The sequence below is a fragment of the Nocardiopsis suaedae genome (genome assembly GCF_027706745.1).
Lineage (GTDB): Bacteria > Actinomycetota > Actinomycetes > Streptosporangiales > Streptosporangiaceae > Nocardiopsis_A > Nocardiopsis_A suaedae.
Genome location: NZ_JAQFWP010000039.1, coordinates 1 through 57,390, shown reverse-complemented (window position 1 = coordinate 57,390; position 57,390 = coordinate 1). Strand labels below are relative to the sequence as shown.

47 protein-coding genes (1 of these 47 only partly in view) are annotated in these 57,390 nt (G+C 74.6%); 27 read left to right on the top strand and 20 right to left on the bottom strand.

Annotation, left to right across the window (positions count from 1 at the left end):
* Positions 1 to 288, bottom strand: partial view of a sensor histidine kinase gene (locus O4U47_RS19495; RefSeq protein ID WP_270679339.1) — the start only. 1,386 nt of this gene lie to the left of the window's left edge; only the first 288 of its 1,674 coding nucleotides appear in the window; its start codon is at positions 286 to 288; its stop codon lies beyond the left edge, outside the window.
* A gap of 196 nt (positions 289 to 484) precedes the next feature.
* Here O4U47_RS19495 and O4U47_RS19490 point away from each other — a divergent pair, with 196 nt between their 5' ends.
* From O4U47_RS19490 to O4U47_RS19475, 4 genes are read left to right on the top strand one after another with little or no spacing between them, the layout of a single operon-like run.
* A complete protein-coding gene (locus O4U47_RS19490; RefSeq protein ID WP_270679338.1) occupies positions 485 to 1,507 on the top strand; it encodes a tripartite tricarboxylate transporter substrate binding protein in 1,023 nt (340 codons plus the stop codon).
* Positions 1,504 to 2,052: a tripartite tricarboxylate transporter TctB family protein gene (locus O4U47_RS19485; RefSeq protein WP_270679337.1), complete on the top strand. Its 549-nt coding sequence runs from the start codon at positions 1,504 to 1,506 to the stop codon at positions 2,050 to 2,052. The genes O4U47_RS19490 and O4U47_RS19485 overlap by 4 nt, the downstream gene beginning before the upstream one ends.
* A gap of 26 nt (positions 2,053 to 2,078) precedes the next feature.
* Positions 2,079 to 3,620, top strand: coding sequence for a tripartite tricarboxylate transporter permease (locus tag O4U47_RS19480; RefSeq protein WP_408638996.1), 1,542 nt, complete (start codon positions 2,079 to 2,081; stop codon positions 3,618 to 3,620).
* Between the two features lie 18 nt (positions 3,621 to 3,638).
* Entirely contained in the window at positions 3,639 to 4,637 is a 999-nt protein-coding gene (locus tag O4U47_RS19475) for a tripartite tricarboxylate transporter substrate-binding protein (RefSeq protein WP_270679336.1), read from the top strand.
* A 151-nt stretch (positions 4,638 to 4,788) separates the two neighbouring features.
* Here the strand turns inward: O4U47_RS19475 and O4U47_RS19470 are convergent, their stop codons facing one another.
* Positions 4,789 to 5,457, bottom strand: coding sequence for a lytic polysaccharide monooxygenase auxiliary activity family 9 protein (locus O4U47_RS19470; protein WP_270679335.1), 669 nt, complete (start codon positions 5,455 to 5,457; stop codon positions 4,789 to 4,791).
* Positions 5,458 to 5,893: 436 nt separating this feature from the next.
* Here O4U47_RS19470 and phsA point away from each other — a divergent pair, with 436 nt between their 5' ends.
* Positions 5,894 to 7,765, top strand: coding sequence for an O-aminophenol oxidase PhsA (phsA, locus tag O4U47_RS19465; RefSeq protein WP_270679334.1), 1,872 nt, complete (start codon positions 5,894 to 5,896; stop codon positions 7,763 to 7,765).
* 45 nt (positions 7,766 to 7,810) lie between these two features.
* On the opposite strand, the gene O4U47_RS19460 is transcribed toward phsA, so the two are convergent.
* The gene (locus tag O4U47_RS19460) at positions 7,811 to 8,485 is read right to left on the bottom strand and encodes a TetR/AcrR family transcriptional regulator (RefSeq protein ID WP_270679333.1); all 675 of its coding nucleotides are present in this window, start codon (positions 8,483 to 8,485) and stop codon (positions 7,811 to 7,813) included.
* Positions 8,486 to 8,641: 156 nt separating this feature from the next.
* Between O4U47_RS19460 and O4U47_RS19455 the strand changes: the two genes are divergently transcribed.
* The 7 genes from O4U47_RS19455 to O4U47_RS19425 all read left to right on the top strand — a co-directional run bounded on the left by O4U47_RS19455 (position 8,642) and on the right by O4U47_RS19425 (position 14,926).
* Positions 8,642 to 9,337 carry an NAD(P)-dependent oxidoreductase gene (locus tag O4U47_RS19455; protein WP_270679332.1) on the top strand — a complete coding sequence of 232 codons (696 nt, stop codon included), beginning with the start codon at positions 8,642 to 8,644 and terminating at the stop codon, positions 9,335 to 9,337.
* Positions 9,334 to 10,053 (top strand): DUF4386 domain-containing protein, encoded by a 720-nt coding sequence (locus tag O4U47_RS19450; protein WP_270679331.1) that lies wholly within the window; start codon positions 9,334 to 9,336, stop codon positions 10,051 to 10,053. Before O4U47_RS19455 ends, O4U47_RS19450 begins: the two co-directional genes overlap by 4 nt.
* 9 nt (positions 10,054 to 10,062) lie before the next feature.
* Complete coding sequence (locus O4U47_RS19445) at positions 10,063 to 11,220, top strand: sensor histidine kinase (protein WP_270679330.1); 1,158 nt, start codon at positions 10,063 to 10,065, stop codon at positions 11,218 to 11,220.
* Positions 11,217 to 11,885, top strand: coding sequence for a response regulator (locus tag O4U47_RS19440; RefSeq protein ID WP_270679329.1), 669 nt, complete (start codon positions 11,217 to 11,219; stop codon positions 11,883 to 11,885). Before O4U47_RS19445 ends, O4U47_RS19440 begins: the two co-directional genes overlap by 4 nt.
* 113 nt (positions 11,886 to 11,998) lie before the next feature.
* Entirely contained in the window at positions 11,999 to 12,673 is a 675-nt protein-coding gene (locus O4U47_RS19435; RefSeq protein ID WP_270679328.1) for a DUF2306 domain-containing protein, read from the top strand.
* Positions 12,674 to 12,682: 9 nt separating this feature from the next.
* Positions 12,683 to 13,642 (top strand): D-2-hydroxyacid dehydrogenase family protein, encoded by a 960-nt coding sequence (locus tag O4U47_RS19430; RefSeq protein WP_270679327.1) that lies wholly within the window; start codon positions 12,683 to 12,685, stop codon positions 13,640 to 13,642.
* 111 nt (positions 13,643 to 13,753) lie between these two features.
* Positions 13,754 to 14,926, top strand: coding sequence for a hypothetical protein (locus tag O4U47_RS19425; protein ID WP_270679326.1), 1,173 nt, complete (start codon positions 13,754 to 13,756; stop codon positions 14,924 to 14,926).
* Here the strand turns inward: O4U47_RS19425 and O4U47_RS19420 are convergent.
* From O4U47_RS19420 to O4U47_RS19410, 3 genes are all read right to left on the bottom strand, one after another.
* Positions 14,914 to 15,543: a GyrI-like domain-containing protein gene (locus O4U47_RS19420; protein ID WP_270679325.1), complete on the bottom strand. Its 630-nt coding sequence runs from the start codon at positions 15,541 to 15,543 to the stop codon at positions 14,914 to 14,916. The genes O4U47_RS19425 and O4U47_RS19420 overlap by 13 nt on opposite strands.
* 198 nt (positions 15,544 to 15,741) lie before the next feature.
* Entirely contained in the window at positions 15,742 to 15,942 is a 201-nt protein-coding gene (locus tag O4U47_RS19415) for a DUF397 domain-containing protein (protein ID WP_270679324.1), read from the bottom strand.
* A 9-nt stretch (positions 15,943 to 15,951) separates the two neighbouring features.
* A complete protein-coding gene (locus O4U47_RS19410; RefSeq protein WP_270679323.1) occupies positions 15,952 to 16,788 on the bottom strand; it encodes a helix-turn-helix domain-containing protein in 837 nt (278 codons plus the stop codon).
* A gap of 373 nt (positions 16,789 to 17,161) precedes the next feature.
* Here O4U47_RS19410 and O4U47_RS19405 point away from each other — a divergent pair, with 373 nt between their 5' ends.
* The 3 genes from O4U47_RS19405 (at position 17,162) to O4U47_RS19395 (ending at position 19,729) form a co-directional block, all read left to right on the top strand.
* The gene (locus tag O4U47_RS19405; protein WP_270679322.1) at positions 17,162 to 17,566 is read left to right on the top strand and encodes a hypothetical protein; all 405 of its coding nucleotides are present in this window, start codon (positions 17,162 to 17,164) and stop codon (positions 17,564 to 17,566) included.
* A 343-nt stretch (positions 17,567 to 17,909) separates the two neighbouring features.
* Entirely contained in the window at positions 17,910 to 19,079 is a 1,170-nt protein-coding gene (locus O4U47_RS19400) for a methyltransferase domain-containing protein (RefSeq protein WP_270679321.1), read from the top strand.
* A 179-nt stretch (positions 19,080 to 19,258) separates the two neighbouring features.
* A complete protein-coding gene (locus tag O4U47_RS19395; protein WP_270679320.1) occupies positions 19,259 to 19,729 on the top strand; it encodes a hypothetical protein in 471 nt (156 codons plus the stop codon).
* Between the two features lie 133 nt (positions 19,730 to 19,862).
* Here O4U47_RS19395 and O4U47_RS19390 read toward each other — a convergent pair whose 3' ends face one another.
* The 3 genes from O4U47_RS19390 to O4U47_RS19380 are packed head-to-tail and all read right to left on the bottom strand — an operon-like array spanning position 19,863 to position 23,187.
* Positions 19,863 to 21,254 (bottom strand): FAD-binding oxidoreductase, encoded by a 1,392-nt coding sequence (locus O4U47_RS19390; RefSeq protein ID WP_270679319.1) that lies wholly within the window; start codon positions 21,252 to 21,254, stop codon positions 19,863 to 19,865.
* Positions 21,255 to 21,293: 39 nt separating this feature from the next.
* Positions 21,294 to 22,241 (bottom strand): decaprenyl-phosphate phosphoribosyltransferase, encoded by a 948-nt coding sequence (locus O4U47_RS19385; protein ID WP_270679318.1) that lies wholly within the window; start codon positions 22,239 to 22,241, stop codon positions 21,294 to 21,296.
* Between the two features lie 7 nt (positions 22,242 to 22,248).
* Positions 22,249 to 23,187, bottom strand: coding sequence for a DUF3068 domain-containing protein (locus O4U47_RS19380; protein WP_270679317.1), 939 nt, complete (start codon positions 23,185 to 23,187; stop codon positions 22,249 to 22,251).
* A 140-nt stretch (positions 23,188 to 23,327) separates the two neighbouring features.
* Between O4U47_RS19380 and O4U47_RS19375 the strand changes: the two genes are divergently transcribed.
* Complete coding sequence (locus O4U47_RS19375) at positions 23,328 to 24,689, top strand: acyltransferase family protein (RefSeq protein WP_270679316.1); 1,362 nt, start codon at positions 23,328 to 23,330, stop codon at positions 24,687 to 24,689.
* On the opposite strand, the gene O4U47_RS19370 is transcribed toward O4U47_RS19375, so the two are convergent.
* Positions 24,620 to 26,668 (bottom strand): hypothetical protein, encoded by a 2,049-nt coding sequence (locus O4U47_RS19370; RefSeq protein ID WP_270679315.1) that lies wholly within the window; start codon positions 26,666 to 26,668, stop codon positions 24,620 to 24,622. The two genes, O4U47_RS19375 and O4U47_RS19370, sit on opposite strands and share 70 nt — an antisense overlap.
* Positions 26,669 to 26,865: 197 nt before the next feature.
* Between O4U47_RS19370 and O4U47_RS19365 the strand changes: the two genes are divergently transcribed.
* Positions 26,866 to 27,651: a class I SAM-dependent methyltransferase gene (locus tag O4U47_RS19365; RefSeq protein WP_270679314.1), complete on the top strand. Its 786-nt coding sequence runs from the start codon at positions 26,866 to 26,868 to the stop codon at positions 27,649 to 27,651.
* Complete coding sequence (locus O4U47_RS19360; protein ID WP_270679313.1) at positions 27,648 to 28,391, top strand: class I SAM-dependent methyltransferase; 744 nt, start codon at positions 27,648 to 27,650, stop codon at positions 28,389 to 28,391. The genes O4U47_RS19365 and O4U47_RS19360 overlap by 4 nt, the downstream gene beginning before the upstream one ends.
* Here O4U47_RS19360 and O4U47_RS19355 read toward each other — a convergent pair.
* The 5 genes from O4U47_RS19355 to O4U47_RS19335 all read right to left on the bottom strand — a co-directional run bounded on the left by O4U47_RS19355 (position 28,305) and on the right by O4U47_RS19335 (position 37,229).
* Complete coding sequence (locus tag O4U47_RS19355; protein WP_270679312.1) at positions 28,305 to 29,354, bottom strand: DUF3068 domain-containing protein; 1,050 nt, start codon at positions 29,352 to 29,354, stop codon at positions 28,305 to 28,307. The two genes, O4U47_RS19360 and O4U47_RS19355, sit on opposite strands and share 87 nt — an antisense overlap.
* On the bottom strand, positions 29,351 to 33,715 hold the full coding sequence (locus O4U47_RS19350; protein ID WP_270679311.1) for an alpha-(1->3)-arabinofuranosyltransferase domain-containing protein: 4,365 nt from the start codon (positions 33,713 to 33,715) through the stop codon (positions 29,351 to 29,353). The genes O4U47_RS19355 and O4U47_RS19350 overlap by 4 nt, the downstream gene beginning before the upstream one ends.
* On the bottom strand, positions 33,712 to 35,064 hold the full coding sequence (locus tag O4U47_RS19345; protein ID WP_270679310.1) for a glycosyltransferase family 4 protein: 1,353 nt from the start codon (positions 35,062 to 35,064) through the stop codon (positions 33,712 to 33,714). The genes O4U47_RS19350 and O4U47_RS19345 overlap by 4 nt, the downstream gene beginning before the upstream one ends.
* A 186-nt stretch (positions 35,065 to 35,250) precedes the next feature.
* Positions 35,251 to 35,391, bottom strand: a complete 141-nt coding sequence (locus O4U47_RS19340) for a hypothetical protein (protein WP_270679309.1) — start codon at positions 35,389 to 35,391, stop codon at positions 35,251 to 35,253.
* Positions 35,388 to 37,229 carry a hypothetical protein gene (locus tag O4U47_RS19335; RefSeq protein ID WP_270679308.1) on the bottom strand — a complete coding sequence of 614 codons (1,842 nt, stop codon included), beginning with the start codon at positions 37,227 to 37,229 and terminating at the stop codon, positions 35,388 to 35,390. Before O4U47_RS19335 ends, O4U47_RS19340 begins: the two co-directional genes overlap by 4 nt.
* Positions 37,230 to 37,336: 107 nt before the next feature.
* On the opposite strand from O4U47_RS19335, the gene O4U47_RS19330 reads away from it, so the two are divergent.
* The 3 genes from O4U47_RS19330 (at position 37,337) to O4U47_RS19320 (ending at position 39,239) form a co-directional block, all read left to right on the top strand.
* A complete protein-coding gene (locus O4U47_RS19330) occupies positions 37,337 to 38,023 on the top strand; it encodes a Uma2 family endonuclease (protein WP_270679307.1) in 687 nt (228 codons plus the stop codon).
* A 35-nt stretch (positions 38,024 to 38,058) separates the two neighbouring features.
* Positions 38,059 to 38,523: a hypothetical protein gene (locus O4U47_RS19325; protein WP_270679306.1), complete on the top strand. Its 465-nt coding sequence runs from the start codon at positions 38,059 to 38,061 to the stop codon at positions 38,521 to 38,523.
* A gap of 95 nt (positions 38,524 to 38,618) precedes the next feature.
* Positions 38,619 to 39,239, top strand: a complete 621-nt coding sequence (locus O4U47_RS19320; protein ID WP_270679305.1) for a DUF1275 family protein — start codon at positions 38,619 to 38,621, stop codon at positions 39,237 to 39,239.
* 66 nt (positions 39,240 to 39,305) lie between these two features.
* On the opposite strand, the gene O4U47_RS19315 is transcribed toward O4U47_RS19320, so the two are convergent.
* The 3 genes from O4U47_RS19315 to O4U47_RS19305 all read right to left on the bottom strand — a co-directional run bounded on the left by O4U47_RS19315 (position 39,306) and on the right by O4U47_RS19305 (position 44,450).
* Positions 39,306 to 40,313: a GNAT family N-acetyltransferase gene (locus O4U47_RS19315; RefSeq protein WP_270679304.1), complete on the bottom strand. Its 1,008-nt coding sequence runs from the start codon at positions 40,311 to 40,313 to the stop codon at positions 39,306 to 39,308.
* Between the two features lie 117 nt (positions 40,314 to 40,430).
* Positions 40,431 to 42,194, bottom strand: a complete 1,764-nt coding sequence (locus O4U47_RS19310; protein ID WP_270679303.1) for a GDSL-type esterase/lipase family protein — start codon at positions 42,192 to 42,194, stop codon at positions 40,431 to 40,433.
* 6 nt (positions 42,195 to 42,200) lie between these two features.
* The gene (locus tag O4U47_RS19305; protein ID WP_270679302.1) at positions 42,201 to 44,450 is read right to left on the bottom strand and encodes an acyl-CoA dehydrogenase; all 2,250 of its coding nucleotides are present in this window, start codon (positions 44,448 to 44,450) and stop codon (positions 42,201 to 42,203) included.
* Positions 44,451 to 44,591: 141 nt separating this feature from the next.
* Here O4U47_RS19305 and O4U47_RS19300 point away from each other — a divergent pair, with 141 nt between their 5' ends.
* Positions 44,592 to 45,494: a hypothetical protein gene (locus O4U47_RS19300; RefSeq protein WP_270679301.1), complete on the top strand. Its 903-nt coding sequence runs from the start codon at positions 44,592 to 44,594 to the stop codon at positions 45,492 to 45,494.
* 8 nt (positions 45,495 to 45,502) lie between these two features.
* Here O4U47_RS19300 and O4U47_RS19295 read toward each other — a convergent pair whose 3' ends face one another.
* Positions 45,503 to 46,231: a tyrosine-protein phosphatase gene (locus O4U47_RS19295; RefSeq protein WP_270679300.1), complete on the bottom strand. Its 729-nt coding sequence runs from the start codon at positions 46,229 to 46,231 to the stop codon at positions 45,503 to 45,505.
* A gap of 90 nt (positions 46,232 to 46,321) precedes the next feature.
* Complete coding sequence (locus tag O4U47_RS19290) at positions 46,322 to 46,840, bottom strand: NADPH-dependent FMN reductase (protein ID WP_270679299.1); 519 nt, start codon at positions 46,838 to 46,840, stop codon at positions 46,322 to 46,324.
* Positions 46,841 to 47,329: 489 nt separating this feature from the next.
* Between O4U47_RS19290 and nagA the strand changes: the two genes are divergently transcribed.
* The 5 genes from nagA (at position 47,330) to O4U47_RS19260 (ending at position 56,996) form a co-directional block, all read left to right on the top strand.
* Positions 47,330 to 48,481 (top strand): N-acetylglucosamine-6-phosphate deacetylase, encoded by a 1,152-nt coding sequence (gene nagA / locus O4U47_RS19285; RefSeq protein ID WP_270679298.1) that lies wholly within the window; start codon positions 47,330 to 47,332, stop codon positions 48,479 to 48,481.
* Positions 48,482 to 49,033: 552 nt separating this feature from the next.
* Positions 49,034 to 50,800, top strand: a complete 1,767-nt coding sequence (locus O4U47_RS19275; RefSeq protein ID WP_270679297.1) for a stealth family protein — start codon at positions 49,034 to 49,036, stop codon at positions 50,798 to 50,800.
* Positions 50,797 to 51,672 carry a hypothetical protein gene (locus O4U47_RS19270; protein WP_270679296.1) on the top strand — a complete coding sequence of 292 codons (876 nt, stop codon included), beginning with the start codon at positions 50,797 to 50,799 and terminating at the stop codon, positions 51,670 to 51,672. The genes O4U47_RS19275 and O4U47_RS19270 overlap by 4 nt, the downstream gene beginning before the upstream one ends.
* Positions 51,669 to 54,500 carry a stealth conserved region 3 domain-containing protein gene (locus O4U47_RS19265; RefSeq protein WP_270679295.1) on the top strand — a complete coding sequence of 944 codons (2,832 nt, stop codon included), beginning with the start codon at positions 51,669 to 51,671 and terminating at the stop codon, positions 54,498 to 54,500. Before O4U47_RS19270 ends, O4U47_RS19265 begins: the two co-directional genes overlap by 4 nt.
* Positions 54,501 to 54,518: 18 nt before the next feature.
* Positions 54,519 to 56,996: a glycosyltransferase family 4 protein gene (locus tag O4U47_RS19260; RefSeq protein ID WP_270679294.1), complete on the top strand. Its 2,478-nt coding sequence runs from the start codon at positions 54,519 to 54,521 to the stop codon at positions 56,994 to 56,996.
* Positions 56,997 to 57,390 lie beyond the last annotated feature (394 nt).

Genomic DNA, 57,390 nt, shown 5'->3' with positions numbered 1-57,390 from the left:
GCGCAGGTTCTCCGCGGTGGGCTGCAGGATGCCGACCCGGTCGGGGTCGGCCAGGCCCACCCGCACCACGTCGGTCGCGGCGGCCGCCTCGGCGACGGTGAGCATGCGTCGCCCCTCCTCGGCGCGGAAGCGGGCGTCGGCCTGGGCCAGCGACACCCCGGCCACGGCGATGAGCAGCGCGACCACGATCCCGAGCTGCAGGACCAGGAACTGCCCCGCCAGGGTGAGCCTGCCGCGCACGCGCCCCTCCTCGATCGCCGCCGACGGTGTGCCGCGCAATCGTCGCATGTCACGGACGTGCGAGGGGACCCGGCCGGGCCGGGGCGGCGGGCCGTGAACACTACGACCGGAACATCCACTACGACCACTGCCCCCGCAACCGACAGAACGCTTTTCCGGCGGATTTCCCGCTGTTTACATGTGTGTCACCTCACGTGGGCCTGTGGCCCGCGCACCATTCCCGCACCCCGTACCTGGAGACAGCATGTTCCGCGCACGTCCTGTCGCCGCGGCCGCCGCGCTGGCGTCACTGGCGCTGGCGGCCACCGCGTGTGGCACCGGCGGCGGGCAGCAGGAGGACGGCGGCCCCTGGAAGCCCGACCGCCCCATCGAGATCATCGCCCCCGCGGCCACCGGCGGCGGCTGGGACACCCTCGCCCGCACCTCCGGCCGCGTCCTGGAGGAGGGCGGCCTGGTGGACGAGCCCGTCCAGGTGGTGAACAAGCCGGGCGGCGGCGGCTCGATCGGGTGGGCCTACGTCGCCCAGACCCCCGACACCCCCACCCGCCTGTTCGTCACCAGCCCCCCGATCAGCCTCGTCCCGCTGATGGGCGGGTCGACCTACGACCATGAGGACTTCACCCCGATCGCGCGACTGGCCACCGAGAACATGGTCTACCTCGTCCCGGAGGACTCGCCCATCGAGTCGTGGGGCGACATGGTGGACCGGTTGAAGGAGGACCCGCGGCAGGTGAGCATCGCCGGAGGGTCCTCCCCCGGCAGCATGGACCACGTCGCGCTGGCCGGGGCGGTCGAGGCCGCGGGCATCGACCCCACCGCCATCAACTACGTGCCCTTCGACGGCGGCGGCGAGGCGATGACCCAGGCGGTCGGCGGCCACGTGGACGCCGTGGTCACCGGCGGCTCCGAGGCGGCCGGGCTGGTGGAGTCCGGCGACCTGCGCCCCCTGGCGGTCTCCGGCGCCGAACGCGCCTCCACCCTCCCGGACACCCCCACCCTCCGGGAGGAGGGCGTGGACTTCACCTACGACATCTGGCGCGGTGTCATGGGGCCGCCGGACATGACCGACGAGCAGGTCGCCTACTACGAGGACCTGTTCACGGACATGACCGAGGAGGAGTCCTGGAAGAAGCAGACCGAGGCGCTCGGCTGGACCGACTCCTTCATGCGGAGCGAGGAGTTCGGCGACTTCCTCGACCAGTCGAGCACGGACTCGGCCGCGATCCTCATGAAGATCGGGCTGATCGAGGACGAGGAGGGCCGATGAAGCCGTTCACCTTCTCCAACCGCGTCCTGGGCGCGGCGGTCGGCGTGCTCGCCGTCGGCTACCTCTACCTGGCGTTCACCCTGGAGGAGTTCACCGCGGTGAGCGTGCCGGTGCAGCCGGCGACGCTGCCCAAGTGGCTCGGCGCGGTGCTGCTGGTCCTGGCCGCGGTGCTGTTCTTCCAGAAGGACGACGCGGACGAGGAGGAGGACTCCGGTGAGCCGTCCGGGACCGGGTCCGACTCCGACCAGACCGGCGGCGGGGCCCCCGCGCGCCCCGCCGCCGCCCGCCCGGCGCTGGGGCGCCTGACCGACCCGCGCAAGGAGCTGGCCCTGTTCGCGGCCTCCATCGGGCTGTACATCGCCCTGCTGGAGCCGCTGGGGTTCCTCATCTCCACCACCGCCTACATCGCCGCCGCCACCTGGTACCTGGGCTACCGGCGGCACTGGGCGAACGCGCTGGTGGCCGTGGGCGTCTCGGCGGTCCTGTACTTCGCCATGTCGGACTTCCTGCGGGTCGCCCTGCCGACCGGGCCGCTGCCCTTCTGAGCCCTTTCTGACCTGAGGAGTCGCACGTGGAAACTCTGCAGCAGATGGGGGCCGGGTTCGGCGTCGCCTTCACCCCCGAGAACCTGCTCTTCGTCTTCATCGGCGTGCTCGCCGGGACCGTCATCGGCATCCTGCCGGGGCTGGGCCCGATGAGCGCGATCGCGCTGATGATCCCGATCGCCTTCGGCATGGACCCCACCACCGCCATCATCATGCTGGCCGGGGTGTACTACGGGGCGATCTTCGGCGGGTCGACGTCGTCGATCCTGCTGAACGCGCCCGGGGTGGCCGGAACGGTGGCCACCTCCTTCGACGGCTACCCGATGGCGCGCAAGGGCGCCGCGGGCAAGGCGCTGGCCATCGCCGCCATCGCCTCCTTCACCGGCGGCACCATCGGCGTGGTGCTGCTCATGCTGATCGCCCCGGCGCTGTCGTCGTTCGCGGTCAGCTTCGGGCCGGCCGACTACTTCGCGCTGATGGTCCTGGGCCTGACCGCCGTGGTCACCCTGGGCGGGCGCAACATCACCAAGGGCCTGATCGCCGCGGTGGCGGGGGTGATGGTGTCCCTGGTGGGCATCGACTCCCAGACCGCCACCCTGCGCTTCACCTTCGGCATGCCGGAGCTGTACGAGGGGGTCAAGTTCCTCATCGTGGCGCTGGGGCTGTTCGCGCTGGCCGAGGTGTTCTCGATGCTGGCCCGCCGGGGCGCCGGCGGCGCCGACGGCGCCATGAGCTCGCTCCGGCTGAACCGCCGCGAGCTGGGCCGGATCGCCGGGCCGACCGGCCGCGGGTCGATCCTGGGCTTCTTCACCGGCGTGCTGCCCGGCGCGGGCGCCACCGTGGCCTCGTTCCTGTCGTACTCGATGGAGAAGCGCATCGCCAAGGACGGCGACACCTTCGGCAGTGGCAACCCCAAGGGGGTCGCGGCCCCGGAGGCGGGCAACAACGCCGCCGCCGTCGGCTCGTTCGTGCCGATGCTCACCCTGGGCGTGCCGGGGTCGGGCACCACGGCGATCCTGCTGGGCGCGCTGCTGGTGCTGGGCGTGACGCCGGGGCCGATGATGCTCTCGGACCGCCCGGAGATGTTCTGGGGCCTGGTGGCCAGCATGTACGTGGGCAACATCGTGCTGCTGGTGCTGAACCTGCCACTGATCCCGCTGTTCGCCAAGGTGCTCAAGACGCCGCGGGCGGTGCTGATCCCGCTGGTCGTGGTCTTCTGCGTGGTCGGCGTGTACGGGCTGAGCTTCTCGGTGTTCGACCTGTGGCTGATGCTGGGCTTCGGCGTCGTCGGGTACCTGATGCGGCAGAACGGGTTCCCGGCCGCGCCGATGATCCTGGGGCTGATCCTGGGCAGCATGATGGAGCGGTCGATGCGCCAGGCGCTGCAGATCTCCTACGGTGACTGGACGACGTTCGTGACCTCGCCGTACTCGGCGGCCCTGCTGGGGCTGACCGTGGTCGTGCTGGTGTGGCCGCTGGTCAAGCGCCTGCGCAAGGGCGCACCGGCCACCGCCGCCGGCGCCCCCGCCGAGGGCGCGGAGAAGGAGGACACGACCACCACCCCGTGAGCACGAAGGAGCACGCACATGCCGGGCGGCCCCAGGTCTCCGCGACCCCTCCTCGCGGCCGGGGCCGCCCTCGTGCTGTGCGCGGCCGCGGCGCTGACCGCGCTCGCGCTGTGGGGGCCCCAGCCGCGCCCGCCGGAGCTGCGGGTGATGGTGCCCAACCCGCCGGGAGGCGGGTACGACACCACCGCGCGGGCGCTGGCCGAGGCGCTCGCCGCAGAGCCGGGGGTGCCGGGGCCGCCGGAGGTGTTCAACCTGCAGGGCGGGGCGGGCACGGCGGCCCTGGCCCGCACCGTGCACGAGGAGGGCAACGGGCGCCTGCTGCTGCAGATGGGGCTCGGCCTGGTCGCGGGGGCGCAGGTGCGCGGGTCGCAGTACACCCCCGCCGACACCACGCCGATCGCGCGGCTGCTGGAGGAGCCCGAGGTGGTCCTGGTCCCGGCCGACTCCCCCTACACCGGATTCGAGCAGCTCGCCGAGGACTGGCAGGACCCGGACACGGTGCTGCGCCTGGGCGGCGGGTCCACCCGGGGCGGACCCGACCACCTGGCCCTGCTGCTCATCGGCGAGGAGCTGGGCCTGGAGCCGGGGAGCCTGGGGTACGTGCGCCACGACGGCGGCGGCGACACCCTGGCGGCACTGCTGCGCCACGAGATCGACGTGGCGGCGGCGGGCGCGGGCGAGTACCGCCACGCGATCGCGGCCGGAGAGCTGCGCCCGCTGGCGGTGACGGGCGCCGAGCGCGTCCCCGGCATCGACGCGCCGACCCTGCGGGAGCTGGGCCTGGACCTGGAGTTCACCAACTGGCGGGGGCTGGTGGCCCCGCCGGGCATCGGCGACGCGCGCCGGAAGGAGCTGACGGGCATGCTCGCCGACATGCGCACGAGCCCGGAATGGCGCAAGGCCCTGGAGGAGAACCACTGGACCGACGCCTACCTGGAGGGCGACCGCTTCGGCGCGTTCCTGGCCGAGGAGCAGGAGACCGTCGACGACCTGCTGGAGCGCCAGGGGGTGGACTAGCCCTGTTCTCTGAGCACCGCTTGGTCTGCAAGGTCGCCGAAGACGAGATCCGCATCGCCGGGGCACCGGAGAAGTCCCCGGACCACAGCGCTTCAGGAACCGCGGACCCGCCCCGGCCGCTCGGAGGGGGCGGGTCCGCGGCTGTCCGGGGCTACGTGAAGTTCACGTCGCTGCAGATGTAGTAGTTCTGGTCCATGTGGGAGGCCTTCCAGATGGTGAAGACCACGTGGTGGCCGGTGCGGCCCGGCGCGCTGACGTCGAACGTGATGTCCTGGGCCGGGTCATAGGAGCCGGTCTCGCGCACGAGTTCCAGGTCGTCCCAGGTCAGCGGCTCGGTCTTGGGGTCGTAGCCCTGCTCGGTCACGTAGACCTGGAAGTAGTCGGCGCCGTGGCTCGCCTGGTCGTACAGGTGGAGCGAGAAGTCGGAGCCGACGTCGGTGGTCTTCCAGGCGCCGGGCTCGTCCAGCGCGTTGTAGCGGCCGCCCTCGGTCTGCCCGCCGCTGCACAGCTGCCCGTCGGGGACCGCGCCGCGGTGGTCGTCGTCGACGTTGTTGCGGTACAGGCCGTTCCAGTTCCACATGGCGTTGGGGTCGTCCTGCCACGCCTGCCAGCACATGGGGTCTTCCTGCGCCATGTCCGGGTTCAGGTGGTCGTCGCCCCAGCGCTCCCAGCAGCCGTAGTTGCGGGAGGCGGGGTCGATGATCGACCCGTGCGCGCTGGCCGGGGAGGCCCAGGGGAGCACGGCGAGCGCGGCCGCCGCGAGCAGGGTGAAGGGGGTCAGGACGCGTCGGGGGATGGGGGGATGTGCATGACCTCGCATGATGTCTCCGTGGTCCGGTGCGGGTGTCCGGGCTGTGGGAGCGCTCCCATTCCTACCCCGCGCAACGCCTCCGAAACATGGAGCGACCGGCAAGTCGGAGCCGGCTCCCGGCGACCCCCGCAGCGGCCGCCGCGGCGGCGGGGACCGGGCACCCACCCGGGAATCCATTCCCCCTCCGCCCCCGGATGACCGAATTCGGACACCAGGCGTCCAACTCCGGCCAGAATGGAACGATGCCCGGACTTCACCCGAACACCCGCTTTCCTTTTTCGTATCCGACACTGTTCGACCAGGTCAACGCGGTTGACCGACCAAAGACGCCGAGTTCGGGTGACCTCCGCCTCTTTTCCGCGGCAATCGATCATGGAAAGCGCGCTTTCCTTTTCCGCATTCCGCCGCCGATACTCGGGACAACAGAAGAACGGGGGTAGGAGTTTTGTCGGAACTTCTGGAGAAGATCACCGGCCCCGCCGAGCCGCTCGACGGCGAAGCCGGGACCGAGGCCGAGCGGTGCGCCGGGCTGACGCCCTTCCTGGACCCGCTGCGGATCCCGCCGCGCCTGGCGCCCTCCGAGCGGGAGGGCCGCGAGGGCGTCACCGTGGAGCTGCGCGCCACCTGGGTGCGCCTGCACTCCCAGCTCCCGCCCACGCGGGTGTGGGCCTACGGCGGCCACTTCCCCGGCCCGACCATCGAGGCGCGCCGGGGGCGTCCGCTCCGGATCTCGTGGACCAACCGGATCAGCGGGGGCTATCCGGTGACCGCGGCCGAGGAGCCCCGGGAGGACGGCGCGCCGCCGCCCTCCAACACCCCGGGGCGCGGCCCCAAGGCCGAGATCGTCGAGGGCGTGGACGAGCTGCCGCCGTGGATCGTCACCCACCTGCACGGCGCGGCGACCCCGGCGGGCAACGACGGGTGGGCGCAGAACGCGGTGCTGCCGGGGCGCTCGATGCTCGCCGAGTACCCGAACGACCAGCGGTCGATGACCCTCTGGTACCACGACCACGCCATGGACATCACCCGGTGGAACGTCTACACCGGGCTGCACGGCCTCTACCTGCTCCGCGATGAGGAGGAGGACGCGCTGGGCCTGCCGTCCGGGGCGCACGAGGTGCCGCTGATCATCACCGACCGCAACATCGACACCGACGACGGGGACCGGCTCACCGGCCGCCTGCTGCACAAGACCCGGATCGTCGGCCAGGACGCGGAGGGCGTCAACGTCACCCTCCCCTTCACCGGCCCCTACACCCTGGTCAACGGGGTGATCTGGCCCTACTTCGAGGCCGAGGCGCGCTGGTACCGGTTCCGGCTGCTCAACGCCTCCAACGCGCGCACCTACCGGTTCTCCCTCATCGACGAGGACACCGGCGAGGACGTCGGCTGGGCGGTGCGGCAGATCGGCACCGAGGGCGGGCTGATGGCGCGCCCGGCGCGGGTCGACGGTCCGCTGGTGGCCGCCCCCGCCGAGCGGGCGGACCTGCTGGTGGACTTCTCCCGGCTGCGCGGGCGCACGCTGCGCCTGGTCAACGTGCCCGAGGGCGCCGCGCCGGGCGAAGCCGACCCCGACGGTGGGATCCCCTTCCCGCAGGTCATGCAGATCCGGGTGGGCGAGGAGCCGGTCGCGGACGGCTTCGTGCTCCCGCCCGTGCTCTCGTCGTTCCGGCGCATCACCCATGACAACGCGCCGGAGCACGTGCACCGGCTCATCGTGCTCACCCCGCCCGGCACCGTCGGCGGCGGCGGGCACCCGGAGATGTGGGAGATGGTCGAGACCGACCCGGCGGAGGTGGAGGTCCCCTCGGACGGGGTGGTCCAGGTGCTCCGGGAGGGCGAGGAGGAGCCGCGCACCTACCGCAGGGTGTCCCGCGCCTTCGACGACGCCCTCGGGTTCATCGTCGAGCTGGGCGCCTGGGAGCAGTGGAGCTTCCTCAACCTGGCCGACCCGGCGCCGATGCACCCGATGCACGTCCACCTGATCACCTTCCAGGCGCTGGGGCGCCGCACCTTCGACGTCGGCGGGTTCGACCCGGAGGTCGGAGGCACCCGCGAGCCGGTCGTACAGATCGGCTCGGTGCCGGTCCCGGAGCTGGAGCACGGCTGGAAGGACGTGATCCGGGTCCCGGCGGCCCAGATGGCCGACGTCATCGGCCCCTTCGAGGGCGCCACCGGCAGGTACATGCACCACTGCCACCTGCTGGAGCACGAGGACATGGGGATGATGCTCCCCTTCGTGGTCCGCCCGCCCGAGCTGACGCGGTTCGACCACGGGTCCGGCGGCCGCACCGGCGAGCACACCGGCGGCCGCTGAGGGAGGCCGCGGCCCCCGCCGTCCTCCGGGGCGGCGGGGGCCGTCTCATGCCCAGGTCCCGCGCCGCCGCTCCAGGCCGTCGAGGATCAGGTCGAGCCCCGTCTCGAACTCGTCGGCGTAGGTATAGCCGGGCTTCAGCGCGAGCTCCCCGATCATCTCGGCGAGGTGCGGGTAGGCGTCGGCGGGCATCTCCTCCAGCATCGCGCCCGCCACCTCCCCGGCGCCGTCGGGCCCGGCGAAGGGCAGGCTGAGCTGCTGGAGCGTGGAGCCGTAGGTGTAGCCGTCGAGCACCGACAGCGCGTGCGCCGCGCCCGCGACGGAGAACCCGCCCGACCGCAGGCAGCCGATCGCCGCGTCGTGGCGGCGCAGGGTCGCCGGTCCGGGGCTGGTCCGCGAGTCCATCAGGCCGAGGGCCCAGGGGTGGCGGACCAGCGCCGCGCGCATGGACGCGGCCCGGCCCCGCATCGCCGGGCGCCACGCGGCGCCCTCCCCCGGGTCCTCGACCTCGGCGAAGACCAGGTCGACCATGCCGTCGAGGATCAGGTCCTTGTTGCGGAAGTGGTGGTAGAGCGACATCGCCTCCACGCCGAGCCGCTTGGCCAGGGCGCGCACGCTCGGCGCCCCCGTGCCGCCCTCGTCGGCCATGGCGACCGCCGCGCGCAGCACCTTCTCCCTGCTCAAGTTGGGGCGGCGCGGGCCGTCCACCGGCTCCGTGGTCACGGGGCTCCCTCCACTCGGGGGCGTGCGGGGGCCGGGTGTCCCGACCCCCTTGACAACCTTACACCGCAAGGCATTACCTTACAGTGCAAGGCACTGCCTTACGGTGCAAGGCACAGTGCGAAGCCCAGTGCGAGGCGCAAGGGGAAGGGGCAGGCGATGGAAGCGACAGGGGCCGGGAGGCGGATGTGCGTCGTGGGCGCGTCCGGGAAGCTCGGGCGGTACATGGTCCGGCACGCTCTCGACCGCGGATGGCGGGTCACCGGCGTGTGCCGGGAGCAGAGCGTGCCCAAGCTGGCGGACTTCGGCGACGCGATCACCGTGGTCCCGGCGGCCACCGACGACCGCGCCGCGATCGCCCGCGCGGTGGAGGGGTGCGACGCCGTGCTCACCGTCCTCGTGCCGTGGGGCGTGAAGCACTACGCCTCGGGCACCGCCCGCGCCGTGCTCGACCACGCCCCCGCGGGGGCACGTCTGGTCTTCTCGTGCGGGTGGCACATCAGCCGCGACGGCGAGGACGTGTACCCGCGCGGGACCAAGGTGTACGAGGCGGTCGTCGGCCGCCTGGCCAAGCTCGCCCGGGTGGTCGACGTCGATGACCAGGTGGCGGCCTGCCGGGCGGTGTTCGACAGCGACACCCGGTGGACCGTCGTCCGCGGCAGCGACCTGGAGGAGGGGGAGAGCCAGGGGCTCCCGGTGTGGAGGAGGCACGTCGGCGACCCCGCCCTCGCCAGCAACCGCACCCGGCGGGTGGACTACGCGCGGTTCATGGTGGAGGCGGTGGACGACGCGTCCCTGGTGCACGAGGCCCCTGCGATCGTCGGGCGGCTCACCCCGTCCGCCCTCTCCGCATGAGGCCCGGGCCGAAGGGGCTCGCGAGGATCGCCGGAGCCCTGTACCTGCTGGTCGCCGTGTTCACGATCTTCGCGGGCGCGGTGAACGCGAACGTCGTCGAACCCGGGGACGCCGCGGCCACGGCCGACGGCCTGCGCGACTCGGCCCTGCTGTTCCGCGTCGGCTTCGTCAGCGAACTGGCGGGCGCCGTGTGCTTCCTCGCCACGAGCCTGGCCCTGTACCTGCTGCTGCGGCACGTCGACCGGACGGCCGCCCTGGCCATGGTGGTCGTGGTGGCGGTCAGCGCCGCGATGCAGACCCTGAACCTCGTCCACCAGAGCGCGGCGCTGACGGTCGCCACCGGCCAGGACCACTCCGGGGCCTTCGGGCCGACGGGACCCGACCGCCTGGCCGCGCTCCTCACCGACATGTACCAGGACGGGTACCTGATCTCCCAGACGTTCTTCGGGCTGTGGCTGCTGCCGCTGGCCTACCTGGTCGCCAGGTCGGGCTACTTCCCGAAGGCGCTGGGGGCGCTTCTGGTGACCGGGTCGGCCGGCCACCTCACGGACGTGTTCTCCCGGCTGCTCGCCCCGGGCGCCGGGGCGGCGATCTCGCCCTTCGCCATGACACCTGCGGCGGTCGCGGAGATCTCGTTCATCGTGTGGCTGCTGGTCAAAGCCGCCCGGGAACCCGCGCCGGACACGGCTGCGGCCGGGAGGGCGCCCTCCGGCTAGCCTGGTGCCGTGCGCGGCACTCTCCGCTCCCTCTGGGACGAACCCCCTCCCCCGCACGTGCCCAGGCGCGGGTGGCGGGACTGGGCGCTCGTCGGCGTGTGCGCGGCGGCCGCGCTCGCCGAGGGCGCCCTGCGGCCCGACCTGCCGTGGCGGGAGGCCGCCACGGCGCTGGTCGCCGGGCTCGCGCCCGTGCTGCTGTGGCGGCGCAGCCGCCCTCTGGCCGCGGTGTCCGCCGCCTTCGTCGGCGGGGCGCTGCTCTCCCTGGCCAGCCTCGGCCGGGCCGGGGAGATGATCACCTCGGTGTACCTCCTGCTGCTGCCCTTCGCCCTGGTGCGCTGGGGCTCCGGGCGGCAGATCGCGGTCGGCGCCGCCGTCGTCGCCGTCACCGGCCCGGTCGACGCCCTCCTCGGCGCGGGGGCGTCCGGCATCGCCGACGCCGCCGGAGGCGCGGCGGTCGTCTTCGCCGCCGGAGCGCTGGGGGCGGCCCTGCGGTACCGGAGCCGGGCCCGGCGGCGCGAGCTGGAGGGCGCCCGGCTCCGCGAGCGCGAGCGGATCGCCCGCGACCTGCACGACACCGTCGCCCACCACGTCTCGGCGATGGCGATCCGGGCCCAGGCGGGGCAGGCGGTGGCACCGGACCGGCCGGAGGCCGCCGTCGAGGCGCTCGCGGTGATCGAGGCCGAGGCCGCGCGCACCCTGGCCGAGATGCGCACCCTGGTCCGGGCCCTGCGCCGGGACGACCCGGGCCGCACGGCGCCCGCCGCCCGCATCGGCGACCTGGAGGGGCTGGCCACCCGGTCGGGGCCGGGCCCCGAGGTCGCCGTCGAGGTGGCCGGGGCGTTCGACGACGTCGCCCCGGCGGTCGCCGCGGCGGTCCACCGCCTCGCCCAGGAGGCGGTCACCAACGCCCGTCGCCATGCCCGGAACGCCACCCGCATCGAGGTCCGCGTCGACGCCGCCGGCGGCGAAGGCGGCGGCGTGCGCCTGCGGGTGAGCGACGACGGCGAGCACGGCGCCCTGCACCGTGCCATTGAGGCGCCCGGGCACGGGATCACCGGGATGAAGGAGCGCGCGGAACTGCTCGGAGGCACCTGCGAGGCCGCCCCGGACCCCGGGCGCGGGTGGACCGTGACCGCCGTGCTGCCCCGGTCCGGAGGCGCCGCATGAGCATCCGGGTGGTGGTCGCCGACGACCAGGAGATCGTCCGCACCGGGCTGTGCATGATCCTGGACGCCCAGCCCGGCATCGAGGTCGCCGGGCAGGCCGCCGACGGGCGGGAGGCGGTCGCCCTGGCCCGGCGCCTGCGGCCGGACGTGTGCCTGTTCGACATCCGGATGCCCGGCACGGACGGGGTCGAGGCCACGCGCGCCCTGGCCGGGCCCGGGGTGCCGGACCCGCTCGCCGTCGTCGTCATCACCGTGTTCGACCACGATGAGCTCGTCTACGCCGCGCTGCGGGCGGGCGCCCGCGGCTTCCTGCTGAAGGACGCGGGCACCGGAATGCTCGTGCAGGCGGTGCGCGCCGCCGCCTCGGGCGAGGCGCTCATCGCCCCGGCCGTCACCGCCCGCCTGCTGGAGGCGTTCGCCGACGTGGGCCCCGCGGGGCCGCCGCGGCAGCCCGCCGGACCGCTCACCGGCCGGGAGGAGGAGATCCTCGACGCGGTGGCGCGCGGGCGCACCAACGGGGAGATCGCCGCCGAGTGCCACATCTCGCTCAGCACCGTCAAGACGCACATCGCGAGCCTGATGGCCAAGCTGGGGGCACGGAACCGCGTCGAGATCGCGATGTGGGCCTACGAGACCGGGCGCGTCCGCCCGGGGCGCGGGAGGTAGACGGGCGAGGTGGACGGCGCCGAAGGGACGGGGCCTCCCTCGTACTTTCGGCCGGTCCGGGTCCGGCCTGAACTCCGATGACCGGGTACCGGCCGGGCGGCCACGATCCCTGTATGCCGACCCTTCAGAAGAACCCGGCGCCCACCGCCCCCTCCCCCGCACGCGAGTGGATCGTGCCCGCCCTGCTGATCCTGTTGAGCGTCGTCCCCGTGATCGCCGGGGCGTTCCGTGTCGGCGAACTGGCCGCCGACGCACCGGTGACGCCGGAGAACGCCCGGTTCTTCGCCGCGCCGGTCCCGCTGGTGCTGCACATCGCGGCCGCGAGCCCCTACTGCGTGCTCGGCGCCTTCCAGTTCGTCCCGCGCCTGCGCCGCAGGCGCTGGCACCGCGTGTCCGGGCGGCTCCTGGCCCCGCTCGGGCTCACGGCGGCGCTGACGGGGGTGTGGATGACGCTCCTGTACGACGTCCCCGCGATCGACACGGGCCCGCTCGTCGTGATCCGGCTGGTGGTCGGGGCGGCGATGGCGGCGTTCATCGTCCTCGGGGTGCTGGCGGTGCGGCGCCGGGACACCGCCCGGCACTCCGCGTGGATGATCCGCGCGTACGCCATCGGCCAGGGCGCGGGGACGCAGGTGTTCACGCACCTGCCGTGGATGCTGGCCGGGGCCGAGTTCGACCAGCCGACCAGGGCGGTGGCCATGGGCGCCGGCTGGGCGGTCAACGCCGTGGTCGCCGAGTGGGCGATCCGGAGGATGCGCGGGCGCTCTCCTGGACAGGCACTCCGCTAAAGTCGACCGATGACTCTCCGCTGTGCCGTACTGGACGACTACCAGGGCGTCTCCCTGTCGATGGCCGACTGGAGCCCCCTGGAGGGCCGGGTGGACGTGCGCGTCCTGACCCGGCGCATCGCCGACCCGGACGAGCTGGCCGCCGAGATCGGGGACTGCGCGATCATCGTGGCGATGCGCGAGCGCACCCCGTTCGGCGCCGACCTGCTGCGCCGCCTGCCCCGGCTGCGGCTGCTGGTGACCACCGGCAGGCGCAACGCCTCCATCGACCTGGAGGCGGCCGCGGCCGCCGGGGTCACCGTCTGCGGCACCTCCAGCGCGGTGCACCCGACCGCCGAGCTCACCTGGGCGCTCATCCTCGGCCTGGCCCGGCACCTGCCGACCGAGGCGCGGGCGTTCCGCGAGGGCGGGCCGTGGCAGTCCACCGTCGGCACCGACCTGGACGGGCGGACGCTGGGCGTGCTCGGGCTCGGCAGGATCGGCGGCCGGGTCGCCCGCGTCGCCACCGCCTTCGGGATGGAGGTGCTGGCCTGGAGCGAGAACCTGACCGAGGAGCGCGCGGCCGACGCCGGGGCCCACCTCGCCCGGAGCAAGGAGGAACTGCTGGGCGGCAGCGACATCGTGTCGGTCCACCTGCAGCTCTCCGAGCGCACCCGGGGCCTGCTCGGGGACGCGGAGCTGCGCGCCATGCGGCCGCACGCCTACCTGGTCAACACCTCCCGCGCCGGGATCGTCGACCGCGCGGCGCTGCTGGCCGCCCTGCGCGAGGGCCGGATCGCGGGGGCCGGGCTGGACGTGTTCGACACCGAGCCCGTCCCGGACGGCGACCCGCTGCGCACGCTTCCCAACGTGCTGGCCACGCCCCACCTCGGCTACGTCACCGAGCGGAACTACCGGACGTTCTACGGCGAGGCGGTGGAGGACATCGCGGCCTTCTTGGACGGCGCGCCGGTGCGGACGCTGGCTTAGTGCGGCGGACCGGCTGACGCCGTGCGTCGGCGCCCCGCCCCTGGGGTAGTGCGGTGATCAGCGGGGTGGAAGTGCTGACCGTGCAGGTGAGGGGCGCCGGGGGGCAGGCCGATGGGCGATGCGGAAGGGGACCGGGAGGCGCGGGGCGCGGTCGTCGTGGGCCTCGTCTGCGACCCCGGGCTGCCCGCCGAGATGGCGGAGCGGCTGGCGGACCGGCTGCCCCGCGAGCTGTCCCTCGCCGTCGGCGGCGCGGTGGAGTGGCGGGTGTGCACGCGCCCCGACCCGCTGCCGCTGGACGAGCACGGCGACATCCCCCTCGCCTCGACCGCGCGCCGGCTGCGGCGCCGGGAGGGCTGGGACCTGCTGGTCGCGCTGACCGAACTGCCCCGGCGGGTGGGCACCCGGCCGCTGCTGGCCAGCATCGACACGGGCGCGCGGGCCGGCCTGGTGTCGGTCCCGGCAGCGGGGTGGCCGCTGTCCTTCCGGCGGGTCCGCCAGACCGTCATTCACCTGGTGGGGAGGCTGTACGGCGGGACGTGCGGCGGCCCGCCGGGGCGCACGGAAGGGCGGAGGCGGCCGGCGCCGCCCCCGTCGTCGGCGCGGCGTTTCACCTCGCCCGACCCGGAGTCCATGGACGAGTCGCTGGAGCTGGTCGGCACCCGCGGCAAGGTGCGGCTGCTGACGGGGATGGTGCGCGCCAACCGCCCGTGGCGGCTGCTGCCCAGCCTGTCCAGCGCCATCGCGGCGGCGGTGGCCACCAGTTCCTTCGGCGTCTTCTACAACTCGATCTGGCAGATGGCCGACACGCTGCACCCGGCGCGGACGGCCCTGCTCAACGTGTTCGCGGTGGTCGCCTTGGCCGCCTGGCTGATCGCCTACAACGGGCTGTGGGAGGAGCCGGACGGCGAGCGCCTGCGCCGGGAGGTGATGCTGTACAACGCGTCCACGATCTGCACGGTGGGAGTGGGCGTGCTGTGCATGTACGCCCTGCTGTTCACGGTGACGCTGGCCGAGGCGCTCGTCGTCATCGACGCCTCCTTCATGGAGTCCGTGCTGGGGCATCCGACCGGGGTGAAGGAGTACCTGCTCATCGTCTGGATGGCCAGCTCCATGGGGACGGTGGCCGGGGCGCTGGGGTCCACCTTCGAGAGCGAGGCGGCGGTGCGCGCCGCCGCGTACAGCAAGCGGGAGCGCGAGCGCCGGGAGCTCTTCGAGGAGGAGCGCAGCGATGAGGAGCACGGAGAGGAGGCGGAGCAGGAGGGCTCCGGGGGTCAGGCCTCCTGAGCGTCCGGCGCGACGGGCTGCCGGAGGACGGTCTTGAGCCTGGCGGGGGCGGTGCGGCGCGGGTCGCTGAGGTAGACCTCGTGGTGGTGGCCGGTCATGCGCAGGCCGTTGGCGGCGAGGTACTCGTCGTGCAGGCGGGCGAGGGCGGGGCCCTCGTCGTCGTAGGGGCCGATGTGCAGGAGCTGGGCGCCGGTGCCCTCGTGCAGGTCCACCCGCAGGACGTCCGCGATCGCGGGAAGGCCCTTCTTGTCCTGCGCGGCCGCCTTGGCGTCCTCGACGAGGCCGTCGGGGACCCAGGCGGGGAGGCAGATGAGCATGCGCCACCGCCAGGCGTCCTTGTCGCGGGTGATGAACACGCGGGGGTCGTCGGCCCACCAGAGCCCTTCGAGCGGGGCGACGACGAAGTCCCGGCCGAGGGTGCGCTTTGCGGCGAACTTGGCGGTGTAGGCGACGGAGTAGAGCGCTTCGACGGCACCGGCGTAGGCGGCGCTGGTGTTGGGGTCGCCGCGCCCGTCGACGGCGATGAACCGCTGCGGGGGCACGTCGACGAGGGCCCAGTCGGTGTTCTTGGGCGCGTAGAGGTGCTTGAGGTCGCGCTTGACGTCGTAGCGGTCCATGCCCGCCCGCCTCCCGGGGACGCTCCGTCGGTCCTGGGACATGTTCGCAGACGGCACCGACAAAGCCGGGCACGCTGTGTACGGCGCGGCACACCGGGCTATACGCAGCGAAAAGCGGCGGCTAGACTCCCTGCGGGATCGAGTTCGAAGAGGCCTCGCCGGAATCGGCGGGGCCTCTCCTGCGTCCGCACCAGAGGGTCAGATCTCGCCGTGCTTCGCGGCCTCGATGAACGCCTGCCACTCGGGCGAGCCGAAGTGCAGGGAGCCGAGGTCACGATGCCTCGTGTCGCGCATCGCGCTCGTTCCGGGGGCGTCCGCGACCTCGACGCAGTCGTTCGTCTTCGAGTACGAGGACTTGCGGAACCGGCCGGACACCTCATTGATGATGATCGAGTTCATGGCTTCTCTCTACGCAAGCTTGCTCTTCAGGTAGGCCAAGGACCGGGGCGGTTTCATCGCGGCCACCTGGATGTGGAGGAGGAGTCTGCGGTACCGCTCAACCTCGGCCGCCTCCTCCAGATAGAGACCGTCCGTATCGGTCTCGATGTACACGAGCGGGTTCATGCCTTCGTCGAAGTCAAGAAGTACGAAGGGGCCTCCGATTCCCGCGTGAAGGCCCGCTTCGATGCCGAGCACCTGGACCGTGACCGAGTTCGATCGGTCTTCGGCCACGCTGACCAGGTACTCGACCTGCTCACGCATCATCGCACCGCCACCGAGGCGGAGCAGCGCGGCCTCATCGATGACGGCCCACAGCTCCGGCTGGTCCGGGTCGGTGAGGATGGCCTGCCGCTGCCGCCGCGCGTCGATGACCCGCTGCACGTCGTCCGCATCGTAAATGAGCGTGGCCTCGGTGATCGCTCGGATGTAGGAGGGGGTCTGCAGCAGTCCGGGGATCAGCGCGGGCTGATAGGTGCCGATGCTCCGGGCGGCGGCCTCGAATCCGGGGAAGCGCCCCGTGAAAACGTCGTCGTAGCGGGTCCACCAACCGGATTCGCGCGCCGCACGCGCCAACCCCAGGATCGCCTCACGCTCACGCTCGTCGCTGACCCTGTAGAGCTCCAGCAGCGCTCGAACGTCTGTCACCAGCGGCTTCTTTCGGCGCCCCGTCTCGATGTGCCCGAGGCGCGCACGTGACCACTCCAGACGCTCGGCGGCCTCCTCCACCGTCATCCCCGCCGCCGCGCGCAAGCGCCGCAGCTCGTTCGACAGCTGACGGCGCTTGATCGTTGGACTGTCCGGCATCGCACCCCCATCTTCACGAGCTGGTCCAGCGTATCCGCGCCAATCAGAATTGGACATTTCACCCTCTACGATACCTACGGTACTTTTTACTTTCTACATTGATCTCCTTGAAAACGTAGCGGCTACATTGCATCCTTGGTGGCAACTCGATCCCATGCCGGACCACCCATCCGGCCGATCCCCTTGGGGGAACCATGTCCTACCTGCGGTCTCTATGGTCCCTGCTGACGACGCCGCGGCCCCCGCGCCCGCGTGGCCGTCACGCACGGCCCCGACCCGGCGGCCCCGCCCACAACGACGGCCTCGACGCGCTCCGCGCCGAGCTCGCCCCGCTCGTCCGCGAGCTGCTGGCGGTCCGGCCGGAGGTGGCCCGATGAGCGTCTCCTACACGCTCCCCCGGCTCGAAGGCGGCGATTACGCCCGCTTCGTCGAACTGGCCCTGCACTACGCCCCTGCCTGGGGACTCGGCTACACCACCGACGGCGCGGCGCTGCTCTTCACCGCCCAGCACGCCCGGCACGACTTCGAGGTCGCCTGCCATGACCTGGCGTCCTTCGCCGCCGCCCTCGAACAGGCCGACGACCGCCTGCGCCGCCTGCCGCCGACGCCCGGCCCCCACCAGGCCCACGACGCGGACCAGGCGTCCGGGGAGCGTCGCCACCTCGCGGAACCGGCCGCCCCGGCCCCCGCCCCCAGGGCGTCCCCGACCGTGGCGCGTGGAACTCCTCCACAGCCGCGTCCGACCGGCTGCCGATTCGCGAGAACACCGCGCGCCTGACCTCCCGCACCCGCTGTCGGCCCAGTCGACCCCCGGGCCGACGGCTCCCCGGCCGCCCAGTTCGGAGGGCAGCGGCGGCCACCCGCCCGGCGAGGGTTCGTGGGTCCCTCGCCGGGCGGTCCTCCCTCGTCCGCACCCACCCGCTTACTTCGCGAAGACGAGTGCCCCGCCCCCGGCGACCGGGAATCATGAACGGAAGCCTCTCCGGCTCCCGACTCCTCCTTCGCCTGACGACCACGCCCCCTGAGAGGTGACCGATGGCCAAGCATGAAGGCCCTCCGAAGGACATGCCGAAGCCGCCACCACCGCCCCCGCCGCCGCCCGGCAGGCACGAGAAGTGAGCATGCCCCCTGTGCCCGCCTCCGAAGAACTGATCAGCATGCTTCTGGAGGCGGGCGCGCTGACCCCCGAGTGGGCACCGGCCTTCAAAGAGCTGCCCCGGTCCGCATTCCTCCCTGAGAAGATGTGGGCCTTCGACACCCGCACCGGGCAGAGCAGCCTGGTGGACCGCACGGCGTCGCCCGAGTCATGGACCTATTGGGCCACAGCCGATGCACCGATCACCGTGCAATGGGACGACGGCGCATACGGGTCGCCCCGGCACGGCACGGTCCCCACCTCTTCGGCGTCGATGCCTTCGGTCGTGGCCTCCATGCTGCGCGACCTCGACGCCCACCCCGGGATGACCGTCCTGGAACTGGGGACCGGCACCGGATGGAACGCGGCCCTGCTCGCCCACCGGCTCGGACCGCACGCGGTGACGAGCATCGAGGCCGATCCGGAGATCGCGCGCGCCGCCAGGGACAACCTCCGCCGGGTCGGCGGGGACGTGCACGTCGTGGCTGGCGACGGACTGCTCGGCGCCCCGGACCGCGCACCCTTCGACCGGGTGATCGCGACCTTCGGCCTGCGCACGGTTCCGGCTACCTGGGTGACCCAGACCCGCCCGGGCGGCATCCTCCTGGTGCCCTGGGGAACCGACTTCTCGCCCCAGGACGCCGTGGCGCGGTTGGTCGTCGCAGAGGACGGGCTGAGCGCTTCGGGCCGCTTCACGGGACCGGTGCAGTTCATGAAGGCGCGGTCGCAGAGGCTGGCATGGCCCGGCGGAGACAGGCACGTTCACGACTGGCCGGGACGGACCTCGACGACATCCCTGACCGCCGATGACATCGCGCCGAAGGACCCCTACGGATCACCTGCCTTCGTGCTCGGCCTGCTGGTCGATGAGGCGGTCCACGTGCGCCATGACGACGAGCACCGCACGGTCGTCTGGGTCTACGGCCTGTCCGATCGGTCCTGGGCGGCGGCGGTCTTCGACGGCGACACGGGCACGGGCCGGGTCCACCAGTCCGGACCGCGCTCCCTCTGGGACGACGTCGAAGCGGCGTGGACGTGGTGGGAGCGGCAGGGTCGCCCCGGCGTTGAGGAGTTCGGCCTCACGGTGACCGCCGACGGCGCGCAACAGGCATGGCTGCGAGCCCCGGATCGGCTGTTGCCACGGCGATCGGCGTGACGTTCTTCAGGAAGCCCAACGGCGTCGAACCCCTCTAACTCCTCCTGTCTGCGCGTTGGTACGGTGCGCAGGCTGCGCGCCACGTGGATTTCCGTACCGGAGATCCGACGGAGCCCTGGAGACCCGCCGCCCATTGCACACGAATCAGCGATTCAGACCATGCGTGCCGGAGGAATGCTGTGGGCTACAAGGAACGACGAGCCGAGAAGATTTCCACCCTCGCGGATCCGCATCTGGAGACCGGGGAGCAGATCCAGACGGGTTTCCTGACGATCAAGGGTTCGGGGATCTTCACGTGGCCGGCGGAGTGGATCGTGGTCACCGACCGGGCGATCCTCATCGTGGGCGGTCGCGAAACGCAGCGCCTCCCCCGCGACTTCTGGTTCGGCAAGCCGACCGGGCTGTACCACGAGATCGAGCTCGACCGCACATACAAGGTCCATCGGCAGTGGTACCAGGAAATCATCGCCGCCGACGAGGCGCTGCGCGGAAATCAGGACCCCGACGAACCGGCGGTCGGCGGGCCGGTGCGCCCTTGCAGCGATGATCTCGACGATGGTGCTGCCATTCTGGCGATTTTGGCAGCACTATCGTCGAGATCATCGCCGAGAGGGGCGGGGCAGGGTCTTTGTGGCCACCTGGCGTGGTGAAAGAACCGCTTCGAAGCAGGCAGTGAGGACTTCTCGGGGCCCTACCCGAACAAGTGGGTCCTGCTCCGGATCACGTGACGCGAGACCGTCCACGCGGACCGGCGGAACGCGAACCTGCGGGGCTCCAAGCCCCCTACAGATCCAAACGCCGGGACAGGTCCGACACCAGGACGCCGTCCGGGTCGACGCGTTTGCGGACCGTCCTCCACTCGTCCATGTGCGGGTACATCGCGTGGACGGTCTCCGCCTTCGCCCTTGAGTCCTTCGCCAGGTAGATCGCTCCCCCGGCCTCCAGCACCTTCTCGTCGAACCCGTCGAGCAGGCGGGCCAGGCCGGGCAGGGAGGCCGGCAGGTCCAGGGCGAGCGTCCAGCCCGGCCGGGGAAAGGAGAGGGGGCCGCGCGTGCCCTCGCCGAAGCGCTTGAGCACCGCCAGGAACGACGGCGCGCCCGCCGCCGACAGCCGGGCGACGATGGAGCGCAGGGTGTCCTCGGCCCCGAACGGCACCACGAACTGGTACTGCACCAGCCCCGACGGCCCGTAGACGCGGTTCCAGTCCCGCACCGCGTCCAACGGGTGGAAGAACGACCCCAGCGGCTGGATCTCGTCCCTCCCCCTCTTCGGCGCCTTGGCGTAGTAGGCCGTGTTGAACGCACGGACCGACCACGTGTTCAGCAGCCCGGAAGGGACGCCCTTCGGCGCGGTGAACAGGGCCCGGGGCGAGAAGCCCAGCGGGTCCCGGCGCGCGCGGGCCGACAGCTCGTCGATGCCCGCATGGTGCGCCCGGGTCAGCACCCCTCTCCCGGTGGACGCCCCCCGCGCCAGCAGGTCCACCCAGCACACCGTGTAGTGGTACCGGTCGTCGGTGGCCGCCATCAGCTCCAGCGCCTCGTCCAGGTCGCGCGTCCGGTCGGTGTCCACCCGCATCATCGACGTCTCCACGGGCGGCACGTCGAACCGCGCCTCGGTGACGACGCCCGTCAGCCCCATCCCTCCGACCGTGGCCCAGAAGAGGTCGGGGTCGCGGCCGGGTCCGCACACGCGCTCCGCGCCGTCCGGGGTGACCAGGGTCAGCTCCCGCACGTGCGCCCCGAAGGAGGAGTCCCGGTGGTGGTTCTTGCCGTGGATGTCGGCGGCGATCGCCCCGCCCACGGTCACCTGCCGGGTCCCCGGCGTGACCGGGAGGAACCGGCCGAGCGGGAGCAGGCGGGCCATCAGGTCGCTGAGCCGGGTGCCCGACGCGGCGGTCACGGTGCCCTCGGCGGGGTCGAGCCGGAACCCGGGCGCCAGCTCCGCGCAGTCCAGCACCAGCCCGCCCGCGCTCTGGGCGGCGTCGCCGTAGGACCGGCCCAGCCCGCGCGGGATCGCCCCCCGCCCGAGCCCGCGCCCCTGGTCCCGGCCGTCCGGGCGGGGCCCCGCTCCGCGGAGGACGGCGGCCGCCTCCTCGGGCGTGCGCGGGCGCACCACGGTGGCCGCGGTGGGGGCGGTCCTGCCCCACCCGGTCAGCAGCCGGCGTCGGGTCCGCACGGGGCACCCCTCCTGCCGTCGGTCATCCGATGCGGTCGGTCATCCGAGGTACACGCCCAGGCCGACCAGGGCGGCCAGCGACAGCAGGCACAGCTGCAGGGGCCGGTCGCGCAGCGCGATCTCCTCGGGCTCCTCCCCCACCCCGCGGTCGACCAGCAGGTGGTAGCGGAGCACGAAGACGATGAACGGAACGATACTCGCCGCGTGGAACGGCGGGACGCCGCCCTGCCCCTGGCCGTCCAGCGCCCACAGGCAGTAGGTGACGATCATGGCGGCCGAGGCCATGGTGCGGATCTGCACCAGGTAGGAGCGGGTGTACCCGCGCAGCGCGGTGCGCCCGTCCCCGGCGCGGGGGTTGCGCAGCTCGGCCTCGCGCTTGCCGACGACCACCAGCAGCGCCGCCAGGGACACCACGATGAGGAACCAGCTGGTGAAGGGCACCCCCACGGCCACGCCCCCGGCGAGCGCCCGCAGCACGTGGCACCCGGCCACGGCGACGATGTCGGCGATGGTGACGCGCTTGAGCCCGTAGGTGTAGGCGGTGGTCAGGACCAGGTACGCCACGAGCACGGCGAGCAGCGCGTACCGCCCGGTGGCCGCGGCCGCCGCGCCCGCCGCCCCCAGGGAGGCGGCGACCGCCGCCGCCCCCGCGCCCAGGGCGAGCGGCACCGGTACCGCACCGGAGGCGACGGGCCGGTGCCGCTTGCGCTCGTGCGCCCGGTCGGCCTCGGCGTCCCGGACGTCGTTGAGCAGGTAGGTCCCGCTGGCGGCCAGGCAGAACGCGGCGAAGGCCACCAGCGCCCAAGCGAGCGGGGCGGGGTCGAAGAGCACCCCGGCCGCCCCCGGCGCCGCGAAGACCAGCAGGTTCTTCAGCCACTGCTTGGGGCGGGCGGCCCGCAGCAGCGCCCGCGCCGTGCCGGTGCGGGGCGCGGGCGCGCCGTCCTGCGCCGCCGCCCGCGCCTGCGCTCCGGTCCCGGCCGCGTTCACGTCCGCCCTACCCGTGCCGGGCCGCCGCGGCGCCGCCTCTGCCGCCGCCCACCAGCCACAGCACGGCGCCGACCCCGACCAGCACGGCCCCGGCCGCCAGGAGCACGAGCGGCAGGACGGTGCGCAGCAGCGGGATCATCGTCATCCCCTGCTCGGCGTTGTCGATATTGGCCTGGACCGTCTCGTCGGTCATGCGCATGTCGCCGTCGAAGAGGACCAACCGCTCCTCGCCGTCGACGAAGGCGCCGCGGTGCTGCTCCTCGGTGACCGTGATGGGCGCGCCGCTGGTCGGCTCGATCCAGTAGGTGCGGGTGACGCTGTACATCTCGTCGGTCACCACGTCGCCGTCGCCGTCCATGCCCAGCAGCGACCGGGGCATCTCGCGCTCGCCGACCTTGGTGGGCTCGATCTCCTGGACGAACTTGTAGGTGGTGACGCCCTCGACCTCCTCCTCGCCGGCGAACTCGATGGGTTCGGTCTCCTTGGCCGTGGCGTCGAAGAACTCGTAGTCCTTCTTCTCGGTGAGGAAGGGGAACTTGAACGCCTGGCCGGTCTGGGCGACCGGTTCCTCGTTGACCGAGGCGTCGCAGCAGTCCACCGCCTCGCCGGTGACGCGGTCGTGGCCGGCCCGCCGGGAGGAGGAGGTGATGGCGAAGTCCCGGTCGATGTCCTCGATCCAGGTGAACTGGTCCCAGACCACGGTGTCGGAGTCGCTGGCGGCCACGTCCGCGCGCAGGGTGGTGTAGCCCTCGACCGTCGCGCCCTCGATCAGCTCCAGCTCCTCGGCGCTGAAGTAGGTGACGTTCTCCCCGCGGACGACTTTCTCGCTGTAGTAGTCCATCGGGGTTTTCATCACGGCGCTGGCCATCCAGAATCGCATGAGAGGGGCCAGCACCAGACTGAAGACCCCCAATGCGATGCAGACGGCGGCGACGGTGCGGCGCATGAGCCCTCCCGGGCGGAATGGGACAGATCTGGAACTTGCTTCAGTTTCGGGTAGAGTACTCCCCAGTAGTGGCCAGCGTCACCAGGGCGTGTCCGAATGTTTATAACAGGTTCTAGTTTGATCCAGAGCCGGGTGCGCCGGTGAGCGCGGCGGCGCCGCTGCAGGTCAGCGCCGTCCCCCGAGCCCCCCTTCCGCAGGTCCGCGGGCACAACGCGCCGCTGGACGGGATCCGCGCGATCGCCGCCCTGATGGTGCTCGTCTTCCACGTCGCCGTGGAGACCGGCGCGGCCCTGGAGCCCGGTGTGCGCGGCGCCCTGCTGTCCGCCGCCGAGCTGGCGGTCCCGCTCTTCTTCGCGCTGTCCGGGCTGCTGCTGTTCCGCCCGTGGGTGCGCGCCTGCCTGGACGGCACCCGCGGCCCCGACGTCCGCGTCTACCTGTGGAAGCGCGCCCTGCGCGTGCTCCCGGCGTACTGGCTGGTGGCCGTCGTCGCCCTGCTCATCTGGTCGCGCGACCAGCTCGACGCGGTGCGCCCCTGGGTCGAGGTCCTCACCCTGACCTTCACCTACAACACCGACCCCTGGTGGGTGGGCACCGGCCCCTACGGGCTGGGCCAGATGTGGAGCCTGTGCGTGGAGGTCAGCTTCTACGCGCTGCTCCCCCTGATCGCCCTGGTGCTGACCCGGTACGCGGCGCGCGGGAGCGACCCCGGCAAGCGCGCGCGGCGGCTGCTCGTGGGCCTGGGCGCCCTGTCGGTCCTGGGGCTGCTGGCGTTCCTGCCGCAGTTCTACCCGGAGCCGCGCCCTTACATGAACGCGTGGCTGCCCCGGACGCTGGGCCTCTTCGCGGTCGGCATGGCCCTGGCGGTGCTGACCGAGTGGGCCTGGCGGGAGAAGGGCCCCGACGGCCCGGTGCGCCGCCTGTGCCGCACCCTGTATGCCAACGCCACGCTGTGCTGGGTCCTGGCCGCGATCCTGTACGCCCTGAACTCCACCCCGGCCGGCGGCCCGCGCTTCGTCGGCACGGACGGCCTGTGGATCTCGGTGTTCGCGACGGTCACCGCCATGGGGTTCGCGTTCTTCATCATCGCCCCGGTGGCGGTCATGCCGGAGCCGGGCTCCGCCCCGCGCGCGCACCGGTGGCGCGGCGGCGCCTGGCTGGAGACGGTGCTCTCGCACCGCCTCAGCCTCTTCCTGGGGAAGGTGTCCTACGGCATCTTCATCTGGCAGTTCGTGGTGCTGTACTCGTGGCGGTCGTTCACCGGGCAGGAGATCTTCACCGGCTCGTTCTGGCTGGACATGGTGCCGGTGACGGCGGGAACGGTGCTGCTGGCGGCCCTCACCCACCGGTTCGTGGAGGAGCCGAGCCAGCGCCTGGCCGGCCGGGTGCGCCCGGCCGGGGCGCCCAAGCGCCCCAAGCCGAGCCTGACCGGGCGTCAGTCGCCGGAGCCCTCGCCGTCCTCGTCGCCGGACCCGTCGTCGCCGTCCTCATCGCCGTCCTCCTGAGCGCCCCACGGGTCCCCTCCGGTGACCGGCTCCAGCGGCCCATAGGTCACCCAGGTCATGCACAGGGCGTCCTCCTCGGTGCCGAGCGACAGCTGCGCCCCGGCCCCGGACAGCGGCAGGTACCAGGACCCGCCGTCGGGCGCCGCCGGGAGGGTCGTGGTCTCCCAGGTGTCGCCGATGACCGCGTGCAGCTGGGTGTCCTTCTCGGACTCGTAGCGCACGGCCAGCACCATCGACGGCCCGCCGAAGGTCTCCACGTCCCACAGCGTCTGCCCGCCGAAGGTGACGATGCACTCCTCGTCCTCGGGCGGGCCGAACACCGCGCTCCGCTCCTGCGACGGTCGCGCCCCCACGAGGTACCCGGCGTCGTTGAACACCATGGCCGTGTCGGCGGGCCGCGGGTCGCGGATGCGGTCGGCCAGCCCGTCGGGGGCCAGCGGGCTGAGCACGTTCGAGCTGAGCCGCCGGTCGCCGTTCCACGGCAGCACGATGTCCTGCGGCACGGGCCGCGGGTAGATCCCGGCGTCGGCCGGGACCCCCGTCATGGACGCGCGGACGGTGTCCAGGTACCACCGCACCCGGTCGCCGGAGAGGGTGTCGGCGAAGGAGTAGGCGGAGTACCCGCCGACCCCGACGAACACCGCCGTGGCGGTCGCCGCGGCCAGCGCCGCCTGCCGCGTGCGCTCGGGCGGCGCGCTCCTGCGGTACACGCTCCCGCCGCCCTCGGAGGCGGCCTCGGCCTCCTCCTCGGTCGGCAGGAAGGCCAGGGCCAGCACGATGGCGAAGACCAGCGCCGCGTCGGCGACGTAGCGCGGGTCGTAGCCCACCATCTCCTCGTAGCGGCCGCGGGCGATGAGCGTGGGCAGCACGTCCACCACCACCAGGTACCCGGCCAGCAGCGCCCACGCGCGCCAGGCCCGGTGCCGCAGCAGGAGGCTGACCGCGACCAGCAGGCCGATGGCCGTCCACGCGGCCGCCACCACCCAGGCCTCGGGCTGGGCCAGGCCGCCGGAGGGCGTCACCGGGCCCCACTCCAGCGGCCCGCCCGCCGCACCGGCCGGGAAGGTCTCGCCGAGGAGGCGCCGCGCCATGGCCAGCGACGTGTCGCCGTCGGGCCGCCCGGCGCCCTCACCGCCCGCGGTGTCCTGCAGCGACAGGTAGACCAGCCCGTGCCCGACGCTGAGCAGCGCCATGCCGATCCAGAAGGGCATGTCGCGGTCGAGGGTGCGCCAGAGCACCCCCGGCAGCCGCCCTTGCACGACGAAGGCCGCGGCCACCGCGAACAGCAGCGGCGGCAGGAACAGGGCCTTGACCGAGAAGGCCATGCCGAGCACCACGGCCCCGGCCGCCATCCAGCCGAAGCGCGCCTCCCCGCTGCGCAGGTAGCGCACCGTCCACAGCAGCGCCAGCACGATGGCGAGCTGGAAGGGAACGGCGTTCAGCGCCGCCGACCACCAGGCGAGCACGGGGACGGTGAGCGGGGCGAAGAGGAAGGCGGCCAGCGGGGGGACGATGCCCCAGCGGCGGCCGAAGAGCACCCACAGCAGCCGGAACAGGCCCGCGAACGCCCCGGCCTGGAAGGCCAGCATCACTCCGGCGGTCAGCGGCCAGTTGTAGGGGGCGATGGCCGTCTGGATGTAGGCCAGGAGCTTGGCCCCCGGCATGAAGTGGCCTTTGTGCAGGTCGGTCAGGTACTGGACGGTGAGGCCGCCGCTGTCGGCGGCCCCGACGAACAGGAAGTCGTCCTCGATGAAGTAGGCCTCGCGCAGCACGTAGGCCTTGAGGACGAGGGAGACCACGGCCAGGGCGCCGCCGACGAGGACGATCCGGTCGCGGAGCCCGTGGGACAGGGCCGCCGAGACCCGCTGCGCGGCCGTCGGCCCGCCGGGGTCCGTCCCTCCGCCTCCGGTACCGTCCCGAGCCGGGCCGTCCTCGCCCTGGGGCGCCCGTCCGTCGGGCGCGTCCTCGGTCGCACGCATGCCGCTCACTTCCCCGGCCCGGGGGCCGACCGGTTGACGTCACCGTGTAAGGGAGTGAAACAATACAACACGTTCCACCGCCTCTCGTGATGATCATCCCTGGTACAGGGGCGATACCCGCAGGTAACCAGGGGCGGATGAGAACAGGATCCATGAGGTCGGCGGGCACCGCCGTACCGTGACGGAAGGACGCCCGCGTGAGCCTGGAGGAGGTCCGCCGGGACTGGACCCGGCTCGGCGCCGACGAGCCGCTGTGGGCGGTCTGCGTCGACCCGGACAAGCGCGGCGGGCGGTGGGACGCCGAGGAGTTCCTGGCCACCGGCGAGGACGAGGTCGCCACCGCGCTCGGCCGCCTGGAGGAGCTGGGCATCGCCCCCGCCCCCGGCCGCGCCCTGGACTTCGGGTGCGGGGCCGGGCGCCTGTCCAACGCCCTGGCCCGCCGGTTCTCCTCGGTGGTGGGCGTGGACATCTCCGAGCCGATGCTGGAGCGCGCCCACGCGCTGGACCGCAGCGGCGGCCGCATCGAGTTCGTCCTGAACACCGGCCCCGACCTGCGGATGCTGCCGGACGCCTCGGTGGACCTGGTCTACACCGACCTGGTGCTGCAGCACCTTCCGCCGGAGGCCGCGGCGGCCTACCTGCGCGAGTTCGCCCGGGTGGCGCGCCCCGGGGCGGCGCTGGTGCTGGGCGTCCCCGAGCGCGAGCGCCCCACCTTCAAGGGGCTGGTCTTCCGGTACGCGCCCTGGCCGCTGATCCGGTTCGCCCAGCGGGTGGTGCTGCGCTACCCGGCGCCGATGCGCATGCACACCTGGACGGCCGGCCGGATCACCGCCGAGCTGGAGGCCGGGGCGCGCGCCGCGGGGCGGCCCGCACCGCGCATCACCGCCTCCGACGAGTACTGGGGCGGGGACCACTGGCGGCACCTGAAGCACTTCGCCGCCGTCCCCACTGACGCCGTCCCGTCCAACGGGGAGGACGCATGAGCGCGCCGCCCCCGTTCCGCGCGACCCTCGGGCGGTCGGCGGCACTGTTCTCGGCGTTCCGCAAGGAGCAGACCGACCCCGACCTGTTCTACGGGACGCTCGCCCGGGACACGGTGTCCCAGCTCCTCCGGTACACGCCGCTGGACGGGGCCGTGGTGGTCGACGTGGGCGGTGGGCCCGGGTACTTCGCCGACGAGCTGAGGGCGCAGGGCGCGCGCTGCGTGTGCGTGGACGCCGACGCCGGTGAGATGCGCCTGCGCGACGGCGCGCTGCCGGACACCGCCCTTCTCGGCAGCGCGCTGGAGATGCCGCTGCGGACCGGCTCGGTGGACGTGTGCTTCTCCTCCAACGTGCTGGAGCACGTCCCCGACCCGCGCCGCATGGCCGACGAGATGGTGCGCGTGACCCGCCCGGGCGGGCTGGTGTACCTGTCGTACACCCTGTGGCTGTCCCCCTGGGGCGGCCACGAGACGTCCCCGTGGCACTTCCTGGGCGGCCGGTACGCGGCCGAACGCTTCGCGCGAAAGAACGGGCGCCGCCCCAAGAACGACTTCGGCCGGACCATGTTCGCGGTGTCTGCGGCGGAGATGCTGCGATGGCTGCGCGGCAAGCACGACGTTGAGGCCGTGGACGTCCTGCCGCGCTACCTCCCGTCATGGATGAAGCCCATCGTGGCCGTTCCCGGCGTGCGCGAGATCGTCACCTGGAACCTGCTTCTGGTCCTCCGCAAGCGGAGCTGAGTCCTGCTCCTCCTCGTCGGCCTTGCGGGCGGCGCGCAGGGCCAGCAGCGGGGCGGACGCGAGCACCAGGCCGCCCAGCGCCCCCAGGCCGATCGGCGCCCAGGTGCGCACCGCGCGCAAGGTGAAGCGCAGCCCGTCGGCCTCCTCGGCGAAGGCCGCCACCAGGCCGGGATCGGTCTCCAGGTCCACGTCCAGGAACAGCCGCTCCCCGCGGCCGTCCTCGGTGCGCAGCGTCTCGCGGCGCGACTCCTCGGCCGAGACGACGCGGCCCGAGACCGGCTCCACCCAGTAGGTGCGCTCCAGTTCCAGCCAGCGGGACGCCTCGACGGTTCCCGAACGGTCCAGTCCCAGAGCGCGCGCGGGCACCGGGCGCGCCGAGCCGGGCACCTGGGTGGGCGGGATCGTCTGCGTGTAGCGCCGCACCGGCACCCCGGCCACCTCGTCGTCGCCCTGGTAGCGCATGGCCGGTGCGGAGCGCACGTCGGCGTCGTAGAGCGGCCGGTCCCCCGTGTCCGCCCCGGCCGGCCAGTACAGCACCAGCCCGGCCTGGCGCACCGCCCGGTCGCCGTCCACGTGCTCGCCGCAGCAGTTCACCGCCCGGCCGGTGGCCCGGTCGACCACCACCCGGCGGTCCATGTGGCCGATCATCGCCGAGCCGCTGGCGGTGTCCACCGACACCTCCCAGGTGGCCCAGCCGTCGTTGCCCGCGGCCGCGCCGCCGGAGATCTCGGTGGTGCGCACCACCTCGCGCCCCTCCCGGGTGCTCCAGGTGGAAGTGTCCAGGTAGTCGGCCTCCGGGTCGGTCATCCGCAGGGTCAGGTCGGTGCGGGGCCCGATCACCGCGAGCTGGTCGTAGACGTAGAACCGCAGCATCAGCGCCGACGTCAGCAGGAAGACGCCGAGCGCGACCGCGATCACCGCGCCCTGGCGGGCCAGGGCGGCCCCGGTGGGACGGCGCCTCATGCCCGCACCTCCTGGACCTCGCGGCCGCCGGCCGGCCGCTCCCGCACCGCCGCGGTCCCGGGGGCGGGGCCGCGGCCGGGCTCCATGCCGGAGGTGCGCGGGGCCTCGCCCAGCGCCAGCACCAGGCGGGCCAGCGCGGGCAGGCACAGCAGCTGGGCGACCCACCCGCGCAGCGGATCGCTGAGCAGGCCGCTGACGTCGTGGAACGGCAGGTACATGGCGAGGTAGGTCCCGGCCGCCGTGCTCACCCCGGCGGCGGCGAGGAACGCCAGGATGGTCCACGGACCGGCGGTCCACCGCAGCAGGGTGCCGCCGAGGGTCGGGCGGCCGGGCTTGGCGTGCTTGAGGTTCTTCGACGGGGCGCGGCCCAGCCACCACACGGCCAGCAGCACGCCGCCCATGACCGCCGCCCCGGCGGCACCGGCCACCCAGGCCCCGTAGAGCGGGCCGAGCAGGGCCAGGGGGGCGCGCGGGATGCGCGCGGGGAGCGCGTCGGGCAGGAGGGCCGAGGCGGGCGCGGTGCGGGCGCGGCGCCGCAGGCGCGCGGGCACGGGGACGCCGCCCTTGAGGGCGAGCACGCCGACCAGCAGCGCCAGGGCCGCCCCGATGCCCAGGGCCGCGTGGTAGGGGGCGTCGGGCGTGTAGTTCATGGTGACGGTGCCGGAGGCGCCCGCGGGCAGCTTCCACGCCTGCTTCCACCCGTCCAGGCGGACGGGCTCCAGGGGCGTGCCGCCGTCGCCGCCGAGGACCGCCTCCCAGCCCTCGTTGAAGTTCTCGTTGACCACCAGGTAGCTGTCCTCGTCGACGGCGACGTCGACGCTGCGCTCGCTGCGCCCCCAGCCGTTGACCGCGGCCGGCCCGGCGGTCTCGACCTCCTCCCGGCCGCCGCCGTCCGCACCGCCGTCCGGCCCCACCAGCACCGACCGCACCTGGTACTGGCGGCCGGGCTCGACCTCGACCGTGGCCTCCCCCTCGTCGAGGGAGACCGCCCCGCAGCTCTCGAAGCCCAGCGGGCGCCCGGCCAGCTTGTCCTCCAGCGTCCCGGAGGAGATGCGGGTGTCCACCCGCTCGCCGTTCACCCGCAGCACCGGGCCGAGCCCGCAGGAGGTGCGGGCCGACCCGTCCTCGATCGGCTCCAGGGGGTCGGTGCCGGGCAGGGCGATGCGCGCGACCTCCAGCGGCTGGCCCTCCGGCGGCTCGAAGGTCAGGGTGAGTCCGTCGGCCTCGACCGGGTCGAAGCCCACCCACCCGTCGCCGTCCAGCCAGGCCTCGCGGACCGTGGTGCCGGTGTCGACGGTCAGGCGGATCGGGCGGGCGACGGCGTCGGGGCGGGGGAACTCCACCTTGAGGCCGCCGATCTCCCGCTCGCGGCCCAGGTCGACCTCCAGGGAGGGCGCGTCCTCCTGCGGATCGGGGTACCAGACGGTGGCGTCGTCGCCGTCGAAGGCGTTGCGGCCGATGGCGGCCGGGTGCCCCACCGAGGTGGAGGAGGAGGTCACTTCGGGGTACCCGCCCGCGCGGTTGGCGGCGTTCTCCAGGTCGCGCGGGTCGACGGCGACCACCCGGCCGGTGATGGTGCTCGGCCGCGCGGCGGCCTCGGCCCCCACGTCGAAGGTGCGGCTCATGCCCACGGCGTCCTCGCCCTGCACCTCCAGGCCGGGGTTGCACACCCACGCCTGGGAGCCCTCCATGCAGCCGGGGACGGTGCCGGTGGAGCCGGTGAAGAAGAACGACCCCGCACCGCCCTCGGGGACCGGCACCGCCAGCGACCGGGACGCCTCCATGCCCGGGATCTCGATGGAGGTGATGCCCACGCGGGTGCCGAAGCGGTACTCGGGCTCGTAGGCGAGCTCGTCGACGCGGACGCGCAGGCGCCCGGTCTCGCCCTCGGGGGCGGTGAACTCCTGGGGCCGGTCGTCGTCGGCCACGGCGGCGGTGGTGCGGCCCGCGTCGGTGACGATGCTGATGCGCGAGGGCGGCGGCTCCCCGGCGAGCCGCTCGAAGGCGACGGTGAAGGTGCCGACCTCGCGCGGCTCCTCGAATCCGATCTCCAGCCACTGGCCCTCGGCCCCGCTGAAGGAGCTGGAGCGCCAGGAGGTGTCGGGGGCCTCGTCCAGGGCGGCGAAGGGGCTGCGCCCGGGGTCGCGGGTGCCGGGGCTGGCGTCCGCCCCGGCCTCGGTGGAGGAGGCGGTGACGGCGGCGATGCCGGAGTCCTCGGCGACCGCGGTGTAGCCGTCCCAGGCGGGGTCGGTGATGTCGGGCGCGGGGGCGTCGCGCTCGTAGTCCTCGTCGGCGGTCAGGGTGGCGCTGATGTTGCGCCGCACGTCGGAGTAGACGATCTCGCGGCGGCGGGCCGAATCGGCGGCGACGGTGTCCTGCGGGGCGATGTCCTCGGCGCCCGGGTCGTCGCCGATGATCACCGGCCGGTCGCCGGGGAGCGCCCCCTGCTCGGCCAGGGCCAGCAGGGATTCGGGGCCGCCGGTGACCCGCATGGTCCCGTCGGCGGGCACGGTGCCGACCGTGGGGGCGGCGCCGCGCACCTCGTAGATCTCCAGCGCCTGGTAGGGCTGGTCGTACCAGCGGGAGGCGGGCACCGCCCGGTCGTCCCCGACGGTCGGCCCGAAGGAGGCGCGGCGCACGATGCCCGGGGAGTCCTGCAGGGCCTCGTGCACACGCGCGGGCCAGCCCCCGTTGTTGCCGCCGCGCTGGAGGTCGTTGCGGACGAGGAGGTGGGTGACGCCCATCCGGGCGAGCGCCTGGGCCAGCCCCTCCGATCCCCGCCCCGAGGAGATGCGCTGGTCGATCTCCTGGGTGAGGCGGGAGACCCCGGCCGAGCCCCAGGGGATGATCTGCTGGTTGGTCCACGGGCTGTCCAGGAGCGGCTGCATGGGCTCGTCCATGGGGCGGCCCCACTGGTACTCGCCGCGCGCGGAGCCGGGCACGGCCATGGTCATGCCGCCGGTGGAGTGCTCGTCGATCCAGCGGGTGGCGTCGTACCAGTAGGCGGGGATGCGCTCGAAGCCGCCGGGGGTGGCGATGCCGACCGTGGCGATGGGGGTGAGCGTCGCGGCGAACGCCACCGCGCAGGCGCCGGCGGTGGCCCGGTAGGCGGTGCCCGGAGGCAGCGCGAGCGCGCGCAGCAGGCCGCCGCGGCGGGCCGCGGCGTCGGTGCCGACGGCCACCGGGAGCTGCGCCAGGCCCAGCACCAGCGGGAACCGGATCAGCGCGTCGAACTTGTGGATGTTGCGGAACGGCGCCAGCACGCCGTCGAGGAGCCCCTGCACGGTCGGCCCGAGCGGCCCGGCGAGCTGCCCGGTGTACCCGGCCACCACGATCGCGGTCCCGGCCAGCACCGAGGTGAGCAGGAACAGCCGCTCGGGGGTGCGCCGCCAGATCAGCCCGGCCAGTCCCAGCCCGGCGACCACCGCCGTGGCCGCCACCAGCCACGGCTCGGTGGACAGCTCGGCCCCGGCGGGCAGCGCCGGGCGCCCGGCGGAGGAGGGGACGTAGCCCATCCAGTTGGAGGCGCCGCGCAGCGCGTTGACGAGCGAGGTGATGCCGGTGGTGGTGGCCGCGTCCTCGGTGTAGGGCATGAAGGACCACACGTAGCGGCCCATGATCAGCAGCGGCACCAGCCACCAGAACGACACGCAGAACAGCGCCGCCAGCCACCAGAGGAGCAGGCGGCGCTTGCGCGGCCCGGGGGCGCGGGTGATCAGGTACAGCAGCGGGACGACGAGGACGGCCAGCTCGGAGGCGGCGTTGGTGCCGCCGCACAGCAGGAACGCCAGCGCCGAGAGCGCGGCCGCGCGCATGGGCGGGGTCCCGCGCCTGCTGCCGTGGACCAGCGGGAGCAGGATCCACGGCAGCAGCAGCATCGGCTGCAGCTCGGCGGAGTTGTAGGAGACGAGGGTGAGCACCCGGGGGGCCAGCGCGTAGGCGAGCCCGGCGACGATGCGGGTGTTCAGGGTGCCGATGCCCAGCGCCTCGGCGACCTTGACGGTGCCCAGGAAGGCGGCGCACAGAAGCACCGCCATCCAGGTGCGCTGGACCATCCACTCGGGCATGTCCAGCGCGATGAGCAGGGCGTGGAAGGGGCCGTTGGGGAAGAAGTACCCGTAGGCCTGGTTCTGGATCTGCCCGAAGTAGGAGGGGTCCCACAGGTGGAGCGCGCGCTCCAGGAACCCGGTGGGGTTGACGGTGAGGTCGATCTTGGTGTCGCCGACGATGAGCGGCGGGTCCAGGCTGAGGGCGGCCCCGGTCAGCAGCAGGCAGACCGCCAGCAGCTTGAGCCTGCGGACCAGGGCCTGGTCGGTGCCCGCGGTGCGGCCGCCGTCCGCCTCGCCGTCGGTGAAGGTCACGTGCCTGCCTCTGTGCCTGCCTGTCGCACTGCGCCGTCGATGCCGTCGATCTCGTCCGCGATGATCCGGGCCATCGCGGCGCCGCTGCGCTGCCAGGTGAAGCGGGACGCCCACTCCCGGCAGGCCCGGCGCACCTGCGCGGCCCGCGCCGGGTCGCTCAGCTCGGCCAGGGCCTTGCCGACGACCTGGGCCAGGTCCTCGCCGTCGCGGACGAGCCACCCGGTCTCACCGTCGCGCACCGAGTCGCGCAGGCCGTCGACATCGTAGGCCACCGTGGGGACGCCGAGGGCCGCCGCCTCGATCACGGTCAGCCCCCACCCCTCGAACTCCGAGGCGGTGACGTGCAGCAGCGCCCCGGCCAGCACCGCGTTCTTGTCGTCCTCGGGCAGGAATCCGTGCAGCCGCACGGCGTCGTGCAGTCCCTCGCGCCCGATGCGCTCGGCGATGGGGTCGGCCTCGGGGCCACGGCCGACGATGTGCACGCGCAGGCCGGGGTGCTCCTCGCGCAGGGCGACGGCGGCGTCGACGATGCGGGCGACGCGCTTCTGCACCACCAGGCGCCCGACGCTGACCAGGGCGGGCGCGCCCAGGTCCGCGGCGGGGTGGCCGGGGGTGCGGGCGGGGGCCCCGGCGACCGGCTGCAGCGGCGGGCGGCCGTTGTGCACGATGGCGATGGGGGCGCGCCAGCCCAGCTTCTCGCGCATGGCGCGGCGGGAGGACTCCGACACGGTGACGGTGGTGCAGCACCGGTAGACCAGGGAGGCGACCCTCGACTCGATGAACCGGCCCAGCCAGGCCAGCGGGCGGCTGAAGTAGGCGTTGAACTGCAGGTCGTGGACGTGGTGCACGACGCTGACCACCCGGGTGCGGCGGGGCAGCACCAGGCGGGAGAAGAACGGGACGCCGTTCATGCAGTCCAGGGCGGCGTGGAACTCGCGGCGCCAGAGCAGCAGCCACAGCAGCACCAGCGGGTACACGGTGAACTTTCCGCCCATCCGGCGGATGACCACCCCGTCGCGGGTCTCCACCCGGGGCTGGCCCGGCTCGCGGCTGGTGAGGAAGGTGACCACGGCGCCGCGGCCGACCAGGTGGCGGCTGATCCGCCAGGCGTACTCCTCGGCCCCTCCGGCCGTGGACTGCCAGGGGCAGCGCCAGTTGACCACCACCAGGCGGCGGCCGTCCAGGCGGGGGCCGAGAGCGGCCTCGTCGTCGGTGGCGCCGCCGGTGGCGGCGTCGGTGTCCGGCGCGCGGGTCGGACGCGGGTCGGGCACGGCCTCGGGGGCCATGGTCACCGGCGGGCCGTAGGAGGCGTCGGGGACGAGGGGGGTGTACGGGTCAGGGTGGACCACATGCTCTCCTGTTCCGCCCGCTCCCCCCGACGAAAGCACTTTTCACCGACCGCTACACGCCGGTCACCAGGGGTAGGGGATCGAAGGGTCGGAAGGGGAGATGGGAGCACGGTGCGGGAACGGGGCCGTCGGCGCGGGTGCGGCGGCGGGTGCGGCCCCCCAGGGGCCGCACCCGCCGACCCGGCGCTAGCGGTCGCCGTAGTTGTACAGGGACTCGTTGACCGGCTCGGCGGTCGCCGAGGAATTGGTGGCGACGGTGGTGCCGACCAGGGCCAGCCCACCCGCCAGCGCCGCGCCGATCACGCAGGCGGCGAGGATCTTGATCACGAGGGGTTCTCCTTCCGCGGCTCCGCCCCGACCGGCCGGAGCGGACGCATGGAAACGAGATTAGAACTCGATGCAATCAGGGACCAGAGGATGGACCCAACTGTAACCAACCAGCCGGTAACTTCCAAGCCCGACAGATCCACTTTTACCGCGTTCACATGCGCGGCCGGGAGGCGGTAGAGGGTCAGCAGAGGGCCGTCATGGACCTTTTCCGAGGCGCGGAGAACAGACGAGAACCTGTTCTTGCTCAGGTGCCGGGGGCCGTCCGCGGAGGTGGGGTCGGGCGCCTCGCGCTCGACGAGCACGTACCGCACGCCCAGCGCGCCGATCTCCGGCGCGCTCGCACCGCCCGGCCCGGCGGCGGCCTCGGCGGCCGCGCGGGCGGCGGGGTCCTCCCCCTCCGCGGCGCGCACGGTGCCGCCGTCGGCGACCCGAAGGTCATCGTTCCACACGACGGGCCGCTCGAACAGTTTCACGGCGGGGTCGAGCACGACGGCGGTGCGGCCGGGGCCGGCCGTTTCGAGGCCCCGGTAGGCGCTCCAGGGCAGGACCAGGACCGATCCGGGGGCGGGGTCGCCGTCGACGGCGCGCTGGACCTCGCTCCACTCCGCCGGGTAGACGACGGGGGTCAGCCTCCCGGCGGCGCCCCAGGCCAGGCCGGGGAGGAGGATGAGCGGCGCGGCGACGAGCAGGGCGGCGGCGACGGCCCCGGAGCGGTCGGCCCGCCCGGCGCCCGGCGCCGGCCCGGCCGCGGCTCCGCCGAGTCGGACCGCCTGCAGGAGCGCGTGCGGGGGGGTGTACAGGTGGCCGTCGCGCAGCGCACCGAAGCCGGGCCAGGCCCCGATGAGCGCGCGCAGCAGGTCGCGGCCGGGGTCGACGGTGCCGAGCAGGGCGACGGCGGACCCGGCGAGCGCGGCGGCGGTCAGCCCCGGCCCGGCCGGTCCGAGGGAGCCCCGGCGCAGGAGGAGGACCCACCCGGCGAGGGCGGCCAGGGCCAGGGCCAGGCGGCAGGCGGCGAAGAAGGGGTGGCCGTACAGGTCGGGGACGGCCTGGGCGTTCCAGATGCCGCCGAGGGTCAGCAGCGACCCGGCGACGCCGAAGGGGGTGTCGGCGCGGGCGGCGAACAGGTCGACGGCCCCGGGGTCGGTGCGGGCGCCCCCGCCGGCCGCGGACAGGGCCGGGACGAGCCAGGGCAGGCAGACCGCGGCGACGGCGGCGACGGCGAGCAGCGCCGAGCCGAACCGCCGCAGGGCGGGTCCGGGGCGGGCGAACGCCGCGGGAACGGCGACCAGGGCGGAGAGCACGGCCGATGAGAACCCGCCGACCGCCGCCGGGACGAGCGCGGTGACCAGGCGGGGGAGGTCCTTCGCCCCGGCCAGGCGCACCGCGGCGGCCAGCGCCCACGGCAGCCCGGCGCAGCCGAGGAGGACGGCCCACTGGCCGAGGAGGAGGCGTTCGGCGATGAAGGGGTTCCAGGCGTAGAAGACCCCGGCGGCCAGGCGGGCGGCGAGTGGGCCGGGCACGAGCCGCGCGGCTCCGGCGCAGGCGAGGACGAAGATCGCGAGGAGCAGGACCGACTGGACGATGTCGGCCGGGAGCGCCTTGGAGAGGAGGGCGGCGAAAGCGTCGCTGGGCACGGCGCGCGGGAACCCTTCCCCCGCCCCGAGCTGGACGGGGCCGAGCGGGGGGTTCGGCACAAAGACCATGTCGTAGCGGAGGATGAACCCGCGTTTGAGGCCGGGGCCGAGCGCGAGCACCCCGAGCAGGAGCCCGACCACCCAGGGGAGGCCCTCCTGGACGGGCCCTTTCCGGTGGGATACCGCGCCGTCGCCGCTCATGGTCAGGCGAATCTAGCAATGCGGCCCGCCACGACACAGTGCTCCCTTCGGGTATGGGCAGGTGGAGGTGGGAGAATCCGAGAAACACCCGTCAAGGGAGGATGGCGATGGCTGGCGTTGGCGACGACCGCGATCCGCCCCCCGGAGGCGACGACATGAGTGCCCTTCCCGTGGAAGAGGAACCGATCGAGCCCGCCCCTTCCCCGCGTGTGTGGCCGGTTCCTCCGCCTGAGGGCTGGACCGCCGATGACCTCGACCGGATCCCGGACCTCCCTCCGCACACCGAGCTCATCGACGGGAGCCTGATCTTCATGAGCCCCCAGAGGATCCTGCACATGATCCTGATATCGCTGCTGGAGCAGCGCTTGAAGGATCAGGCGCCCCCGGCCATGTGGGTGCTCCGTGAGATCTCGACGGTCATCAGCGCGAAGAACCGCCCCCTCCCCGACCTCATGATCGTCGACGCCAGAAAGATCAAGAGTCGGAAGGATGCCTCGGTTCCCGTCGAAGCGGTATCCCTCGCGGTGGAAGTGGTCTCGCCTGACTCCGAACTTCGCGACCGTGAGCGGAAGCCGCGCCTGTATGCAGAGGCGGGCATTCAGCACTTCTGGCGCATCGAGCTGGAAGAGGACGAGTCCGCCGTGGCGTACGTATACGAGTTGGACCCGGCGACGAAGCAGTACAGTCCTAGCGGCGTGTTCCGAGAGCACCTCAAGGTGACCGTTCCGTTCAACATCGATGTGGACTTGGCCGAGCTCGATGAGGTCCGACTCCCGGAGGAGCTTGAGGACTGACGGGTGCGCCCTCGCCCTATGGCACCATACGTCCCATGACTGCTCGATGGCCGACCAAGGACGACCTCGCCGCCGCGCGCAAACGGTTCGAGGAGGCGATCCCGGGGTGGGAGCCACCGGTGGCCTTCGGGGTGGGGCTGGTGGGCGATGACGGAACATCGTTCCCTGCCGTCAACCGGCGCTCGGGGTTCCTGTCGGCCGTCGTCCTGGGGATGGTGTGCGGCCATGCCTCGGGGACGCGCACCTACGACCTCCCGCCGTACATGCTCGCCGAGGCCGTTCGGCTGATGTCCCCCGCCGAGGCCTGCACGGACGTCCGGCACCCCAACCTGACGGCCTGGCGGAGCATGCTCGCCGAGATCGAGGACACCGCCGACACCGAGAACACCGCGGGGACCGGCCGGCGGGCCGTGGCCGTGTTCGTCGGGGACTTCGCCGACCCGCCCGCCGACGAGCACGACGCCCGCTTCCGCGCCCTGCTCGCCACGGAGGACGCCTGACCCCGGCACCCGGGCACGGGGAGGGAACGGGACGGGCCCGGGGCCGTTTCGCCCACGGCGCCGGGCGGGCCGCGACGGCGCTCTCGGGGCACCGGATGGGCACGTCCCTGCTCGCCCTGGCCTTCGTGACCGGGGTCGTCGACACGCTGAGCTTCCTCGGGTTCGGGGACGTGTTCACCTCCAACATGACCGGCAACGTCGTCCTGCTCGGGGTGTCCTTCGCCGAGGGGGCGGGCCCGGCGACGCTGCGGTCGCTGACCGCCTTCGCCGCGTTCCTCGCAGGGCTGGCGGCCGGATTCGCCCTCGCCGACCACGTCTTCCGGCGGAGCAGGCGGTGGATCCTGGCCGTGGAGGCGGTGCTGATCGCGGGACTGTCCACGGCGTGGATGCTGGGCGCCCCCATCGAGGCGATGACGGCGGTCGCGGCGGTCGCGATGGGCATGCAGAGCGCCGTCGTGGAGCGCTCGGGGGCCGGGGTCTCGGTGAACTACGTGACCGGGGTGCTGGCCGGGATGCTGGGACACCTGACACTGCTGAACCGCCCCGACGCGGCGCTGGCGCTGAAGGCGGGCATCATCCTGTCCCTGGCGGTCGGCGCGGCCTGCACGACGGCGGTGCTGCAGGCGGCCCCGATGTGGGCGGCGGACCTGGCGCTGCCCGCGGTCGTGGCGGCGGCAGCCCTGTTCCCGCCCTCGGACGGCGGGGATCCCCGATGATCTCGACAAAGGTGCTGTCATTCCGGCGGTTTTGGCAGCACTTTCGTCGAGATCATCGCGGAGAGCCTAGGCGACCTTCTGGAGGCGGTGGGCCACCTCCACCGGGCGGAAGCCGAAGCGGCGGTTGATCTCCCACATCGAGGGGTTCACCGCGGCCGTCCAGGTGTGCACGCGGGCGCGGTCCGGGTGTTCGCGCCTCAGGCGCAGCAGGTTCAGCGCCTTCAGCGCCTCCCCCAGGCCGCGGCCCCGGTGGGGCTCCAGGACCACCGTGTCGTCCTGGTACACCTCGCCCGGGTTGTGCTCGGGGACGAAGAGCTGGCTGTAGCCCGCGGGCTCCCCGCCGGGGCCGCGGGCCATCGACGCGATCGAGGCGTAGCCCTGGCGCCGGGTGCGGGCCTCCACGGCGCGGACCCGCTCCGCGTCCCAGACCCGGGGCTCGCCCTGGAGGTCGCCGCAGGGCACCGCCCGCTCCATCGCCGTGCGCATGGCGGCCACGGCCGCCGCCTCCCCGTCCGGGCAGCCGCCGCTCCACGTGGACAGCCGGTAGCCGGGCCGCCGCCCCCGGGTCCGCTCCACGAAGGCGCGCAGGCGCTCCTCCGGCACCGGCAGCTCCAGCACCAGGTGGTCCTCCCGGTGCACGCTCTGGAACCCGCGCCGCAGCGCGAACCCGGCGCCGGGGTGCTCCTCGGGGGCGCACGCGGACGGAACGAACGCCTCCGCCAGCAGCACCCGGCGGCCGCCCTTGCGGGCCAGCCGCTCGGCGTGCGCCAGGAGCGCGCCGCCATAGCCCCGCCCCCGGTGCTCGGCGGGCACGTTGACGTCCACGTCCGCCAGCTCCGGGTTCTCCCGGCCGTGCAGGGCGAAGAGCATGCTGCCCACGACCGCGCCGCCGTCCACCGCCGCCCAGGCGGACCGCTGCGCCGCCGAGCCCGGTTCGCGGAGCGAGGAGCGCAGCTCCTCGTAGGCCGCCACCAGCGGGCTGCCGCGCCCGGCCGACGCCCCGGCGCGCAGCGCCCGGTACCAGGCCGACAGCGCCGCGCCGTCGTGCGGGTCGACGCGCTCGATCGTGGCCACCGATCCCTCCCCCGTCCTCGGTGGATCCGATGGGCCCGTTATCCCGCACCGGGGGCGGGCGGGGCAAGGGACCGGAACCGGCGGGCCGGTCCCGGACAGGTCCGTAATGACGGGCGCTCAGCCGGTGTAGGCGACCGTCCCCGAGTAGCCGCCCGCCACGTAGTCGCGGTGGGAGCGGACCGCGAACTCGTATCCGCCGTCCCCCGCCTCGGGGAGGGGCCAGCTCGTGCCGTCGTCAACGATGGCGGCCGTCGCCCACCCCTCGCCCTCGTCCGGCCCCTCGTCGTCGACGGGTTCGCACTCGGGCTCCTCTTCGGGGTCCTGCGGGCCGGGGCTCCCGGAGGGCGGCGGGGACGGGTCGGGGCACACCATCTCGCGGCGCAGGACCTCGTAGTGCCCGGCCCCCTCGGCCTCCTCCCAGACCAGCTCGGGGGCGTCCCCGTCCGCGCCGCCGACGCGCAGCCGGTCCGGCGCCCCCGGCGGGTCCGGATCGGCCTCGATGCGGACCGGCTCCGACCCGCGCCCCGCGTCGTCCCCCTTGTAGGGCCGCACCGTGAACGCGTACTCGGCCCCGCTGAGCAGCCGGTCCACCGTCGCCGTGCGCGTCCCGCCGTCGCCGCCCGCCACCTGCGCCGGGAGCGCCACCTCCTCGTCCGGGTCGGGCCGCACCCGCCGCTGGCGCACCTCGTACCGGGTGGCCCCCGGTACCGGCTCCCAGCTCAACCGCACCTCGCCGCCGCCCTCGTCCTCCACCTCGACCTGCGGGGCCTGCCGGGGCCCGACCGCCACGTCGGGCAGCGGGCGCCGGTAGGGGCCGCCCAGCCGCAGCGGGTCGGCGAGCGCGTCGGCGAACGCCGCCGCGATCTTCAGCTCCCCGCGCGCGTTGGGGTGGGTGGTGTCCCAGTTGTCGCTCTCCGCGTCGTACCCGTCGGCCGTGCGGGCCACCGCCACCGGGACCGGCCCGCTCAGCTCGGCGGCCAGGTCGTCCAGCCCCTCGTTGAAGGTGCGGGCCTTGTCGTTCAGCTCGTCGTCGCGCCCGGTCCCGGCCACGGGGGTGACCTGGCCGAGCACGATCTGCACGTCGCCGTCGGCCACGCGCGCGGCCGTCACCGCGTCCCGCACCGCCTCCAGGGCCCAGGCGGGGGTGGAGTCCTCGGCGAAGTCGTTGGCCCCGGCCATGAACAGCAGGTAGTGCGGGTCGTACTCGGCGACGTGCTCGCCGAGCGCGGCCGCCGCGTCCTCGGTCGTGGCGCCCCACACCCCGGCGTGGTCGGCGTCGAAGTCCGGTTCGGCGTAGCGGTCGTCGCCGGGCCTGCCGGTGTTCACGTCCAGCAGGTCGTCGTAGGGCCCCACGAAGTCGGCGTCGACGCCGGTGCGCTCCAGGTGCCGCCAGAGCCGGTAGCGCCAGGTGAAGTCGCCGCTGCTGCCCTGCACGATGGAGTCCCCCACGACCAGGATCCGGGCGGTGCCCTCGGGCGGGGTGCCGCTCGCGGGCGGCGCCGCCGGCTCGTCGGCCGGGCCGCCGGGGCGGAAGGTGCCCAGGGCGGCCTGGATCACCAGCAGGGTCGCGAACATGGCGGCCAGGCCGATCGCGATCAGGCCGAGCGGGGTCGGCTCGAACCGGGGCAGGGTGAAGCGGGCGGGCCGCCCGGCCGGTGACGGGCCGGACGGCTCGGCGTCCTCGGGGTCCGGGGGCTTCTCGGGGCCCCCGGGGGCGCCCTCGCCTCCCGGCCCCGCCTTCCGCCAGGGCAGCGCGAAGCGGCGGCGGGGCCACTTCCCGCTCCCGGCCCCTCCGCCGGGAGCGGCCCCGGGGCCGCCGCCCTCGCCCTTCCCGTCCTCTCCTTCGGCGCCCCCGCCGGGGCCGCCGTCCGCTTCCGACACGCCCGCCTAGTCCTCCGGGTCCCGCGGTAGGCCGAGCAGCCGCTCGGCGATGATGTTGAGCTGCACCTCGGTGGTGCCGCCGTAGATGGTCATGGACCGGCCGAACAGCATGTACCACGCCCAGACCCCGGTCGGCTCGCCGGGCTCCTCGCACACCGCGGCCCCGCCCTGCGCCTCCCACAGGTGGTCGGCCGCACGCTGGGAGAACTCCACGCCCAGCAGCTTGCGGACGCTCGCCTCGGCCCCGGGCTCGGTGCCGGACAGCCGTTTGAGGGTGACGCGCAGGCCCAGCAGCTCCAGCACCTGCCCCTGGGCGAGGAGCCGCCCCACCCGGACCTTCGCCTCGCGGTCGGTGGAGGCGTCGGCGGGCGGTGCGGCGCCCCAGCCGTCCGGGCCGGGCCCGGCCCGGTGGAAGCCGAGCACCTCGTCCAGGCCCGCGCCGATGCCGCCGCCCGACGACAGGGCCACCCGCTCGTTGCCCAGGGTGGTGCGGGCGACCCGCCATCCGTCGCCGGGCGCGCCCACCACCTGGTCGTCGGGGACGAACACGCCGTCGAAGAAGACCTCGTTGAACAGCGCCTGCCCGGTGAGCTCGCGCAGCGGCCGCACGTCCACCCCGGCCGCGGCCATGTCCACGAGGAAGTAGGTGATGCCCGCGTGCTTGCCGGGGGCGCCGGGGTCGGTGCGGGCCAGGCAGATGCCCCATTGGGCGGCCTGCGCCATCGACGTCCAGATCTTCTGCCCGGTGAGCCGGTACCCGCCGTCGACCCGGTCGGCGCGCATGGCCAGCGAGGCCAGGTCCGACCCCGCGCCGGGCTCGCTGAACAGCTGGCACCAGGTGATCTCGCCGCGCAGGGTCGGCCGCAGGAACCGCTCCTGCTGCCCGGGGGTGCCGTGCGCGGCCAGGGACGGCAGTACCCAGGCGCCGATCGCCAGGCGCGGCCCCTTCACCCCGGCGCGGCGGGACTCCTGCTCGATGAGGACCTGCTCCAGCGGGGAGGCGTCGCGGCCCCAGGGGCGGGGCAGGTGCGGCATCACCCAGCCCTCGTCGGCGAGGGCGGTGAACCGCTCGCGCTCGTCGCCGATGGCGGCGAGCCGGTCGGCGTCGGCGCGGATGCGCGCCCGCTGCTCCTCGGCGCCCAGGTCGGGGCCGACGGCCACGGTGCGCCGCCGCCCGGCGAGGGCGAGGGCGGCCACGTCGGCGGCCCGGTCGGCGGCGGCCCCGGCCAGGACGCGCAGGGCCGAAGCGCGGCGCAGGTAGCGGTGGGCGTCGTGCTCCCAGGTGAACCCGATGCCGCCGTGGACCTGGATGCAGTCGCGGGCGCACTCCAGGGCGGTGTCGGGGGCGGTGAGCCCGGCGACGGCGGCGGCGAACCGGGCGTGGTCGGGGGCGGTTCCGGCGGCGCCGTCCCGGAGCTCGTCGTAGGCGCGCGCGGCGTCCCACACCGCGGCGCGGGCCTGCTCGACCGCGACGGCCATGCGGGCGCAGCGGTGCTTGACGCCCTGGAAGCCGCCGATGGGGCGGCCGAACTGGACGCGGACCTTGGCGTACTCGGCGGCGGCCTCCATGCACCAGGCCGCCACCCCGGCGGCCTCGGCGCCGAGCAGGACCGCGGCCACGCCCTCGGCGTCCCTGCGGTCCAGCCCGTCCAGGAGGGCGTCGCCGCCGACGGCGGCACCGTCGGCGTGCAGGGCGGCGACGGCCCGGCCCCGGTCGAGCGGGGCCAGCGGTTCGGCGCGCAGGGCGGAGCCGTCGAGCACGGCCCACCCCTCGCGCCCGTCGAGGCGGTAGGGGGCGACCACGAGGGCGGCCGGGGCGCCGCCGGGGACCGGGCGCAGGGTGCCGGTGAGGAGCAGCCGCCCGCCGGGGTCCTCCTCGGCCTCCAGGACGGGGCCGGGGGCGAAGGCGGCGGCGGCCGCCCCGCCGGCCAGGCCCGGCAGCACACGGGCGCGCAGCCCGGGGGAGCCCCAGCGGTCGATGAGGGCGGCGGCGAGCACGGTCGGGGCGTAGGGGCCGGGCAGCAGTCCGCGGCCGGCCTCCTCCAGCGCCGCGGCGAGCTCCAGCAGCCCGGCGCCCTGGCCGCCGTACTCCTCGGGCAGGTGCAGGCCCAGGAGGCCCTGGTCGGCGAGGCCGGACCAGAACGGGGGCGGGGCCTGCGCGCCGGAGTCGTCCTCCCACCCGGCGTCCAGGCGCCCGATCCAGCCGCGGACCGCCTCCGCCAGCTCCTCGTGCTCTCCGGTCAGTCCGATCGCCATGGCAGCTCCCTGGGGGGTCGGTCGCCGATGCAGCCAGACTAGAACTGGTTATATACACGCCGTCAACTACCATCGGACGACACGCTCCGGAGATCTCCGGACATCTCCGGGGCGCGAACGCGTTCCAGAAAGGCGGGACCCGTGCTCGGACTGCTCGCGGCCCTGCTCTCGGCGGCGGTCTACTCGATCGGACTGGCCGTCGAGCAGCGCGCGCTCCACGGCGCGCCCTCCATCGGGGTGCGGCGCCCCCTGCACCTGGCCCGGGTGCTGCTGTCCAACCCGCGCTGGGTGGGCGGCTGCGCGATGGCGGCGCTCGGCAGCCTCGGCCTGGTGGTGGCACTGGGCCTGGCGCCGGTGTCGGTGGTCCAACCCGCGTTCGCGGGCGGCATCGCCGTGATGCTGCTGGTGACCGCCCTCGTGCTGGGCGACCCCATCACCCGCGGGGAGAAGGCGGCGCTGGGGCTGATGCCGGTGGCGCTGCTCCTGCTGAGCCTGTCCCTGGGCGAGGGGGGCGACACCGGGACCGTGCCGGACATGCCGCTCCTGCCGGCCGTCAGCATCGGCACGGTGGTGGCGTGCGTGGGCGCGGTCGCCCTGGCGTCGGGCGGGGGGCGCTACGTGTCCTCGGCGGCGATGGGCGCGGCGGCCGGACTGGCCCAGGGAACGGCCGGGCTGCAGGGCAAGGCCCTGGGCGGCCTGCTGGCCGACGAGGGCCTGCCCGGGGCGGTGCTCCCGGCGCTGGCGTCGCCGTTCCCGTACCTGTACGCGCTGGGGTGGGCGGTCGGGATCGTGCTGTTCCAGACGTCGATGCAGCGCGCGCGGGCGTCCATCACCGCACCGGTGGCCAACGTGGCGGGCAACGTGTTCATGGTGGTGCTGGGGACGCTGATCTTCAGCGAGGCCCTGCCGGACGACCCGCTGATGCTGGCCCTGCGCGCGGGCGGGTTCGCGCTGACCCTGGTCGTGGTGGTCCTGGTCCGCGGCAACGGCGCGAAGGCCGAAGCCGACACCACCCGCATGCGCGAGGCCGCCGGGGCGGCATAGGCGGCCGGTCAGCCGAGCAGCCGCGCCCGGACCGCGTCCACGTCCTCCTCCCGGACGCCGGCCCCACGCAGATAGGCGTGCGCGTCCAGGTCGCGCAGGACGTCGTGGACGGCCTCCCGGGCCGTCAGGCCGTGTCCGGCCAGCGCGGCCGCGATCATCGGCCCTTGGTCCACCTGGCCCATCGCCGCGAACAGGGGGACGAGTTCAGGGGCGGAGAGCTCGTAGTCGTCGGCGATGGCCTCGTCCTCGACGCCGGCCAGGGCCAGGAGCAGCAGCGCGACCAGTCCGGTGCGGTCGCGGCCGACCGCGCAATGGAACAGGACGCCCCCGGGCCCGGCCTGGGCCAGGGCGGTGAACACCGCCGCGCACCGCTCCTTCTTGCGCTCGAGGAAGGAGCGGTAGTAGAGCGGAGTGCCGTGCTGGCGCCGCCGGGCCACCTCCCGCCAGTACAGGACGTCCGCGGCGTCGTCGAGGGGGACCTCGGAACGCCGCATCCTGTCCCCTGCGGGCCGCCCCTCGCCCGCGCCCCTCCTGACCTCGTCGGGGTCGCGCAGGTCCACGATGGTCCGGACCCCGGCGTCGTAAGCGGCCTGCCACCCCTCATCGGTGACGAACCGGGGGTCGGCCGCGCGGATGAAGGCGCCGCGCCGAACGGTCCGCCCATCGCGGGTCGGCAGCCCTCCGAGGTCGCGCGAATTGAAGAACCCGTCCCAGGTGACCTTCCGTGACTCGCTCATCGGGGGCAGAGTAGCCCGGCCCCACCGCGGGGCCGGGAGGCCCCGGTGGCCGGATGCGGCCGGGGCCGCATCCGGTTGCGTTCCGGGCCGTTACGCCGAGACGGCGACCGCCTGTCCCACCGCCGGGGCCGCGACCTCGGCCCAGGCGCCGATGACCTCGGCGGGGTCGGCGAGTTCGGCGGCGGCCAGCAGCAGCGCGGGCTCCAGCACCCACGCGCCCAGGTCGGACAGGAGCACCCGCAGGTCCTCCTCGATGTTGCGGCCGTTGCGCAGGTCCGGCACCGCGGCCATGGGCACCGCGACCCCGCGGCCCATGCCCAGCTCGGGCAGCCGGTCCAGGAAGACCTTGAGCAGGCCGGTGTAGGACCCGTGCGTCTGCGGCGTGGCGACCAGCACCACGTCGGCGTCGCGCACCCGCTCGACGGCGTCGGTGACGTCCCGCCCCGCGTCGGCGGCGAGCAGCGCCGGGCCGAGTTCGGCCAGGTCGACGGTGTGCGGTTCGGCGTCCAGGCCGGCCTGGGCGGCCAGGGCGCGGGCGGCGCGGCCGGCGGCCGCGGCGAGGGCGGAATGCGGATCGGGATCGGCGACGAGCACGGTGAAACGGATCATGGCGGTCTCCTGCTCCTGGCGGCGCGGCCGCGGGGGCCGCGCGAGCGCGTGTGGGGCGTCGGGCGCGGGCGCGGGCGTCATCGCCGCGCGGGGTTCGCGCCGGTCGGGCGGTGGAAGCGAGGGGAACGACGCCACCGGGCGGGACCGCGCCTCCCACGGGGCCGGGCCGACTCTTCCGGGCGCGGCCGCGGGCTCGGGCGCCGCCGACACGGGTCGGCGGGCGGGCGCACGGGGCGCGCCGGGAGCCGGGCGGAGGGAGGGGCGGGAACGCCACCGGTGGGCGGGGGCTGGGCCCCCGAACGGCGCTAGCTAAGACACAGGGCGCTGGCCTGCTGTCGGAGGTCGACATGCAGGCGCTGTACGAGCAGCTCACCGGCGGACATGCCCACAATGATGGGCGGCCCCGGCGCTATGGTCAATGCATCATGGGCGGAAATGTCGCACCCCCCGGGTGTGGCATCGGGCACAGCCGAGAGAGGACCACCGAGCATGGGCGCGAGCCGGACGACCCTGACCAACGCACGGCTGCTCACCCCCGACGGCTTCGTCGACGGGTGGCTGAGCACCGAGGACGGGGCCATCACCGGCCTGGGCGCCGGAGCGCCCCCGGCCGGGACGGGCGCCGCCGTGGACGCGGGCGGGCGCACCGTGCTGCCCGGCACGGTGGACACGCACATCCACGGCGGGGCGGGGGCGGCGTTCACCGAGACCGACCCCGAGCGGCTCCGCTCGATCGTGGAGTTCAACCGCGCCAACGGGGCGACGACGCTGGTCGGCGGGCTGGTCGCGGCCACCCCGGAGGACACCCTGGAGCAGGTGCGGGCGCTGGCCGACCTGGCCGACGAGGGGCTGATCGCCGGGATGTTCCTGGAGGGCCCCTGGATCTCGCCGAACAAGCACGGGGCGCACGACCCGGCGCTGCTGCGCGACCCCGGCACGGGCGAGTTCGACGCCCTGCTCAAGGCCTCCCGCGGGCACCTGCGCATGGTCACCGTCGCCCCGGAGCTGCCGGGCGCCCTGGAGCTGGTGGCGGCGGCCGCCTCGCAGGGGGTGACGGTGGCGGTCGGCCACACCGAGGCCACCTACGACCAGGCCCGCGCCGCCTTCGACGCCGGGGCGACCGTGGCCACCCACCTGTACAACGCGATGCGCCCGTTCAACCACCGGGAGCCGGGCCCGATCGGGGCGGCCCTGACCGACGAGCGGGTCACCGTCGAGCTGATCAACGACGGCGTGCACGTCCACCCCGCCGCCGCCCAGGTGGCCTTCGAGGCCGCCGGGGGCGACCGGATCAGCCTGGTGACCGACGCCATGGCCGCCACGGGCCTGGGCGACGGCGAGTACACCCTGGGCAAGCTGCAGGTGCGGGTGAGCGGCGGCGAGGCGCGCCTGGTGGAGGACGGGACCATCGCCAGCAGCACCATCGTCCTTCCGGACGCGGTCCGGCGGGCGGTGGAGACCGTCGAGGGCGTCGACCTGGAGACCGCGGCCCGCTCGGCGACGTCGGTCCCGGCCCGGGCGCTGGGCATCGAGGGCGTGGGCGAGCTCGTCGCGGGCAACCGGGCCGACCTGGTGGTGCTGGACGGGGACCTGTCGGTCGCCGGGGTGATGTACCGGGGCGGGTGGGTCCGCGAGCTCTGAGGCCCGCGGCGGCACGGTGCGCCGCACCCGTCCCACGCGCCCACCCGCGGTGATACTTGGTGAGGCCGTCGTCACCGGCGGTCACCGAGCGGGGCGGGGAGCGGGGATGGTCCGATCGGGGGGCGGTGCGGCGGGCGGCCCGGGGGCCGCTACGCCGGGCCGGCCATCGGCTTCAACGTGTCGGTGTCGGTGTCGGTGTCGCTGTTCGGCGGCACGGCGCCGCTGATGGCCGGGGCGCTGGTACAGGCCACCGGCAACCTGTACGCGCCCGCCCCGCCCATGCCGGCCGCCGCCGACGCCGAGGAGGCCGAGCGGCCGGCGCTCCCCCTGAGCGCTTTGACCCGGCGTGAGCGGCGTGTCACCGTCCGCCCACACCCCTTTTACGCGACACTGACCCGTGACAGGCCACGAAACGCCTGGTCGCCCGCCATATAGGACAACCGCATACCGGGTCTTTGCGTCCCCCCGCAAAGAAGGACGAGCACCGTTTGCTGCGCCTTCCCTCCGCGCAGCCGTACCGGACCGATCGATACGGCTAAGGGGACGCCTGCCTTGCTGGATTCCATCACCACACCACTGGCGCGGAGGCTCAGGCGGAGCGCGACCGCCGCACTCGACCGGCTCCCCTCCGGGGCCCGCACCCGGCTGCTGGCCCTGCGGTGGCGGTCACTGCTGGAGGCCGACGCCCGCCTGACCCCCGCCCTGCACCGCGGCCGCCCCGTCCTGGCCCGCCGCTGGGCCGGGCCGCTGTCCACCGGCCTGCTGGCCCGCCGCGCCCTGGAGCACTGCGCCGACGCCCTCGAAAGCGCGGGCGTCGACTACTTCCTGGTCAACGGCCGGAACCCGCATGAGCACACCATCGGCGTGCACGAGTCCGAGCGCGGCCGGGTCCTGGAGCTGCTCGCCGCGGCCGGCGCCGCCGAGGCCCTCTACGCCGCCGCCCTGCGCCCCGATCCGCGCGACTACCTGCGCCCCCTGGCCTCCCCCGGCTGCCTGCGCCGCCTGCGGAACGCCGGGGCGGTGCGCGTGGGCGCGTTCATCGCCGGGCCCGGGGCGGGCGTCGTCGCCGGGCCGGAGCACGGGTGCGTCGTCGAGTTCTGGCGCGACGCCCCGGAGGGCCCAGACACCCCCGGCGCGGACGCCGCACGCTCCCGGCTGCGGGCCCCGCTGCCCGACCACCCGGCCCCCGGCACCCTGCTGGCGCCGCGCCGCAACCGCGTCGCCGACGTGTTCCCGCCCGACGAGCAGACCCCCGCCCGCACCAGGGTCGGCGACCGCTCCTACCCCACCTTCCCGGCCTTCTCCCGCCCCCTCCCCGACGACGTGGAGTTCCCCGTCGACGCCGTGTTCACCTGGGTGGACGGCGACGACCCGGCCTGGGCCGCGCGCCGCGACCGCCACCTGGCCGCGGCGGGCGGCGCCCCGCCGGACGGCACCGCCCGCTCCCGCTTCACCGCCCGCGACGAGCTGCGCTACGCGCTGCGGTCGCTGGAGATGTACGCGGGGTTCGTGCGCACCGTCTACATCGTCACCGACGGCCAGCGCCCCGACTGGCTGGACACGTCCTGCCCCCGGGTGCGGCTGGTCGACCACCGGGAGGTCTTCGGTCCGGGCGACGGCCTGCCGGTGTTCAACTCGCACGCGATCGAGACCCGGCTGCACCGGATCGACGGGCTCAGCGAGCACTACCTCTATCTGAACGACGACATCCTCTTCGCCCGCCCGGTGGCCCCGGACCTGTTCTTCCACCCCAACGGCATCGCGAAGGCGTTCCCCTCGCCCTTCCAGTTCGGCGTGGGCGACCCGGCCCCCGGGGAGCGGGCGGTGGACGCGGCCGCCAAGAACAACCGGCGCCTGCTGTGGGAGGAGTTCGGCCGGTTCGCCGCGCAGAAGTACAAGCACGCCCCTTTCGCGCACGTGAAGGAGGTGATGCTGGAGCTGGAGAAGCGCTTCCCGGACGCCGTCGGGCGCACCGCCTCCTCCCGCTTCCGCGACACCGCGGACGTGTCCGTGGCCTCCTCCCTGCACCACACCTACGCCCTGCTCACCGGGCGCGCGGTCCGGGGGCGCATCCGCTCGGCCTACGTCGACCTGGCCGACACGGGCGCGGCGGCCGACCGGCTGGCGCGGCTGCTGGCGGGGCGGCGGTTCGACACGGTGTGCCTGAACGACACCGTGCCGGTGGACGAGGAGGACGAGCGGGCCGTCACCCGGGCCGTGCACCGGGTGCTGGAGGAGCGGTTCCCGTTCCCCTCCTCCATGGAGCGCCCGCCGCGCGCCGTGCCGCAGGTGCCCGAAGCGGAGCTGGAGGCGGTGTGATCCGCCCCGAACTGCTCATGCTGGCCGGTTCCGCGCTGAACGCGGCCGCCGTCCCGGGCGCCTCCGGGGCCGCACCCCGCGCGGCCGCGTTGGAACTGCGCTCGCGCGGGCACAGCGTACGGCTGCCCGCCGAGCCGTACCGCGCCGCCGACGGGCGGTGGGGTGTGCGCGCGGCGGCCGCCCTCGTCGGCCCGGGCGCCCCCGCCGTCCCCGTCCCACCGGACCTGCCCGCGGTGCGCCTGGAGGCAGGGGTGTGGCGGGTGCGGCTCATCGTCGCCGGACGGCTGCGGAACCGCGCGTTCGACCTCGCGGCCGACGCAGACGCCCGCCCGTCCGCCGCCCCCGGCCTGGCCCTCGCGGCCGGCCGGGGCGGCCGCGCCGAGGTGCGCGTGGAGGCACCACCGTCGGCGGCGGAGGTCGAGCGGGTGCGCGTGCGCCCGCACGGCGTGCGGGTCGAAGGGCTGCTCCACGGGAGCGGGCCGACGTGCCTCCTGCGCGCGCGGCGGCACGGGACCGAGCTGCCGGTCGCCCCCGAGCTGCGCACCGACCGCCGCGGGACGCTGTTCACCCTCGACCTGCCCCTCGGGCGGATGGCGGAGGCGGTCCCCCGGGCCGACGGCGCCGAGGTCCGCTGGGGGATCCACTTCCGCCCCGCCTCCGCGAACGACCTCGTCGCCGGGCTGCCCCGCACCGACCTGGCCGACCCGCGCTCCGCGCTCCGCATCCCCGACGCGACCGTGCGCCCCGGGCGCCCCTGCCCACCGCTGCGCGTGCGCGTCTTCCACGACGGCCCGCGGCCCGGCGGCGGCACCGCCCTGGTGGTCGGGGTGCGCCCGCTGTCCGACCCCCCGCCCCCGGGAGGAGACGCATGAAGATCACGTACATGGTGACCTGGGCCGACGCCATGGGCGGCACCGAGGCGGCCACGTTCTCCCAGGCCTCCTCGCTCGCCGGGCGGCACGAGACCCGGGTGCTGAGCGTGCTGCGCACCGCCGACGCCCCGTTCTTCCGGGTCGACCCGCGCGTGCGCGTGGACTACCTGGTGGACGCGCGGGGCCCGGTCCGGCGGCCGGTCCGCTCCCCGGGGCCCGGCGAGGACACCTGCCGGGAGCTGTCCGCCCTGCCCAGCGAGCTGGTGGACCCGGTCTGGGAACCGGCCTACGACCGGCTCTGCGACATCGAGGCCGCGCGCGCCCTGCCCCGCCTGGACACCGACGTGCTGGTCACCACCAGCCCCGCGCTGACGGCCCTGGCCGCCCCGCTGGCCCCGCCCGGGGCCGCCCTGGTCGCCCAGGAGCACCGCGCGCCCGAGCTGCGCGGGCGCACCGGCGCGCCGCTGCTCCCGTTCGCGCCGCGCGTGGACGCCCTGGTGGCGCTCACCGAGCCGTCCCGGTCGTGGCTGGCCGAGACGCTGGGGCCGGCCGCCCCGCGCCTGGAGGCGGTCCCCAACGCCGCCCCCGCCGGTCCGGTGCCGCGCTCGTCGCTGGACGCGCGGACGGTGCTGGTGGCCCGCCGCCTGGTCGCCGAGAAGCAGGTCGACCACGCGGTCCGGGCGTTCGCGCAGGTCTGCGGGGAGCACCCGGGCTGGCGCCTGCGGATCTGCGGGCAGGGCCCGGAGCTGCCGGACCTGCGCGCCCTGGCGGGCGAGCTCGACCTGCACGGGCGGGTGGAATTCGCCGGGCCCACAGCCGACATGGCCGCCGAGTGGGCGCGGGCCGCGGTGTGCCTGCTGCCGTCGCGGACCGAGCCGTTCGGGCTGGTGCTGACCGAGGCGTTCGCGGCGGGGGTCCCGGCCGTCGCCTACGACTGCCCCACCGGCCCGGCCGAGGTCGTACGGCACGGCGTCGACGGGCTGCTGGCCGCCCCCGACGACATCGGAAGCCTGGCGGCCGCCCTGTCCAAGCTGATGGAGGACGACGCGCTGCGCGCGGAGATGGGCGGGTCGGCCCTGCAGGGGGTCGAGCGGTTCGCCCCTGAGCGGATCGCCGCCCGCTGGGAGCGGCTCTACGGCGACCTGGTGGCGGTTCCGCCCGAGGAGCGCGCCGCCGCCCGCGCCGACCGCGCGGCACGGTTCGAGGCGCGGCGGGCGGCCAAGGGGGCGGCGCTGCGCGCCCTCCCCTGGGAGGGGACGCTCCCGCAGGCCGAGGGGGCCGGGGAGCACGAGAAGGCGTGGTGCCGCGCGCGCCCGGACCTGGTGCGTTCGGGCGGCGGCCTGGCCGAGGTGCGCGACGACCTCTTCCCCGAACAGGCGCTGCGCGCCAACCTCGACCTGGTCGTCGACGCTCTGGAGCACGCGGGCGTACCGAACGCCCTCGTCCGCCACCGTGGGCGCAACCCGCGGGTGATGGTGCCGGGCGACCGGCGTGCCGGGGCGCTGGCCGCGCTGGCGCGCGCGCTGGAGCGGCCCGGGGCCGAGCCCCCGGTCTACGCCCGGGCGATCCGCCCGCGCGGGGCCCTGCCGCAGCCGGTGCCGCTGCCGATGTGCCCGTCCCTGGCCGAGTCGGACGGGGTGCGGGTGTTCCGCCCCGTCATCACCTCCGGCCGGACCCTGCGCTACGGCGAGGGGTACGGCGCCGACCTGGAGTTCTGGGAACCGGAGCCGGAAACCGAGCCGGACTCCGGCGGCCGGTGGCTGGTCGCGCCGCGCCCGTGCCCGGCCGGGGACCGGGTGGACGCGGGCGCGTTCACCGCGCGCGTGCGCACGCGCTACGCCGACCGGGAGTACCCGACGCTGGAGCCGTTCACCCGGCCGCTGGTGGACGACGTGGACCACCCGGTCGACGCCGTCGTCACGTGGGTCGACGGGGACGACCCGCGCTGGCGCCGCCGGTTCGCCGAGGCGCTGGCCCGGCACGGCGGCCGCGCGGGCGCCGACGGCGCCGCGGAGCACCGGTTCTCCGGTGCGGACGAGCTGCGGTACGCGCTCCGTTCGATCGCCATGTTCGCGCCGTGGGTGCGCCGGATCCACCTGGTCACCGATGACCAGGTGCCCGCCTGGCTGGACACCGCGCACCCCGGGGTGCGGGTCGTCGACCACACGGCCCTGTTCGACGTGGCCGACCTCCCCACGTTCAACTCCCACGCCATCGAGTCGCGGCTGCACCGCATCCCGGGGCTGGCCGAGCACTTCCTGTACGTCAACGACGACGTGTTCCTGGGGCGGCCGATGCCGCCGGAGGCGTTCTTCTCCGGGAACGGGGCCGCGCACTACTTCCGGTCGACGACATCGGTGCCGTTCGGCGCGCCCTCCCCCGAGGAGCCCGCGTTCTTCGCCGCGCAGAAGAACAACAGGGCGCTGCTGGAGAGGGTCTTCGGGCGGGCACCGGTGGCGGCCTTCCAACACACGCCCCACGCGCTGCGGCGGTCGGTCCTTACGGAGATGGAGGAGCGTTTCCCCGAGGAGTTCGCCGCCACCGCCGCCGCGCGCTTCCGGGGGCCGACCGACCTGTCCCCCGTCCCCCTGCACCACTACTACGCGCACCTCACCGGGCGCGCCTGCCCCGGGTCGGTCGCGTACGCCTACGTCGACCTGGGCGACCCGGGCCAGCACGCGCGGCTCGAAAAGCTGCTGCGGCGCAAGCACGAGGTGTTCTGCCTCACGGACGCGACTCCCGACCGCGTAACTCGGGACGAACAGATCAGGCTCATGGGGGCGTTCCTGGAGAACTACTTCCCCCTGAGGGCGCCTTGGGAGGCGTAAGCGGCGATAGGGGGGCACATGAGGATCGTCTACGTGCTGCACACGCTGTACGGGATCGGGGGGACCATCCGGACGGTGGTCAACCAGGCCGAGGCGATGGCGGCGCTGGGGCACGAGGTCGAGGTGGTCTCGGTGTTCCGGCACCGGGACGACCCGGTGCTGCCGGTGGGGCCGTCGGTCCGGGTCACATGGCTGGTCGACACCCGCGCCCCGGAGGGGCCCGGGGCCGACCGCCCGTCGCGGCTCTACCCGGCCGAGGAGAAGCTCTACGGATCGCACAGCGCACTCACCGACGCCCTGATCGCCGAGCGCCTGGCCGAAGCCGCCCCCGACGTCGTCGTCGGCACGCGGGCCGGGCTGAACATCCTGTTGGCGCGGCTGAGACCCGACGGCGCGGCGGTCGTGGGACAGGAGCACCTGACCTACCGGATGTACGACCCCGCGCTGTTGCAGGCCATGACGCGCGACTACCGGAGGCTCGACGCCCTCGCGCCGGTCACCGAGGCCGACGCCGCGGCCTACCGGGCCCGGATGCGCCTCCCGGGGGTGCGGGTGCAGGCGGTGCCCAACTGCGTGCCCGCACCGGAGCTGCGCACGTCGGGCGACGGCCCGCCCAGCATCGTCGCCGCCGGGCGGGTCACCGGCATGAAGGGGTTCGACCTGCTGCTGGAGGCGTTCGCGCGCGTGGCCGGGGACCACCCGGACTGGACGGTGCGGGTGTTCGGCCGGGGCAAGGGGCTGGAGGACCGCCGCCGGCAGATCCACGCGCTGGGACTGGAGGACCGCGCGTTCATGATGGGGGCGCACCCGCGCATGGACGAGGTGTGGCCGCTGGCGTCGGTGTGCGCGGTGCCGTCCCGGGACGAGCCGTTCGGGATGATCCTGGTGGAGGCGATGCGGGCCGGGGTGCCGGTGGTGTCGTCGGACTGCCCGCACGGCCCGGCGGAGATCCTGCGGCACGGCGAGGACGGGCTGCTGGTGGAGAACGAGGACCCCGACGCGTTCGCCCGCGGGCTCGACCGGGTCATGGGCGACGACGGGCTGCGCGCCCGGATGGGGGCGGCGGCGCTGCGCAACTCCGAGCGGTACTCGCCCGAGGCGGTGGCACGGGTGCACGAGGCGCTCTTCCAGGACCTGCTGGCCGGGTCCGGGCGCCGGACGGCGGTACCCGCCCCGCGCGCGGCCGCGCCGCCCGACCGGTGCACGGTCGCCGTCGGGGCGGACGGGGTGCTGGAGCTGCGGTTCGCGACGCCGCCGGGCCTGGTGGTGCTGCGCCCGGTCGGGGCGGGGGCCGCCGGGCGGCGGGAGCGCCGGCTGTGCCCGGAGGGCGCCCGGACCGTGCACGTCGACCCGCGGGACTTCCCGCAGGGCACCACGCGGTGGGAGGTGTTCCGCAGCGACGGCGGGGGCGCGCCGGTCCCGGTGCCCGCCTCGCTCGTCGACCTGCGCTCGGCCCCGCACGAGCCGCGGACGGTGAAGCGGCTGGCGGTGGCGGTTCCCGAGCGCGGGCCCGGCGGGAGGCTGCGGTTCGCGGCGCGGCACGCCGACCGGTTCGCCGAGGTGGGCGAGGTGGCGGTGGCGGCCGAGCGGATCGCGGTGTCGGGGACGGTGCTCGGCTCGACCGGGCCCGACCCGGGGGCCGAGCTGGTGCTGGCCGCGCGCGAGGGCCGGGGCACCGAGGTGCGGTGCCCGTGCCCGGTGGACGCGTCGGGCGGGTTCGGCGCCCTGGTGCCGCTCGGGGCGCTCGCCGAGGCGGCCGCCGGGCTCCTCGGGGCGGAGGAGGGGGCCGGGAGGCACGAGGTGGTGTGGGACGTCCGGCTGCGCAACGGCCGGGGCGACCACCTGGTCGGCCGGTGCCTGCTCGGGGTGGGCGACTGGAGGCAGGCGAGCGCGTACCCGGAGGCCGAGCACCCCTGGCCGGGCGGCGAGCGGCAGGGGCGGATGCGGGTCGGCCCCTACATCACCGCGGGCGGCCACCTCGCCGTGCGGACGGCGCCGGAGGAGGAGGGCACGGGCCGGGCGCCGGTCCCGGACGTCTCCGTCTGCTGGCTGCCGCGGCGGCGCCGGTTCGAGGTGTCGGGGACGGTGCGCACCCTCGGGGCCGGGCCCGGCGACGTGGGGGTGCGCCTGGCCCCGGAGAACGGGGAGGGGGCGCCGGTCGACCTCCCGGTCACCTGCTCCCGCACTCCGGCCGGGGTGCGGTTCACGGCGCCGATCGACCTGGCGGGGGCCGACCGCCTCCCGTTCGGCCGCTGGCGGCTGGAGGTGCGGAGCCGGGGCGCCGACGGGGGGCCGGTCTGGTCCTTCCCCGGGTACCCGGGCCCCTGGCTGCGCAAGAGGTGGTGGCGGGGACCGGTACCGGTGTACGCCGTGGCGTCCCCGGCCAACGGCCGGAGGACGGTGATCGAACACGCCCCGGTGCGCCTGCTCCTGGCGGCGCGCAGGCGTCTCCCCCGGGTCCCGGTCCTCGGCCGCCTGTGGCGGGGGCGGGGGTAAGAGGAGGGCGACGGCAGAGCTGGTCCCCCACTCCCGGGCCGTGACCGTCCGCCGGGCCGCCGGAGTGCAGGGGAAACAGCGGCGACGACGAAGGGCGGCGGCCCTACCTGCGGGTCGGTCGGCCGCGCGGCGTGTGCGCGGTCACCGTGGATGGCGGCGACGGCCAGAGCAGGGGCGATTCCCCACCCCCTGCCTGCCGTCCGTCCGGCCCCTCCCGGTCCGGGTCGGCGGGCGGCTCGGCTGGTCCCCCGCTCCCGGACTCCGGCCGGGCGGCGGGTCGTCGGGGCGCGGGGTGAAGGGCAGCGGCGACGGCAGAGCTGGTCCCCCACTCCCGGGTCATGACCGTCCGCCGGGCCGCCGGAGTGCAGGGGAAACAGCGGCGACGACGAAGGGC

Coding starts and splice junctions, on each gene's coding strand:
- O4U47_RS19355 (WP_270679312.1), bottom strand. CDS start 29,354: ATGAGGCGCCGTCCCACCGGGGCCGCCCTGGCCCGCCAGGGCGCGGTG.
- O4U47_RS19295 (WP_270679300.1), bottom strand. CDS start 46,231: ATGAGCGAGTCACGGAAGGTCACCTGGGACGGGTTCTTCAATTCGCGC.
- O4U47_RS19335 (WP_270679308.1), bottom strand. CDS start 37,229: ATGAGCGGCGACGGCGCGGTATCCCACCGGAAAGGGCCCGTCCAGGAG.
- O4U47_RS19260 (WP_270679294.1), top strand. CDS start 54,519: ATGAGGATCGTCTACGTGCTGCACACGCTGTACGGGATCGGGGGGACC.
- O4U47_RS19475 (WP_270679336.1), top strand. CDS start 3,639: ATGCCGGGCGGCCCCAGGTCTCCGCGACCCCTCCTCGCGGCCGGGGCC.
- O4U47_RS19320 (WP_270679305.1), top strand. CDS start 38,619: ATGGGCACGTCCCTGCTCGCCCTGGCCTTCGTGACCGGGGTCGTCGAC.
- O4U47_RS19425 (WP_270679326.1), top strand. CDS start 13,754: ATGGGCGATGCGGAAGGGGACCGGGAGGCGCGGGGCGCGGTCGTCGTG.
- O4U47_RS19440 (WP_270679329.1), top strand. CDS start 11,217: ATGAGCATCCGGGTGGTGGTCGCCGACGACCAGGAGATCGTCCGCACC.
- O4U47_RS19330 (WP_270679307.1), top strand. CDS start 37,337: ATGGCTGGCGTTGGCGACGACCGCGATCCGCCCCCCGGAGGCGACGAC.
- O4U47_RS19435 (WP_270679328.1), top strand. CDS start 11,999: ATGCCGACCCTTCAGAAGAACCCGGCGCCCACCGCCCCCTCCCCCGCA.
- O4U47_RS19410 (WP_270679323.1), bottom strand. CDS start 16,788: ATGCCGGACAGTCCAACGATCAAGCGCCGTCAGCTGTCGAACGAGCTG.
- O4U47_RS19290 (WP_270679299.1), bottom strand. CDS start 46,840: ATGATCCGTTTCACCGTGCTCGTCGCCGATCCCGATCCGCATTCCGCC.
- O4U47_RS19325 (WP_270679306.1), top strand. CDS start 38,059: ATGACTGCTCGATGGCCGACCAAGGACGACCTCGCCGCCGCGCGCAAA.
- O4U47_RS19405 (WP_270679322.1), top strand. CDS start 17,162: ATGAGCGTCTCCTACACGCTCCCCCGGCTCGAAGGCGGCGATTACGCC.
- O4U47_RS19455 (WP_270679332.1), top strand. CDS start 8,642: ATGGAAGCGACAGGGGCCGGGAGGCGGATGTGCGTCGTGGGCGCGTCC.
- O4U47_RS19415 (WP_270679324.1), bottom strand. CDS start 15,942: ATGAACTCGATCATCATCAATGAGGTGTCCGGCCGGTTCCGCAAGTCC.
- O4U47_RS19490 (WP_270679338.1), top strand. CDS start 485: ATGTTCCGCGCACGTCCTGTCGCCGCGGCCGCCGCGCTGGCGTCACTG.
- O4U47_RS19470 (WP_270679335.1), bottom strand. CDS start 5,457: ATGCGAGGTCATGCACATCCCCCCATCCCCCGACGCGTCCTGACCCCC.
- O4U47_RS19420 (WP_270679325.1), bottom strand. CDS start 15,543: ATGGACCGCTACGACGTCAAGCGCGACCTCAAGCACCTCTACGCGCCC.
- O4U47_RS19360 (WP_270679313.1), top strand. CDS start 27,648: ATGAGCGCGCCGCCCCCGTTCCGCGCGACCCTCGGGCGGTCGGCGGCA.
- O4U47_RS19430 (WP_270679327.1), top strand. CDS start 12,683: ATGACTCTCCGCTGTGCCGTACTGGACGACTACCAGGGCGTCTCCCTG.
- nagA (WP_270679298.1), top strand. CDS start 47,330: ATGGGCGCGAGCCGGACGACCCTGACCAACGCACGGCTGCTCACCCCC.
- O4U47_RS19485 (WP_270679337.1), top strand. CDS start 1,504: ATGAAGCCGTTCACCTTCTCCAACCGCGTCCTGGGCGCGGCGGTCGGC.
- O4U47_RS19305 (WP_270679302.1), bottom strand. CDS start 44,450: ATGGCGATCGGACTGACCGGAGAGCACGAGGAGCTGGCGGAGGCGGTC.
- O4U47_RS19380 (WP_270679317.1), bottom strand. CDS start 23,187: ATGCGCCGCACCGTCGCCGCCGTCTGCATCGCATTGGGGGTCTTCAGT.
- O4U47_RS19265 (WP_270679295.1), top strand. CDS start 51,669: ATGAAGATCACGTACATGGTGACCTGGGCCGACGCCATGGGCGGCACC.
- O4U47_RS19400 (WP_270679321.1), top strand. CDS start 17,910: ATGCCCCCTGTGCCCGCCTCCGAAGAACTGATCAGCATGCTTCTGGAG.
- O4U47_RS19450 (WP_270679331.1), top strand. CDS start 9,334: ATGAGGCCCGGGCCGAAGGGGCTCGCGAGGATCGCCGGAGCCCTGTAC.
- O4U47_RS19370 (WP_270679315.1), bottom strand. CDS start 26,668: ATGCGTGCGACCGAGGACGCGCCCGACGGACGGGCGCCCCAGGGCGAG.